We start from the raw sequence: 40,430 nt of genomic DNA on the forward strand, positions 1-40,430 counted from the left end.
GGGGTATAGGTGCTATGATAGGCATAACTCAGTCCGTTTAGTGGTTTGGGATTATCTACAATTGATCAGATTGCAAAAATTGGACTGAGTTCCCTCCAAGTGTTCTACTATTTTGAAAAGTTATTTAGAACATTCAGTTTGGAATTTAAAATAGAAAAAATTACAGGATGAAATAGAAAGAATAAAATAAAAATAATTTCCAAATGTTAAATGTAAATTTGTAGGGTATATTTTTGATTTGAAAATGTTGAACCACATTCTTTTTATGGACTAGACTTTAATTAGTGTGAATTGCAAGGAAGACTATTTTTGCAATAATTTAATATATTGATTATAAAATAACATTGTTTAATTTAAGGAGAAAGTGCATGAGTCACAAGAATGATTTTAAGGCTTTTTCTATTAGTAATAATGCGAATATAATTAGTCAAGAAATATATGAAGAAAGTAAGGGTTTACTGACTGGATTTCCACCTAATACTATTTCAATCGATTTATTAAATAAAGTTCTTCGCCAGTCATCAATTATATCATCTGTGGTAGCTGATTTTATCGCTACACAATCTAGCGATGATATTCTGGATGATGGTGATATAATTAAACTCACAGCCCAATTAAACAGAGCATTAGAGCAAAAAATCACAGCAGAAGTTCCAAATGCTTCATTAACACAGAAAGGTATTGTTCAGCTTACAGATGTAGTAGGCAATAGTGATACATTGGTTGTCACTCAAAAGCTAGCCCAGGAAATAATAGATTCATTGCGTGAAAATATTAATGACAGAGTGCCCAATAGCCGAAAGGTGAATGGAAAAGCATTGTCTGCTGACATTAGTCTAGAGGCTGGGGATATAGGTGCATATACCAAGGCAGAAGTTAATAATCTAATCAATGCAGTTAATAATATTCCTGTGGGAGCTCCTATTCCCTGGCCTACAGTTATACCGCCAGCGGGGTGGCTGCAATGTAATGGAGCAGAGTTCGATAAAACAGCTTACCCGCAATTAGCGGCAGCGTATCCTACAGGAAAATTACCTGACCTGCGCGGAGAATTTATTCGTGGTTGGGATGATAGCCGAGGTGTTGATAGTGGTCGTATTATTTTAAGCGCACAGACTGACAACACAAAAAGAATACAACTTTCTCAAGGGAATGAGAGAAGAAAATACCTTTCTAATTATCAAGGACCTGTAGATGGATACCAATACCCGCTCGGTAGGGATGTTACAGGCGACGCAACTGTTACATCAATTGCTAACAATACCGGCGGTCACGAAACCCGTCCCCGCAATATTGCATTTAATTACATAGTGAGAGCAGCATAATAGCCGAATAAAAATACCCTTTAAAAGCCAAAAATATAAGAAGCCGTTTTGCTTGAATGGAAAAAATATCGGGTATTGCTGAGCAGAACAGATATTTTACAAGCTTCCGATATTGAATGGCTGGATAAACTGAGGTAATAACAAAGCCGGTTAGCCCGGCTTTATTTTTTTATTCTGAAAACTAAATCTGTCACTGGTGAGCTATTTCTTTTCTGGCTAACTCAGCTAGAAAAGCAGAGCGGTTTTTGTAGTGTCCGTTTTTTTCAATGTAGCGATCTATAGCAGTTAATAGATTGCCAGGCATAGTTAAATTGAACTTTATGGCTTTTGACTCATATTTCGCTGGATCTAACTCGATGAGGGCAATAACCCCTCCATCTTCAGACAAGCGAGGATCACCGATGTAATCAGAAGAGTTTTTAGGGGCGGGGACATAGCCGCCGTGTTCGATTAAAACTTCCATGTGCTGCGCGAACGCTTTTTCAGCATCCCGAATAGCATCTTCTAAGGTATTGCCAGCAAAGAAACAGCTTTCAACATCGGGGAAGTAACCGTCAAACCCATCTTCTGTTTTAAATATAAAGAGTGGATAAATCATAGTATTACCTCTTAATTTGATCATGAGCTTTGCAGAGAAAGGGCGGCATAACTGTGTTCAGCCCTGAAATATTTTGTGCCTGCCGGATAACACCTTTTGATGAGTCTTTTCTTGGGGGCGGTATTGTGATTATTTTTGCAACACCGGGTTTAGTTAGAGTGATGTGACTACCGTCTTGTCTGGCCTTAACCCATCCGTCAGCTATTAGGAGTTTTATTAGCTCTGCACTACCCATAAATCCTCCGTTTGGTTAATGTATGAGTATAATACCTATACATTAATTCTATTATCAATATATTTGTGGGTGTTATGCCTACTTTTTATGGGTGTGAAACATGATCAATGTAACAATCAGAGGCCGAAAAGGTGATAACGGACATCCAATTACACTAATTGAAGCTTCAAATATCATTGATAATTGGTTATCAGAAATATATAAAAAGGAGGAAAGGTGTGGTTAGTAAATAACGTCGGTTAGTCCGGCTTTATCTTTTTAGATTTTGAGGTGTACTGGCTAGGGAAACCAGTTAGGATTACGATAGGCTAAGACCCTCACATAAAGTCATCAGAGTAATTCACAAAAGAGGCACTCAGAATTAGATGCTTGTTGTCATTTAGAAAAATTCAACCTTTCGGTCCAATACCCCGTTTCCGTAGTTTCTTACGCTAATTACTTGCGAAACTTTTCTATGAGATGACAGGAATAAGAGAAAAATAATTTCCAGATATTAAATATAAATTGGCTGTATATTTTAGATTGTAAAATGTTGAACTATTTATTGCTGCCAATGATACAAAAACGGTTAACCTTATAAGTAATAAGAACACAGTATTATATTTTTCCTGAACTAGACTTTTATTAGCCTGAATTACAGGGGATTATTTTTACAATAATTTAAGATGTTGATTATAAAATAACATGATTTAATTTAAGGAAAGTATATGAGTCAAAAGAATGATTTTAAGGCTTTTTCTATTAGTGATAATGCGAATGTCATTAGTCAAGAAAAATATGAGCAAAGCCAGGGGTTGCAGACAGGGTTTTCTCCAGATAATGTTCCCACTCACTTATTAAATAAGGCGTTGCGTCAGTCATCAACCATATCATCTGTTGTCGCTGATTTTATCGCGACACAATCTGGCAATGATGTTCTTGATGATGGAAATGTAGCCAAACTCACCGCTCAATTAAATAAAGCGATAGAACAAAAAATTACGACAGACATTCCCAGTGCTTCATTAACACAAAAAGGAGTTGTTCAGCTGACAAATGTGATTGGCAATAGTGATACATTGGCAGTGACGCAAAAATTTGTTAAGGAAGAAATAAATTTATTACGTGAGTATACTTATACCCGTGAAGAGATAGATAACCGGATTAAAGCTGCCAGTGAAATTCCTGCTGGTTCTCCTATTCCGTGGCCGTTGCCCTATCCACCTGTTGGCTATCTCACTTGTAACGGCTCATCTTTTAATAAATTGCAGTATCCGAAGTTGGCGGAAGCTTATCCTGACGGTAAATTACCTGATTTAAGAGGCGAGTTTATTCGGGGATGGGATGATGGCCGTGGTGTTGATCCCGGTCGGGTGTGCGGTACGTGGCAAACAGATACAATGCAGAAATTAGGTGGGGCACTTGAAGGCGGTAATGACATCGGCATGATGACTCGGCCACATGACAGCACGAGCGGCGTGTTTTCGGAAGGGCCGGCTCGTAGAATCGTTTATCAGCGAGTTGAAGGTACCGGGTATGTAATCTATTTTGATAATTCAAATGTTGCGAGAACATCACATGAAAATAGACCCCGTAACATTGCATTTAACTACGTTGTAAGGGCTGCATGATTATAGTGGCCGAAGCAGTTTGAAGTAAGAATAAAGCCGGTTAGTCTGGCTTTATTTTTTTATTCTGAAAATAGAGAAAGGGTAATGTATCGTATTTATGCTATGAAATTGCAGAATAGTATCAATATCCTTAGATACTTGTGTCTAGATGCCAGAAGATTCAGTTTGGAACCGGAGGCAAAAAAAGTTACAGGAAGGTATGGAGAATAAATGCAGTTATTTTAGTAATGTATAAGAACTATCCAGATATGCTATTGTCTAATTGATGAACTATATGAGTTTCACTTGATTTGTAGAAATGAAACTTTGTTATTAATATTCAAGTAGAAGTACGCACTATGACATGGATTTATCAACAGTACAGTGGTGAAATTTATCACGATACAAAGCTTATTGGCCACGGTTGGAGTGGTCAGGGTATACATAAGAATAATCCTGCATCAGAAGGTATAAAAAGCTTAGGTCCTATACCCAGAGGTTATTATAAAATAACCGGTGAAAATAACTCAAAAGGCCCCATGACTATTATCCTTGACCCATGTAGTTGTAATGATATGCATGGCCGTAGTGCTTTTAGAATTCACGGTGCTAGCAGAAAAGATCCCCAACCTTCATCAGAAGGTTGTATAATTCTTAATAGAGATATATGACGTGAGATATTGCTCTCGCACGATACGGATTTGGTTGTCGAATGAAAAGATTAATATTGATATTAACTGCGATGCTTTTTACGGCTAATGTTGTGGCGGGAACAAGATCTGATGGTTGTGCAGATATTAACGGTTGGAATGTTCAACAAGTAATACAGAAAGCTGAACAAAAAGATATTATTAAGTCTGATAACGTTGATATCTCAAAGAGTGCTAGCATTCTGTTAAATGAACTTCCTCTGAAACACAATGGTAGGATAATTACGTTAAATGATGGAGTGGAAGGGGAAAAACTCTCTACTGAGGTGATAAAGGTCTCTTTGTTTGATAAATCAAGAAATTCGACAGTAAATATTATTGCTGTCGCTCTAGTATCAAACATCGAATGTTCGTTAACAGATCCTAGTATTATAGTCATTCCATAAATCTATTCTATCAAGCAACGGAATAGATAAGGAAATAAAAGCCGGTTAGCCCGGCTTTATTTTTATCCTGAAAACTGAAAATAAAAAGGGTAATGTTCTGTATTTATGCAGTGAAATTTCAGAATAGCATCGATATTCTTGCATGGGATTTTACAGGATGAAATAGAAGAAATAATAAAGAAATAATTTCCAAATATTAAATATAAATTAGCGGGATGTTTTAGATTCTAAAGTATTGAACTACTTATTACTGCCAATGATACAAAAACGATTAACCTTATAAGTAATAAGAACACAGTATTATATTTTTCCTGAACTAGACTTTGATTAGCCTGAATTGCAGGAGACTATTTCTACAATAATTCAAAATGTTGATTATAAAGTCACATTATTTAATTTAAGGAAAATATATGAGTTCTAAAAATGATTTTAAAGCTTTTTCTATTAGTGATAATGCGAATGTCATTAGTCAAGAAAAATATGAGCAAAGCCAGGGGTTGCAGACAGGATTTTCTCCGGATAATGTTCCCACCCACTTGTTAAATAAGGTATTACGTCAAGCGTCAACCATATCATCTGTCGTCGCTGATTTTATCGCGACACGATCTGGCAATGATGTTCTTGATGATGGAAATGTAGCTAAACTTACTGCTCAGTTAAACAAGGCGATAGAACAAAAAATTACAACAGATATTCCCAGTGCTTCATTAACACAAAAAGGTGTGGTTCAGTTGACAAATGTGATTGGCAATAGCGACACATTGGCGGTTACACAAAAGCTTGTTCAGGACGTAATAAATTCATTACGTGAAGAGATTAATATACCTGTGGGTTCTCCTATTCCCTGGCCGCTAATCTATCCACCTTTCGGTTATTTCATTTGTAATGGTTCACCTTTTAATAAATTACAGTATCCGAAGTTGGCGGAGGCTTATCCTAGCGGTAGATTACCTGATTTAAGAGGCGAGTTTATCCGCGGATGGGATGATAATCGAGGTGTTGATGGTGGTCGTGGGCTTTTGTCTTGGCAGGGAGATGCAATCAGAAATATTACGGGGTCGACTCAAGTTATACATGCCCAGATGGGCGGTGCTCCTCAGACGCCTGTTGTGATTGGGGTCATGGCATCGTCGCGATATGCTACGGCAGAAACACGTTCAGCAAATGGCGGCGCTAGTTCTGATCTTACCTATTTTGACATTGATGCATCAAGACAAGTCCCAACCGCTAACGAAAATCGACCTCGTAACGTGGCATTTAACTATATTGTAAGGGCAGCGTAATTTTAGTGGACGGTACAGCTTAAAGTAAGAATAAAGCCGGTTAGTTTGGCTTTATTTTTTTATTATTTTTATATCCAGATGACCTTAATTCAGAAATACAAAAAGTGTCACCGTTTCCAGCGGATATTGACACTAGCGATGCTGGTTTATGCACTAATTATGTGAATCCAAGAAGTAAATTTTTTAGTTATTTCAAGTGAATCTAAGAAATCACCAACTTTACTTGAATTAGAATGCGATCTATGGCTTCCAGAAATAATTCCCAATTTCATTATATTTCCTCACGTGATATATTTAGAATACCTTTTAACACCAATATCAAAAACCAATTTCGCTATAAAAATTAAAATCAATGTTACCAAAGTTTGAATAAAAACCCATTTCATACTCATTATTCCACTTGCTACTGAAGCTGGAACGCCCGTTATAAATAGACACGGAAGTATGAACATTAAAATAAAACGAACTACACCATGAAAAGATTGTTCAGGTCTCACCAATACTTTAAAACAAGGATTTGAGTTCTTAATACTAACTAATGAAGCTGTCCAAAATATTGTTGTTCTTATGATCCATGTAATTGAAGTAAGTATTAGGACTCCTTCTAATGCCATTATAAAATGTAGAAAAACCAACAAAATATTAGTACCAAGGTAAATATGTACAGTAAAAAATAATACTAAAGAGAGGAATGACAACAAAAAATGCTCAAATGCAATATTTGTAGTAACATATAGAAATTGAGTATTTATAGGTAACGCCAAATGAGGTTCTAATTTTAATGATTTGACTTTTTTAACCAGCAAGAGGCTTCCTTTACCAAATAAAAAAAGATAAAAATTATCGACTAAACATACCGTAGTAAAAAATATAATAACAAAATCATCAGATAAAATATAACCTGAAGATTGTGAATTTAAAATAGCATACCAAAAGAAAGCTTGTGCTATATAGTAACTAAAATTAACAGAAGCGGATAACCAAAAATTTAATGGGCTTTTTTTTGCTTCTGACAATCCACTTTTAAAACCAATAAATATAATTTTAAGCATTGCCATTATACCCTTGATTGTATTTTAACATATAATTCCAGATAAAATTAAAAATCATCATTAAGAGCATCATGATTAAAAATCCATTAAATATAAAATAAATAGATATTGAATTTGTTGCAATTTTAACTGGAATATAGGTGATATATTGAAATGGAATATAGTTAAATATTGATTTTAAAGAATCACCAAACACATCCAATGGTATTAACGCACCTGAAAGGACCCATGATAAAGTATCCTTAATAATTATAAAAGAATACGAGCCTCTAAATTTGAATGCCATACATGACAATATCATTGTTAAGTACAAGTTGATAAACAACCCTATACATAAAGAAATAAATAGATATATAAAATTAGGAATATCCTTTTGGTATATAATTATAAATGAAATTAATGGTGACATTATAAATAATCTAGCTAATATCTGTCCCAAAGCATATTCCGAATAATATAATAGTATTGATTTTGGCATTGTAATTAGTCTATCTATACTACCATCTTCAATATGGAACGATAAATTTTCTGGAAATCCAGTAATACTTGTCAATTGAAATATAATAACAGACCATAATATATAAACTATTATCTCATCATGCGTATAGTTAACAAAACCATTTGATTTTGTCATGGTGTCCCAAAAAGATAGTTCAACCGCATATAATGTTACAATTATAAATAAGTAGCCAAATATTATATTCTTCGCCCTAATGGTTTCAATAAAAGAAAACTTAATTATCACAGAAAAGCCCCTCTAGATATAGCGCATTCTTTTCTTTTGAGTTATTTTTATTTAGATTTATTTTTGATATTTCACCATCCTTCAAGAAGATAATATCCTTGCAAACATCTGCAATATCTATCATATTATGTGATGTGATTAGTATTTTACTTTCATTATTTTGAGCATAATCTTTTAATATGTTTCGTAATAGAATTTGTGACTCTATATCTAATCCAATTGTTGGTTCATCCAATATCAGTAATTTTGGCCTATTAAGAAAGTGTATTAATAAGTTGGATTTCACAGATTGACCTAAAGAACACGTTTTTGCAGGTTTTTTTGCTATACTTCTAAGGTTCAACATTTCTATCATCTTTTCAACACTATTCTTATCATAATCACGTTTATATATCTTAGAAAAAAGCTCAATATTCTCATAGAGAGATAACTCCTCCCAAAGCATTGATTTATTGCCAAAAACGATACCAAGATTAGATAAAAGATTAAGAGGTCTTCCACTTGAATTAATGCCAAAAACGGTAATGTTTCCAAAGTTTGGAGTTAAAATACCGGAAATCAGTTTTATTAAAGTTGTTTTCCCTGCGCCGTTCTTTCCCAGTAATCCTATAATCTTGCTATCGTCAAATATTTCAATATTTATATTTTTAAATAAAACCACTTCGACTTCATTTAATGAAAATATATTTTTAAAAATATTTTTCTTAATTTCTCTACTTTTATAACTAAAGCATAAATCAGTGATTTTTATCATTTTAATTCACTGTCTTTGTAAGTAATATGTGATTATTATGAATGATATATTCTTTTACTTTACTATTTTTACTATAAACAATAAATTTCTCTTTATCTATATTCATTATTCTTTTCGCATAATCTTGCACTTAAAATAACTTACCCAATACTTCACCAGTTGCTAAATGCCAACTTAAAATATAGCGGCTTTAACTGAATTTATATTAAAATTAATATTTGTTGTCAAATTAGAAAACAAGTTTGTTAACAAAAATGCTGAACCACATCACAGAGCGGACTCCTTATTAGATGCTGTACTTACTCTTTTATGTAAAAATTTAAAACCACCGGCTTTAACTGGTGGTTTTATGATGGATGGGTTTTAAGCGATTGTTAAAAGTCATAGTTTTAACTCCAGGGTTTAATCGGTATCAGGTTTTAACAGTTGTTTTACCACTTTTTACGTCTGCTTTTTATCAATTTTAATCATCATGGTATATCTGGTTTTATGTTTAAAAACATTAATTATACTCGCTTTCTATCTTTACTGACGCTGTTTCACTGGCAATCCTAAATAGTTTTCATCAGTCGCTACCATTCATGTTTTTTCGGATAATCAGGTTTTTTCAGAACTTAAATTCTGCCATATTAACCGTTTTCACCGTTTTTTTATTTTGCTATCTTTTATGGTTTACTTCATAAAATAACGGAGAGAAAACACTTAAATACCAATCTATTCGGATAATGTTTTTGTGTTCTAATTTTTCAACTCACTGTTAATGGTTAATGGGTTTCGACTGAATTAGATTAACTATCTTTCTAGAAAACATATTTATTATTAATTTTAATTAGCTGTTAAAAAGATGATAAACCGGTAAAATGATTCTCATGCCGAAAATCTTCTTACTTTTTAATTAAAAAATAATTTAATAAATGACTTTAACAAAACAGCATTTAAAAATATAATAATGTTTTCTGTTTTCTGTTTTCTGTTTTCTGTTTTCTGTTTTCTGTTTTCTGTTTTCTGTTTTCTGTTTTCTGTTTTCTGTTTTCTGTTTTCTGTTTTCTGTTTTCTGTTTTCTGTTTTCTGTTTTCTGTATAGCCCTCACAGACGAAAATATCTCGCGATAAATTACTATAAATCGATCATTTTGTTTAGTATATTAAACAAAACTAGGCGGATTTTCGGACTAAAAACCAAAGTTTTCGCTTTTTAAAACCATATACTAAACAGTGAGTCAGCGTAATGAACCAGTATATTGATTTTAATTCAACTATTTATCCATTCCCTCCTAAACCTGCTTTTCTCAGTAAGGATGAAAAAAAACATTGCCGTGAAAAAATTAAACGCCTTTTGAAACAGCAGGATGCTGTTATGGTTGCACATTATTACACCGATCCTGAGATCCAGGCTTTAGCAGAAGAGACCGGAGGATGTGTTGCAGATTCACTGGAAATGGCTCGTTTTGGTAATAATCATCCCGCTTCTACTTTATTAGTTGCCGGTGTGCGATTTATGGGGGAAACCGCCAAAATTCTTAATCCTGAGAAACGTGTTTTAATGCCTACGTTGGAAGCTGAGTGTTCTCTAGATCTTGGTTGCCCTGAAAAAGAGTTCACCCAGTTTTGTGATGACAATCCTGATCGTACCGTGGTGGTTTATGCAAATACATCAGCAGCAGTTAAAGCACGGGCGGATTGGGTTGTGACTTCAAGTATCGCTGTTGAGCTGATCGATTATCTGGATAGTCAGGGGAAGAAGATAATTTGGGCGCCCGATCGCCATTTGGGGAATTATGTCCGTAAGCAAACAGGAGCCGATATTCTTTGTTGGCAAGGGGCTTGTATTGTTCATGATGAATTTAAAACTCAGGCTTTGATAAGGGTAAAAGGTCTGCATCCCGATGCCGCGGTATTGGTTCATCCTGAATCGCCGCAAGCTGTTATTGAGTTGGCTGATGCTGTTGGCTCGACCAGTCAATTAATCAAAGCCGCGCAATCTTTGCCGCATCAGAAACTGATTGTGGCAACGGATAAAGGTATCTTTTATAAAATGCAGCAAGCATGTCCTGAGAAGCAGTTATTTGCAGCGCCTACGGCTGGGGAAGGGGCGAGTTGCCGTAGTTGCGCTCATTGTCCGTGGATGGCGATGAATGGCTTACAAGCCATCGTTAAGGGTCTGGAACGGGGAGGGGATCAGCATGAAATATTGGTTGAAAAAGAGTTGCGGGAAAAGGCACTGGTTCCTTTAAATAGGATGCTTGATTTTGCAACTCAGTTAAAATAGAAAATTGAATAATGAGAGTAATATTTTATTGTAGATAATAATAGGATATAACAGATGGATTTTTTCAGTATTAACAACATATTAGTCAATATACCTCTGGGAAAGGGAGGATATGATTTATCGTGGATTGAAGCAGTAGGTACGATCGCCGGTTTGTTATGTATTTGGTTTGCCAGTCAGGAAAAGATAATTAACTATTTGTTTGGACTCATTAATGTCACATTATTTGCTGTGATTTTCTTTCAAATTCAACTTTATGCCAGTCTATTGCTGCAATTATTCTTCTTTGCGGCAAATATTTATGGTTGGTATGCCTGGAGCAGGGTTAATGATCAACAGCAGATTGAACTTAAAATACGTTGGTTAAGCTTGAATAAGGCGGCAATAATTGGTCTAATTTCCGTGCTATTAATTGCCATGATGACTTTTAATATTGATCGGGTCTTTGGCTATCTGACTCAGATTGCCGTTATGATGATGCAAAAATTTGGCTTTAATGTTCAGATGCCGATGTTGGAGCCTGATGCGTTCCCATTCTGGGATTCGACAATGACGGTGCTATCCATTGTGGCAATGGTTCTGATGACCCGCAAATATGTTGAAAACTGGTTGGTGTGGATAGTTATCAATGTGATAAGCGTTGTTATCTATTTCCATCAAGGCGTGCTGGCAATGTCGTTGCAGTATGTGATTCTGTTGGGCATTGCATTTAATGGCTCCCGTTTGTGGATTCAGGCGGCTAAGGAAAACCATTCTTTGCCATTATCCCATAGGAAATAGTTTCCTAACTATGCCAGAGAATTGTTTTGTCGATTTCTGGCATATTTTTAGGTATTTACTTTGATAATTCTCATTTCTAAAGATATTTCAACCATAAGAATAGAGCTAACCACATTTAACTATATCTTTCTATGTCTTGAGTTAGGCATTGATTTATTTATTCTCTACAAAGAATATTTACAGTTTGGCTTCTAACAGTTAGATTAAAATCACAAGATTGCTTTAATTAAATATACAAAGATGTTAGATGAGAGAGGGCTATGAATTATCAGAATGATGATATAAGAATTAAAGAGATAAAAGAATTATTACCTCCTGTGGCACTACTTGAAAAATTTCCAGCAACTGAAAAGGCTGCATTTACAGTGCGTAAGGCTCGCAAAACGATTCATCAAATTCTGACGGGGGAAGATGATCGTCTGTTGGTTGTGATTGGTCCATGTTCTATTCATGATCCTAAAGCAGCAATGGAATATGCCGGGCGGCTGAATGAATTGCGTGAGGAGCTGAAAGAGGATCTGGAAGTTGTCATGCGAGTTTATTTTGAAAAACCGCGCACAACCATTGGCTGGAAAGGGTTAATTAATGACCCTCATATGAATCACAGTTTTGATATTAATGATGGTTTGCGTTTAGCTCGTCAGTTGTTGCGGGATATTAATGACATGGGGCTACCGGCTGCGGGTGAATATCTGGATATGATTTCTCCACAGTATTTAGCCGATTTGATGAGTTGGGGAGCAATTGGCGCTCGTACAACGGAATCTCAGGTCCATCGTGAGTTGGCTTCTGGTCTTTCCTGTCCGGTTGGTTTTAAAAATGGCACCGATGGGGCGATAAAAGTTGCCATTGATGCGATTAATGCGGCAGGTTCTCCCCACAGTTTTCTTTCTGTCACTAAGTGGGGACATTCCGCGATTGTGAATACCAGCGGAAACAACGATTGTCATATTATCCTGCGTGGTGGTAAAGAGCCGAATTATAGTGCCGAACATGTTGCTGCCGTGAAGCAAGGGCTGGAAAAAGCAGGTTTGCCGGCAAGGATTATGATTGATTTCAGTCATGCCAATAGTTCTAAACAATTTAAAAAGCAGATGGATGTGTGTTCAGATGTGAGTCGGCAGCTTATCGCTGGGGAGAAAGCGATTATTGGTGTTATGGTAGAAAGTCATTTGGAAGAGGGAAACCAGAATCCGGATAGCGGTCTGCCATTGGTATATGGCAAAAGTATCACTGATGCTTGCATTGGTTGGGCCGACACTGAAATTTTGCTACGTCAATTGTCGTCGGCAATAAAAGCGCGTCGTGGCTGATAACATTTTTCCAAGGTAAAAAACCGGAATCGACAACTCCGGTTTTTTATGGTTGCTGAAAGATATGTTGTCAGCAATTTTTTATAGCAAGGAAATTACTTTGCCTTACCTTGGTTAGCTACCGCTGCGGCTTTTGCTGCGATTTCATCAGCGTTGCCCAGATAATAATGCTTGATTGGTTTCATGTTTTCGTCGAATTCATAAACCAAAGGTACTGCTGTTGGGATATTCAGTTCAAGAATGGCTTCTTCGCTCATATCGTCCAGATATTTAACCAACGCGCGCAAAGAATTACCGTGCGCTGCGATAATCACTTTTTCACCTTGAGCAACACGCGGTTTGATAATTTCTTCCCAGTAAGGGATCACGCGTTCAATAGTCGTCGCCAGACTTTCAGTCACGGGTAACTCTTCTGGTTTCAGATTGGCATAGCGTGGATCATGGCCTGGGAAACGTTCGTCATCTTGAGTTAAATCTGGTGGAGTGATAGCAAAACCACGACGCCACAGTTTAACCTGATCATCACCGTATTTAGCCGCAGTTTCCGATTTGTCCAGACCTTGTAAAGCACCGTAATGACGTTCATTTAGTTTCCAGCTTTTTTCCACCGGCAACCACTGTTGATCAACTTGATCCAGAATGTTCCACAGCGTATGGATAGCGCGTTTTAACACGGAGGTGTAGGCAAAATCAAAAACAAAACCTTCTTCTTTCAACAGTTGCCCTGCTTGTTGAGCTTCGGCGCGACCTTTTTCAGATAACGCGACATCAGTCCAGCCAGTGAAACGGTTCTCTTTGTTCCACTCGCTTTCGCCATGTCTTACCAGAACCAGTTTAGTGACAGCCATAGCTTAAACTCCTTAAAAATCAAACTTAATGATAATTGAACGCATTATATTGCCCTATGCGCCAGAACAGCAATCAATAGTCTTGTTTCAAGCTTTATTTGCTTGGAAAGCTGAATTTCTTGCAGATTGCTGAATAGATACCGGGCAAATTTGACACGTTTATAGTGCGCTCACCAACTTGATTGGGTAAGTAAAGAACAGCAAATGAACTAAATTGAGCGCGAAATGGAACCCAACAGCGACCCACAGACGGCCGCTCCACATCCACGCTAGCCCATATATTAATCCTGCAAGCGTAGCAAAAATCATCAGTAATGGGCCGCCGACGAAGTGTGCGCCGCCAAAAATTACAGCAGTGATGATCAGGGCGAAATAGGGGTTAATCCACTGACTTAACCTCTGTTGGATATAGCCACGGAATAGCGCTTCTTCTGCCAGAGAAACGAAGAAAATATTTGCCAGCATAAACATTGGCAACCATTGTGGCATATGCAGTTCAACCGCTAATCCTCCAAGAGCTGTTGCAATACTCAACAGTACAGGAATCGCTGTAACTAAGATTATCCATGCATAAGGCTGAATTTTGGTCAATGGCTTTGTTTTAAATAGGCCAGGCATGCAACATAACAGCAGGAAAGGAATGAGTGCTTTATCAAAGTTGAAATACATTGAGAATGGGGCGCTATGAGGGCCTGCCTGAATTTTATCGAGATATTTCAGGTTATTAAAACCGGGGAGCAGATGTAGGAATAATGCCGCTGCAAAGGCGAGTAATAGCAGTTCAGTGGTTATTTTAATGATGCTATTTTGCTGAAAATAGATACGTAGCGCACCTAACAAAAATATAATCGCAATAGTGGCGATTGCCGGATAAATCATAGTTTGCGTGACGAATCCGGTAATAATCGCAGCCAGTAGAACAATAAGCGCAGTTGTGCGGTGTATAGCTAATAACGCTAGTGATGTAGCAAGTAAACCCCAAATCATATAATTTCCCTTTATTTTTAACAAATTAAAAAACGATCTGAAAAGCAGACCAAAAATCGATGATGGATGTTATTTAGTGAGCAAAAAATAATAATGCATAATAACTAAATTGCGATGCTTTTTTAACTGGTCGGAGAAGAAATCCATCGGTGACAATTATTTTTTCGTCAAAATTCGGTTAATGGAAAAGCCGCGTTATTAATAAGGTTTATTTCTGATATATTGGACAGATCAGCCACTTGTATAAATAACCGGTGGCTGTCAGGTTGAGCTTGATCGAGTACAAATCTGCTTATTTTCGTGTACTGATTTTAATCTTCAACTCACCTTTATTATCTGTTAATCCGGCGCCATAACGCCCATTTAAGTCGTCATTGATACAAAGCTCTAATTTACCAGATAACCCACTCGGGACACTAGCTTCACGGCCAATCAAAAAAACGGTTTCACCGACACGGCCTACCAGTGCTCCTACTGGCTGGCCTGGCAACGTGTAGTCTTCCTGGGCAATATGAGCCTTATCTCCTTCAGCCTGACAATCGTTATACTGTGGGTTAAAAGACCATGTGCCGCTGAGATAGGTAATTGTGGTTGTCAGATTTGTATTAACTGTCACATCGCTATTCTGCCAAGGTTTATCCGCAGATACAGATATGGTTACTGGATACAAAATATTGGCCGCTAATTCAGCTTCTTGGGCTTCAAAGCCAGCTCCACCCAAGGCTGCGATTAACTCTGGGCGAGTTGTTGCTGGATACACTTTAGGATCAAGCAACATTTGACCAATGTCTAGCAGATCAAGCGTTGAGAAGTGCTTGTGCAGTGCAATTGCAATCTCGCTAATAGGGAAGTCAAGCTGGCGTAAAATAGCGGCGATATCAATGGGGTAGAGTGGGGTCAGAGAGACTTCACGTAGAGCATTAGCAATAGTGTTGTTATCCCTTTTAGATTGCAATGTATCTATTAACATCGCCTTGGAGACTGAGGTCATAGTAATGCTCCTTATTTTTATTTAAATAAACTCATGATACAACTACTGCCTACCATAAGTTTCTAGTAGGGCAGCGGTTATTTCGCTGGCGCTGATGGATGGGTAGGCTGATTTTAATCCTTGCCCGGTTTCTGTTGCGGAATAACCCGCCAGCGCCATAGCGCTGCCTAATATTTTGGTTTGGGTTGCAGGATATTCAGTGATTAATCTCTGTCCGCATTCACTGCCGGATAGGTGTTCGTCATACGCTTTCTGAGCCAATTGTTCTAGCGTTAATGCTTTGCCATATATAGCCAGTAGTATTTCGGTTATTTCGCTGGCGCTGATGGATGGGTAGGCTGATTTTAATCCTTGCCCGGTTTCTGTTGCGGAATAACCCGCCAGCGCCATAGCGCTGCCTAATACTTTGGTTTGGGTTGCAGGATATTCAGTGATTAATCTCTGTCCGCATTCACTGCCGGATAGATGCTCGTCATAGGCTTTCTGAGCCAATTGTTCTAGCGTTAATGCTTTGCCATATATAGCCAGTAGTATTTCGGTTATTTCGCTGGCGCTGATGGATGGGTAGGCTGATTTTAGCCCTTGCCCGGTTTCTACGGCTATATAGCCTACTTGCGCCATAGTTGCTGCGAGCATATTCGCCTTGAGATCAGGGAAGGATTTAATTATCCGTTTGCCGCAATCATTGCCATTCATCTGCTGTTGATATGCCGACTGTGCAATTTGTTCTGGTGTTATCACCACCTCTATTGCCACTCCGTCACTCCAGATACTTGGGATTGATGTTGCGGTGGCATCCGGCATACTAGCCAGATAAAGTTGATATGTTCCTGTAATCGGGATCGGTGGTAAAGGGATATGAGCTCGTCCAGTTGTGGAACTCACGGTTTGTTGATATATCCATGTACTGTTTGGCGCCTGTAAGCTGAGTAAATAATGGGTAGTATCGGGGCTACATTGCCATTGAATCTCTATGCCGCCAGATTGGTAATTAGCCTGAATTTGCTGAGGAGTCTCCAGACGTAACCATTGCTGAACCTGACAAAGTTCGCTGGCAATATAATTAGGGTTGTTCAATGCTGCTAATGAGAAACGATATTTCCCGGCAGGTTTCAGCTTATCGAAAATAATAGTCACTGAATTCTGTGGAGCGGCAATTGAGAGGTTTTCGGTTTGTCCATCTCTCTCGATTTTTACGTTATAGTGACTGGCACCTGTTACCAGATTCCACTGCAATATAAGATTAATATCTTTTTCAATAACGGGCTTTGTTTCTAAATTGATGTTTAATTCCGGTATTGGCAGACGATGTTGCTGTAATTGATTTTCTGAGCTGGTAAAGTCTTTCCTGGTGGCGGCTACTGACCAGGTATAAACGCCAGCGGCTAATTCCGGCGTGATAGGTAAAATAAATGAATTATTGTTGTGATTTAGTTCTTTCTTGAATAATGTTTCATTATTTGGCGCTTTTAATTTGACCTGATAACCGTCAGCATTTTCCGTATAACCCCATTCGAATTTAGCCTTATTATCCTTATATTCATAGGTTGCTGACAAATTTTCAGGTGGTTTGGGATCAGCAGGCTTGGGGGGATTGGGAGGTGCTGGTTTGCTGTCAATTTCATCTTTAATTTTATTGATAATGCCACCTATGACAGTCGCTCCCGCTGCTACGCCCCCGGCAGCGGCTAAAGCTTCTGCACCGCTCTGGATTGCTTCTGTTAATGCAGCGTCAACCAATCCTTCACACAGTAATGTCATGGCATAATCAGCGGCTTTCTCGGCGGCTGTCAACGTTAGAAAGGTAGCGATAGCTTCACGATTTTCCAATAGCCCTTTAACAAAAGATTCAGCCGCGCTTTTCAGCGCTGCACCGATAGCGTCAGGTAATTTCTCTAAAGAGAGGTCGTTTGGCAGCAAAAACTCTACGGTTTTTGGGAAGGAGAGAGTAACGAAATCCGTTCCTGCCATTGCCATTGTATACTTACCGTTTAACACAAAATACAGTTGGTCTTTCTGACTAGCATTATTCGTCTTAGTATCAAACGACGGGGAAATAGAAAACCGGGATGTGAGTAAATGTTCATTGATAAATTGGGTTAATTGGCCGCAATTGGAACCTTTATTACGTGAGAGCTTCTTTAATTCTTCTATAAAATTAATAAACTGGTTGTTATCTAAATCAAACGCAGGCCAGTTAGTAATTTTAAATCCTTCGCTCTTACTATAGGAAAAACCTAATTTCGTTGGATTAGGTAACAAAGGAGAAGAAACTTTGTCTGAGGACAATGAGCCACTGATTTTTAATTTCCCGGTTTTATCTTTTGTACCTGATATTTCTACATTTAAACCAAAATCATGTTTAAAAAACAGTAGCCCACAGCGAAAGACGAATTTATTTTCTTTGACGGTGGAGAAAAGCAGGGTTGGACCGGGGTCCTGCTCAAAACCGGTAATTTGAAGTACAAATAATGAAATTGGATTAAGTAGCTGAATCTCTGCATTGATGCCCTCTTTGGTAATTTGTATATCCCCCATGAGCTTTAAAGTTTCAATCAGTGTAATGTCAAACAGGGCATGGAGGTGAAATCCTGGTTGATAATGGGTGATATCCTGATTTAATAACAGAGACTTTTCGGCTAAAGAGGAAATAATAGCATTTTCCTGTTTAATATCACCGTCTGTTTCGCGCCGGTAATAAAGGTTGCTACCCTGATGAAAATCGATATCGATAAAATAACTTGGCCAGGAGAAATTAGAACCAGCAAATGATGCCTCAAATATACGATGTATCGATAAATCTTGATCGATAGCGACTGAAGCTAATATGGGGGTATTATCTAGAAAATAAAGACGCCCACTTAATGCCGGTAGTTCTGCATAATTAATTGTTCCCTCTATCCAATATAATCCAACTTTAGATTGTTTCTTTTCTGGAATGGCAAAAGTGTAATTAATGCCAAAAGATAAATCACCAAATGTGACGCCAGTCATTCTTCCGTCAAAGGGCTTATCAATAGTGCTTTTTGAGTTTTCGTGACAGATTTTTAAAGATGCCTGCACTTGCTTTTCGTCTGCGCTTAAAGCCCCGTCAAAACAATACGTTTCCTGGAACAAATTTAATGTGATAGTGCCTGCTATTTCATATTTTGAGTGATTATCAAACTGATATTGAAGTATTAAATTATTGAAGCCAAAAATATTAAATAGCTTGAAATCAGGAAGAACGGCAGTATAGCGGCTTTTTTTAATTGATTCGCCTGCGGATATTCCCTGCTCTAAACGCCCACTGAGCGAGATATCTGCCTGTGGCAGATCGCCGTTTTTAACGCCAATCTCAATTAAGTTGTTAAATAAATAATTGCCTTTTAAACGCAAGGTTAGCCAGAAGGTACAACTATGGGATACCGGCGTTTCCATTTCTGTCACTGATTTTGGCAAAGGTATTTGTGGAAAAATGTTACACAGTTTCTCTGCTTCTGGTGGATTGGCATGATTGGAGAAAGTAAAAAACCCCGCGTCCTGTATTAATAACGGGGCTTCTTTCTCTGGTAGGCCAAGATGAAAAGCATGGTTGAGTAATTCAAAGATATTGAGATTGTCAGCTCCTGCCTGTTTTGCAGTCATATCAATATAGATGAGAGAATAACTGTTGAATAAAGCAAGCCGGCATTGTATCGGGCTAAGCATTTCGCCATCAAATATTTTGCATTTGCGCCCATAAAAATGGGCGTCAATCTCAAATCGTGTTCCCATATTTTACCTCAGATAGTGAAATGTATAGCTAAGGCTATGTTATTTATGGTTATAAACGCATAGCCTTATGGTTAATATTGAGCGGATAATTTAGGCTTATTTATTTTTATCTTGGTCTTTACCTTTATCTTCGTTTTTATCTTGGTCAAACTTCTTGTCTGTTTTGTTGTATTTACCTTCGGAAACAACAACATTAAGATTTTCCACCACCTTATCAACACCTGTTTCTTTCAATAATGAACTTGGTGGTGCAACGGCAACATAAATATGATTTGCATTACCGATAGCGACTTCTAATAAAGTATTTGCAGGTTGCTCACCTTTTTCGGGTGAAACTACACTAAAAAGAAAAGGTGCTTCAGGAGTCGGGGTTGCTGATGGAATATTTAAATCAACGTTATAACTGTCTTGACCAAGTTTAAGCTTGACTGATATGACGGCGCTTAGACCACTCATTGTTATTCTCCCAATGGGTATGTAATAGTCGGGAATCCATCTTTGGTCTGATGGAAACATTCTGTCACTTTACTTCTAGGAATAGTTTAATCGAAAATCTAATTCGCCAAATAATCTATTTAATTAAATGTGATGAATGTCTATATAATGATTGTGATCTTGAAGTGGCATTGTTAAGTGAATTAAGTTTCATTTAAACATAAATAATTGAAGGGTTGATTTTATTATTTTTTGCTATATGAAGTTAATGTTCTTATATTTAAATATATTATTTTCATAATTAAATTATCTTACGGAGAAAAGATTAACGGTGGGTATTTTTATGTACCTGACTTTCTTGGCGCTTTATAATTGTTGTGAATAGATAAAGCCAGCATGCTTGCATGTGTATTGCTACGAGGTTGACATCAGTACACATTCTGCAATGCTGGTTTTTTTCCAGTATTAATCTCATGTTAATACTTTAATGGTTAATTCTTTCTGTTTTATAGCGATATATGTCGCCATCAAGAATAAATATCAGCCGGTGAGTAATGCATTGCGGCGCGTCTTCCTGATGATGAGAAACAAACAGTAGCTGAGTATCACCGTCAGCGATCATGATATCAATGAAACGTAATATTAACTGGCGGTTGAGTGGATCAAGCCCTTGCAGAGGTTCATCAAGGATCAATAAAGCCGGATGTTTAACCAGTGCGCGAGCTATTAGAACCAGCCGTTGTTGTCCCCATGAAAGGCGCTGAAACGGGCCGTTGGCAATCTGAGCCGATAATCCCAGTAAAGCCAGCCATTCATCAGCAAGTTGCTGTTGGCGATCTGATACGGTCTGATAAAGACCGATTGAATCGAAGAAACCAGATAGAATCACATTACGAACGCTGATACTGACACGATATTCCAAATGAATGCTGTTGCTGATATAACCAATATGGCGTTTGATATCCCAAATAGTTTCGCCGCTACCGCGTTGGCGGCCAAAAAGGATCAGCTCATTACTGTAGCCTTGAGGATGATCTCCGGTAATCAGACTCAAAAGCGTTGATTTTCCGGCGCCATTTGGGCCAATAATTTGCCAATGTTCTCTTGGATTAACTTGCCAATCTAGTCCATGCAGAATGGGTTGATCATTATATTGAACGATACCGTTACGTAGGATAATCAGAGGCTGATCGGGCGGTAATTGCTCATCGACAGGAAATTCATCTGTTTCAGGTAAATGAATGCCGTCCAATTTTTCACTGTGAGCCAGTTGAGCCACCAGTGAATCCGCCATCACCTTTTCTTTGATGCCAATAGAGGTTAGCTGGCAATCCGCGAGTACACCAATCTGGTTGATAAAATCTGGGATTTCACTAAATCGGTTAAGGATAAGTACCAAAACGATCCCTTTTGATGACAATTTTTCCAGTAATTCAGCGAATTGACCACGAGCGAATAGATCAAGGCCATTAAAAGGTTCATCAAGAATCAGCAAGTCAGGTGAAGCCATTAGTGCCTGGCAAAGTAATGTCTTGTGGGTTTCGCCGGTAGAAAGATATTTAAAACGACGGGAAAGTAAATCCATAATACCAAACTGTTTTGCCAGCTCCAGGCAAAGTTCATTATCTTTATGATAAAGCTGGATAATTTCTGCCGCAGTGCGGCCGGTATCATCTTCATCATCACTGAGCATATCAGTATTATTGCGTTGCCATTCTTCTTCCGTCAGTTTTTGTAATTGTTCTTGAGAGACGCGGGCGCACCTGTGAAATGAGCAATTTCGTTCACCGGAAAGTAGGACTAATTCATTTGAAAGCGCACGGGCCAATGATGATTTTCCGCTGCCATTAGCGCCAATAAAAGCCCAATTTTCACCAGAGGTTATTTTTAGTGATGATAACTGCAAGGTTCGAGTATCACTTAAACGGAAACAGCCTTGCGTTATTTGCAATTCAGACATCTTTTATTCCTTTTTAAGCAACGCAAATATCTTTCCACAAATAAGCGGAATGCCGTAGAATGTCAATATTAACTTTTAATTAACATTTAATATTCGACGCCAAGGGATATGTAAGGTACGTAATGCCATGATATCCCTGGATATTCTGAATTGTTCAGTGATAATAGCCGCAATTCTTAACACAGAGTTGCAATAATCACCTGGTCAGCATTAAAAAGTGCAGTGATTTTATCTCCAGGATGCAGTTTCAGGTTATTGATTTCTTGATTGGGCAGGGTGGAGCAGAGGGTTTCGCCGCCATCAAGGACAATAATAATTTCTGTGTTCTCTTCGCCCGTTTCAATGTTACTGATCTGCCCTGTCAGGGCATTGTCGAAATGACCGATAACGAACTGTTCTTTAGTAAGTCTCACCCAAGGCGCTTTAATGAGCGCCAATACCTCCTTACCTTTTACCAAGCCAAGACGGTTAGCGCTCTGTTCCGTTAATGCCGCATTCAGTGATGTTTGACCATCTGCCAGTAAGATGCGGACATGTTGTTGCACCTGATTATGATCACGGTCAGTAATTGTGCCAAAAAATTGGTTACGGGCGCTGGTTTGCAGAGAAAAACGGGAAATGGCAGCTAACAGGCTATCGAGGGGCAGTTGGTCATCTTTTAGCACATCAAAGGCTTTTTGCTGAATTTGTGTCAGTAGATCGTAAAGTTGCAACAGACGTTCGCCATAGTGGGTAAGATTTGCCCCACCGCCTCCTCTGCCGCCTGTGGCACGGTCCACCACTATTTCTTCTGCTAACTGATTCATTTCGTTAATAGCGTCCCAAGCACTTTTATAGCTGATCCCCGCTAGTTTTGCCCCCTGGCTGATAGAGCCAGTTACTTTAATCTGTTTAAGTAATAATATTCGCCGTGGATCGGCGAATAACCGTTGTTGTAATTTCAGTGTCAATAGAATTTCGGCTTGCATAATAGTTTTTTTCAGGAAATATAATCGTAAATTTTTATTGGCTAACCGACAAAAACGCACGTTTAGCCGGTTACTGTTGTTTGTCTTTTGTCTAGAATGGTACTAATTATAGCGGTATTACCCACTATGGTTAAAAATGTGTTATGTTGCCGGCTCATTAAATGAGCCATTATGTGAGGCTACCATGTTTGAGTTGATTAGAAGTATGGCTTTTGCCCTGGTCATGGTACCGGTGGTGATGGCTGGAATTTTAGGTTTAATTTATGGTCTTGGGGAATTGTTTAATATCGTTTCCCGTATTGGTCGTTCTGAAAAGTAAAACTAATATTTCTTTTACACCAGATGCTATTCTGATTACCCGGTGATTTACCGGGTAATTTGTCTTAATTAATTATAATCATTTCCATTCTATTCATTTGGTTTTTCTATTACAGTATTTTAATTCGAATTAAATTAGATAGTAAAAGTTGCTCACGATTTGCCGATTAATATTGGAATACTCTTCCATTTAACGCTATATCTTGTTATACACAACGAACTAATGGGTAAGAAACAGGTGGAAAACAGATGAGAAAGAGTTTTGGCAAATTGCTAGTCGGCGTTGTCGTTTCTTTTGCTTTGACGTGGCAAGTGTGGGCTGCGGAAAAAGTCACGTTGTTCGCTGCTGCCTCGCTGACTAATGCACTTGATGATATTGCACTACAGTATAAGCAAAAGACAAAGGGTGAAGTGGCGGCTTCTTATGCTTCATCTTCCACTTTGGCTCGCCAGATTGAGCAAGGCGCGCCGGCAGATATTTTTATTTCCGCTGATCAACAGTGGATGGATTATGTTGCCGGCAAGAAACTGATTATTGATAAAACTCGGTTGACTATGCTGGGAAATCAGCTCGTTCTGATTGCGCCGAAAGCGAGTAGGCTCAATAAAGTTGATATTAATAAAGAAACCAAATGGAAATCTTTGTTAGAAGGCGGCCGTCTTGCCGTCGGTGATCCCGATCATGTTCCGGTGGGTATTTACGCTAAAGAATCTCTGCAATATTTGGGCGCATGGGAGACGGTGAATCCGCTGCTAGCGCGGACCAGTAATGTACGCAGTGGCTTGGCGCTGGTGGAACGTGCTGAGGTTCCGTTGGGTATCGTTTATGGTTCAGATGTCGTTGCGAGTGATAAAGTCAAAGTAGTGGGGATCTTCCCGGAAGAGAGCCATAAACCGATTGAATACCCAATGGCGATAATCAAAGACCATAGTAATCCCAATGTTCTCGATTTTTATGAATATTTGAAAACCCCTGAAGCCGTGGCAATTTTTAAACGTTACGGTTTTCACCCACTTTAGGAATAGATTTTTTGGTCATGTTGAGTGAATACGAATGGCAAGCCATCATCCTGAGTCTGGAAGTTTCAGGTATGGCGGTGTTACTGAGTCTGCCATTTGGGATCTTAATGGCGTGGATTCTTGCTCGTTTCCAGTTTCCCGGTAAATCATTACTCGACAGTCTTATCCATCTGCCGCTGGTGTTGCCGCCAGTGGTAGTGGGTTATTTGCTGTTGATCAGTATGGGGCGTCGTGGATTTATCGGTGAATGGTTATATGACTGGTTTGGGATCAGCTTTGCGTTCAGTTGGCGTGGCGCCGCATTGGCTTCTGCTATTGTTGCTTTTCCGTTGATGGTCAGGGCGATACGTCTGGCGTTGGAAGGTGTCGATCGACGACTGGAACAGGCCGCTCGTACTTTGGGAGCGAATCCGTTGAAGGTATTTTTTACTATCACATTGCCGCTCTCTTTGCCTGGGGTTATTGTGGGCGCTGTTTTGGCATTTGCCCGTTCATTGGGTGAATTTGGCGCAACTATCACTTTTGTATCCAATATTCCAGGCGAAACGCGGACGATCCCTTTGGCGATGTATACCTTGATTGAAACCCCCGGAGCAGAAACCGCCGCGGCTCGTTTGTGTGTCATTGCCATTATTTTGGCGTTGATGTCACTGATGGTTTCTGAATGGTTAACCCGTTGGGGAAGGAGACGTTTGGGAGCAACATGTTAGAGCTGGATTTTGAGCAACAACTGGGTGATTTTCATTTACAGGTCAATACACAGCTACCCACTGAGGGGATTACGGCTGTTTTTGGCCTTTCAGGCGCTGGGAAAACTTCACTGATAAATGTTATTGCCGGTTTGATACGTCCACAGAAAGGGCGGATTGTCCTTAATGATCATGTGCTGGTTGATATTGAAAAAGGTACCTGCTTGCCGCCAGAGCAACGCCGTATAGGCTATGTTTTTCAGGATGCCCGGCTTTTTCCTCATTATCGAGTAAAAGGTAATCTTCAATACGGAATGTCGCCGGAGATGAAGCCGGAATTTGATAGCATTGTTAGTTTGTTAGGAATTGAACACTTACTATCTCGTTTTCCTCTTACCTTATCCGGCGGTGAAAAGCAGCGGGTTGCTATCGGTCGAGCTTTATTGACGGCACCTGATCTGTTGTTAATGGATGAACCATTGGCATCGCTGGATCTTCCCCGTAAAAGAGAACTCCTGCCTTATCTTGAAAGGCTTTCTAGAGAGGTCAATATCCCGATTTTGTATGTCAGCCATAATCTGGATGAGATTTTGCACCTGGCGGAAAATGTACTCGTTATGGATAACGGCAAAGTCAGGGCAACAGGAAAATTGGAAGAGGTTTGGTCCAGTAGTGCGCTACGTCTTTGGTTACAAAAAGAGACCCTTAGCAGTATTCTGAATGTTTCAATGGTTGAACATCATAATCGTTATGAAATGACAGCGGTGGCGCTCGCTGACCAGGTTTTATGGTTGCCGAAAATGGATGTTCAACCGGGAACCGATTTGCGTATCAGAATAGATGCGTCAGATGTTTCATTAGTACTGGAGCCGCCGCGCGGCAGTAGTATCCGTAATATTTTAGCGGTGAAAGTGGTTGAGTTCTTTGATGATAATGGACACGTTGATGTCAAATTGGTGTTGAGTGGTCACTATTTATGGGCAAGGATCACTCCGTGGGCAAGGGATGAACTTAATTTGCGGCCTGGCCAGTGGCTTTATGCTCAGATAAAAAGTGTTTCTCTTAATCGGCAACTGTAGTCTCTGTTTATTAAGAAGCGATTCGTAAGTTGGTGGCTGCCGGAAACAATCGGAGCGCTATAAATAGCTATAAATAAAACGGGGAACCTATTTAAGGATTACCCCGAAGTGTGGTTTTGTGGGTTTATAGAACATACTTGCGAATAACTTCGGCAATACCTGGCTGAGTATTATCCTGCGTCACCATATCGGCTCGTTCTTTGATAGCATCTACACTGTTGCCCATAGCGACGCCGAGTCCTGCGGCTTCCAGCATACTCAAGTCATTAAAGTTATCACCAAAGGCAATAACATCTTTCATCCTCATGCCTTGAGATTCGACCCACTGTTGCAAACGCATACCTTTGCTGTTACCTCTCTTGCTAATATCCACCTGATCGAACCATGACCATTCACACGAAAGAGCTGTGTCATTTTCGATTTGTGCGGTTACTTCCCGCAGTTTTACTAAATCGGGAGAGCTGGTGGCAAATTTCCAGATAGACTGTACTTCATCAATAGCATGCTGAAAGCTATTAACATGTCGCATAGTTGGACGTTGAGATTCAGGTAGGGTTTCAGACCATTTCATGGTACGGACAACTGTGTCATACAGTTCTTCATATAACATGGCGTCATCCACATACATCAGACGGTGAATATCTGTGTTTTTTAAGTGGGAGAGAACTTTTATGGCTTCTTGAGATGACAGCGGATCTGAGGCTAATACTTTCTTTTCATGGTAATCATACAGATAAGCACCATTACAGCAGATGGCGGGAGTATCGAGTTGCAAAGCCTGATAGAAAGGGTGGATAGCGACATGATGACGGCCGGTGGCGATCAGCACCTTAATACCAGCTTTACGTGCTTCATTTAGTACAATGAGTGATTCTGGCAGGATATTTTTTTGAGGATCGAGTAGTGTACCGTCCAGATCCAGCGCAATGATGCGATATGACATAAATTAGCCTCATAACTATATATAATATAAAGATATTACATTAGAACTGAATAAAGCTACACCAATTGTGCGGTGAGTTTAACCGATAAAACTAATCGAGTCGTTACAGCGCAATAAAATGGTAATAGATAATTAAGGAGTGAAGATGAAACAAGTAGTTTATACGGCGAGTCCAAACAGTTGTCAGATTCATGTTTGGAGCCTGAATAATGAAGGTGAGTTATCACTCATTCAGACAGTTGATGCGCCGGGGGAAGTACAACCAATGGTGGTTAGCCCGGATCGTAAACATCTTTATGTTGGCATCCGACCACAATTCAGTATTGTCACTTACCAGATTGGCTCTGGTGGGGAACTGGTACAACAGGGGATTTCATCAATACCGGGTAGCCCGACTCATATCTCTACAGATAAACAAGGTCGCTTTCTATTCTCTGCCTCCTATAGTTATAACAATCTGAGTGTCAGCCTAATTGACGAACGGGGGATTGTGGGTGAACCGGTTCAAGTTATTGAAGGTTTGCAAGCACCGCATTCAGCTAATATTGACTGGGATAATAAACAACTATTGGTTCCTTGTCTGAAAGAAGATCGCATCCGTATTTTTGAGATGGCAGAAGAGGGTTATCTGACGGAAAAACGTGCTGAGGAAATCACTACGGCAATGGGTGCGGGTCCTCGTCATATGGCATTTCATCCAAGTCAGCAGGTGATTTACTGTATTAATGAGCTGGATTCTACGGTGGATGTTTATCGTAAATGGGAAAAATATCGGGCTGTTCAGACGATTGATTCATTACCGGCGGATTTAGCGGGTGTTCGTTGGTCTGCGGATATTCATATTACACCGGATGGTCGTCACCTTTATACCAGTGAACGAACTTCAAGTTTGATCAGCCATTTTGTTATTTCACAAGATGGTCTTAATTTGACGCTGGCAGGACACTATAAAACCGAAACTCAGCCGCGTGGTTTTGCTATCGATCACAGTGGAAAATATCTGATTGCATCCGGTCAAAAGTCTGACCATATTTCAGTCTCTTCTATTGATCAATATACCGGTAAATTGACTGAATTGACGCGCTATCCAGTAGGTAAAGGCCCAATGTGGGTAACGGTGCTGGCCCTGTGAATTTGATAAAGTTGTTGGGTGTTAACGGTGGTTGTGTGTGTTGGTTACGGTTTAGTCTGGTAGACATTGATGTAAAGAACCGGTAATTACCAGATCAATTTTGAGCTAATACAACTCCAAATTTCGCAGTCATACAACCGGACAGATGCAAAAATGGTTTTCTGTGTTTGCCCGGTTGCTCTAAACTCATCTGCTAAATTTTTTGGTCATTTATGTTGCAAAATTTCTTGTGCTTATTTATGGTTAGCCACTCTAACGAAGTTAAGCTCGTTCAACATTTTTTGCATTGGGATACTGATTTTTACTCGCTTCTGGGGTAAACCTTACTAGTGTTCCAGTACTATAGTTTTGAATATTATTTTTCATGTCCTTAGCGTTGGCAAAAAATATAGTTTTATCCTTTTGGCTTTTTATCAAAGCATATCTGGTATCGACTATTTTTACTATTTCTCCTATATGAGTAACATCTAGTTTATTTTCATCCCCCCATCCGGTTATTATTGGTAGAGATGATAGCCCCGTGGATAATTGTTTATTTTTCCAAAGAGAATGAATACTGCATAATTCACTCATTTTGATGTTATTTTCAATAATGGATAACAGTTTTAAATTAGATGGATTGATCCACCTGATAACCTTTAAGCACTTCTCATAACTTTCAACAACCTTATTAATTATGTGTTCCATTTGGTATGCATTTTTAGAGCGCCACAAAGGTTCATGATGCGACAACCGATTTCGGATCTTGTTGATTTCTTTTAACTCATTGCCGATACTATTAATAGAAAGAGGGCGCTGAGTTTGTGTATCTAGAGCATATGGAAAAACTAATCCACGAAGTTCAGGCCATAATGTCAGATATGAATTTCTTTGTATATCGTAACTATTATTTACCATTGATACCCAAAAACCTAGTGTGAGTTTTGCAATATAATTCTCTGGAGTTAATGTTTTCCCATCTTTTTGTAGTTGTTTTGTTGCTGATAAAATGTTCTTATATGCTTCGGCATTATTTTTTTGAGTGAAAGCATTAATAAACCAGAATTTATCAATCTTGTTTTTTTCTACTTGCCATTGTGCTTGGTTAAACGTATTTTCAATTTTTATCTCTTCATAACGGATATATCCTTGATAAATGGAGTTGCGTAGGGAGACTTCGATAATTTGGAGTGCGGGGAAAAAAGCGCTGGCAAGTTGTTTATTCCACAGATAGATGCCCAAGCATTCTTCTTTTGTCATTCCACCTAATACAGGAAGCTGATAGGTAGAAAATCTGTAACTCGATAGTGAATCTATAATTGTCGTTATGGTCATAGTTATTCATTCCCCAGTAGAGTGGTTTGACTATACCTATATTAAGGCTTGCTTTATATTCTATGTAAAGCTAGTGTTGACATTTTTGATGATTTGCTGGATAATCTTTACCCAGAGGTAACTCTACTTGTGTAAGCACCCGCCCCTACTCACTGCGAAGGTCGGAGTGTGAAGAAATTTTTCAAAAAGGCTCCTAATTAGGAGCCTTTTTTGATCGAACTGAAACTTAACTTTATTAACTGCTCAGTAATAAATTCAGCAGAATTTATTTAATAAAGAAAAATTACAAATTAATTGCACCAGAGACAGCCTTTATCAGGCGTGAAAGTTGCTCTGGTTGAATAATATAAGGCGGCATCAAATAGATCAGCTTGCCAAATGGTCTTATCCAGACACCTTGAGAAACAAAATGGTGTTGTAACACCGCCATATTCACGGGTTGCTTCATCTCCACGACGCCAATTGCACCTAATACCCGAACATCAGCCACTTTTGCATGGTGTTTTAGTGGCATTAACTCACTCTTTAATTGGTTTTCAATTGATTTAATACGTTGTTGCCAAGGGCTGTGTAATAACAGTTTCAAACTGGCTTCCGCCACGGCACAAGCTAATGGATTGCCCATAAACGTTGGGCCATGCATAAAACAGCCTGCTTCGCCATTGCTAATTGTTTCAGCTACCTTACGGGTTGTCAGTGTTGCTGATAGTGTCATATAACCACCGGTCAGCGCTTTTCCTACACATAAAATATCTGGCTCAATTTCAGCATGTTCACAAGCAAACAATTTTCCTGTGCGGCCAAAACCGGTGGCAATTTCATCCGCAATTAATAGGATCTGATGCTGATCGCAAAGCATTCTGACCTGACGCAGATATTCAGGATGATAAATTCGCATTCCGCCGGCACCCTGTACGATAGGCTCAAGGATCACTGCGGCGATATCATGGGAATGCTGCTCCAGTAAAGTACGAAATGGCATGATATCCCGTTCGTCCCATTGAGCATCAAATCCGCACTGAGGCGATTCGGCAAACAGATGGGGCGGCAGATAGCCTTTGTAGAGATTATGCATTGAATTGTCGGGATCACAGACTGACATAGCGCCGAATGTGTCACCGTGGTAACCGTGCCGTAATGTCAAAATACGCTGACGTTTCTCACCTTTTGCTTGCCAGTATTGCAATGCCATTTTTAACGCCACTTCCACCGCCACAGAACCTGAATCCGCCAGAAAGACACATTCCAGCGAGGGTGGGGAGATTGCTGTTAATTGCCTGCAAAGCGCCACTGCGGGTGGATGAGTAATGCCGCCAAACATGACATGGGACATCTGATCAAGCTGAATTTTAGCGGCTTGGTTCAAAACCGGATGATTATATCCATGAATAGCGGCCCACCAGGAAGACATGCCATCCACCAGCTTACGGCCATCAGACAACTCTAGTTCCACCCCAGAAGCCCCAACGACAGGGTAAACCGGAAGAGGGTTGGTCATGGAGGTATAGGGATGCCAAATATGGCGTAGATCAAATTCAATATCGGAAGCAGTCATAAGGCTTGATGTAAACTAATTTACTTAAAATTGGTTGACAGTATAGCGGCATTATTTAAACTGGCTACACTTTTTTCACACTGGAGATGTTATTGTGATTGAGCGTAAGCAATGGACAATTAAGCAGGCGCAAGAGCTGTTTGATAAACCTTTTTTTGAATTATTATTTCAAGCACAACAGGTTCATCGTATCTATTTTGACCCACAGCAAGTACAGGTTAGTACACTACTTTCCATCAAAACCGGGGCTTGTCCGGAGGATTGTAAATATTGCCCGCAAAGTTCCCGTTACAAAACAGGTCTTGAAAAAGAGCGGTTGATGGAAGTGGAACAGGTGATTGATTCTGCTCGTAAGGCTAAAAATGCCGGTTCGACACGTTTTTGTATGGGTGCCGCGTGGAAAAATCCCCATGAGAGGGATATGCCTTATCTGGAAAAAATGGTTAAGGAAGTCAAAGCACTGGGAATGGAAACCTGCATGACGCTGGGCATGCTCAATGGTTCACAAGCGCAGCGGCTGGCGGAGGCAGGATTAGATTATTACAACCACAACCTTGATACCTCCCCGGAATTTTATGGCAACATCATTACCACTCGAACCTATCAGGACAGATTGGATACCCTTGATAAAGTACGTGAAGCAGGAATAAAAGTGTGCTCTGGTGGTATTGTCGGTCTGGGTGAAGCGATCCGTGATCGGGCCGCGTTATTGGTACAACTGGCAAATCTGCCAAAACCACCGGAGAGTGTACCCATCAACATGTTGGTTAAAGTCAAGGGCACGCCGTTGGCTGAAAACGAAGATGTTGATCCTTTCGATTTTATCCGCACGATTGCTGTTGCCAGGATCATGATGCCGTCTTCTCATGTCCGGTTATCCGCAGGTCGTGAACAGATGAATGAGCAGACACAAGCGATGTGTTTTATGGCTGGCGCTAATTCTATTTTCTATGGCTGTAAGTTGCTCACTACACCCAACCCTGCGGAAGATAAAGATTTACAACTGTTTCGCAAGTTGGGTATTAATCCTCAGCAGACTCAGACGGCATTCGGTGATAATCAGCAACAGCAGTATTTGGCAGAAGCCATCATCAATGCAGATAACGAACAATTTTATAACGCGGCATTATAATGGATTGGTCAGCTTATCTTTCCCGGCAATTGTCTGAGCGTCGGGATACTTCTCTATGGCGTCAGCGGCAGGTCAATCAGAAATCAGATGGGCGTTTCCTGTATACCGTTGATGACAAATATCTTAATTTTTCCAGTAATGATTACCTTGGGTTAAGCGCTAATTCCGCAGTTATTGCTGCATGGCAGCGGGGAGCTGAACAATATGGCGTTGGCAGTGGGGGATCAGGTCATATTGCGGGTTATACAAAAGCCCATCAGCTATTGGAACAGCAATTAGCTGACTGGTTGGGTTACCCAAAAGCATTACTGTTTATTTCAGGATATTCTGCGAATCAAGGGGTCATTGCCGCGTTAATGACGAAACAGGATCGGATTATTGCCGATCGTCTGAGTCATGCTTCATTAATGGAAGCGGCGATGCATTCTCCGGCTCAATTACGGCGTTTTCTTCATAATCAACCTGAATCACTTGCAGATTTATTGGCAAAACCTTGTATTGGCAAGACGCTGGTGGTGACGGAAGGTGTATTTAGTATGGATGGCGACTGTGCGCCGCTGGCGGATATTCATCAACAAACCGAGGCTTCTGGAAACTGGCTAATGGTGGATGATGCTCATGGTATTGGCGTCTGTGGTGAGCAGGGAAGGGGAAGTTGTTGGCAACAGAAAGTCAAACCAGAAATCCTGATTGTTACTTTTGGTAAAGCATTTGGGTTGAGTGGCGCCGCGGTGCTTTGTGATGAACAAACGGCAGAATATCTGATTCAGTATGCCCGTCATCTGATCTACAGCACTTCTATGCCTCCTGCGCAAGCACAGGCGCTTTCTGAAGCTGTTCGGCAGGTACAAGCTGGTGATGAATTACGTCAACGATTGCAACAGAATATCAATTACTTTCGTCAGCAGGCGCAGAAATTGCCCTTTAATCTGACCGATTCAACTACAGCGATTCAACCATTGATTGTGAGTGATAATGAACTGAGTGTTTCCTTATCCCGGTATCTGCAACAAAAAGGGATTTGGGTTACAGCCATTCGTCCACCAACAGTGCCGCCGGGCAGTGCCAGATTACGTATTACTTTGACGGCCAGCCATACGCTACAGGATATTGATATGTTGATGGAGGTGTTGCATGAGTTCCGTAGTTGAATTTGTTAATAAACAGGCGATTGCCGGAGCATTTGGTCGAGCAGCCGCCAACTATGATGTGGTTGCGAAATTACAGCAGCAAGCCGGTGAATTCCTCATGCAACAAGCCGATGGGCATCCTGGTAAGTTAGTCTTGGATGCCGGTTGCGGTACGGGGTTTTTTAGTCACCGCTGGCGGCAACAGGGGAAGCAGGTTATTGCATTGGATTTGGCGTCAGGTATGTTGATTCATGCCCGTAAACAGTTGGCGGCTGACTATTATTTACAAGGGGATATTGAACATTTAGGGCTTGCTGACAGCAGTGTTGATATTTGTTTCAGTAATCTGGTTGTTCAGTGGTGTGAGAATTTATCCAGCGCTTTAAGAGAACTTTATCGGGTAACACGTCCTGGTGGATTGATTCTGTTTTCCACCTTGGCTAAGGGTTCATTACATGAATTGAAACAAGCCTGGAGCGTGGTTGATAACTACCAGCATATTAATCACTTCCTGCCGCAGCAGACGATTAAAGATGCGTGTCGGGGATTCCGGCATTGTCTTATTAGTCATGTTTATCGCCAGCAATATTCTCATATATTGCCGCTATTGGGTTCGCTGAAAGGGATTGGCGCGACTCACCTTCATTATGGGCGTCAGCAGGGGCTGATGACGCGTGAACGGCTGATTGCTTTGGAACAGGCTTATCCACGAGAAAATGAACATTTGTCTCTTAGCTATCAAGTTGTCTTTGGAGTGATTTATCGTGACTAAGCGCTGGTTTTTGACGGGTACAGATACCGAAGTAGGTAAAACAGTTGTAAGTTGTGCTTTGCTACAAGCGGCAACTAAAGCAGGATATAAAACAGCAGGTTATAAACCCGTCGCTTCCGGTAGTGAAATAACACCGGCAGGTATTCGTAATTCCGATGCGCTGGCATTGTTGGCAAATAGTTCTGTGCCTTTGCAATATGAAGAAGTGAATCCGTTAGTATTTGTTGAAGCAACATCACCCCATATTGCCAGCGATGACCTGAATCAACCTATTGATTTTGCTGTTATGTCTGCGGGATTGCGTCAGTTAGAAAAGAAAGCGGACTGGGTTTTAGTTGAGGGCGCTGGTGGTTGGTATACCCCTTTATTGCAATCGGTGACTTTTGCTGACTGGGTGGTTAAAGAGCAATTGCCGGTTATTTTGACCGTGGGGGTAAAACTGGGCTGTATTAATCATGCGATACTTACCATGAAGGCGATTATAGGTTCGGGGTTACATTTTGCAGGTTGGATAGCTAATGAAGTTGAACCTGCAAGCAAACGCCAACAAGAATATTTGTCGACATTAGAACGTATGTTACCCGCTCCTTTATTGGGTAAGATTCCTCATTTAACCCAAGGATATTTTAATCATTTAGGGGAATATATAGATTTAAACTTACTGATTAATTGAATTATTAATCTGCAAATTTAATCTGATGGAATGTTATTTCAACGCCATGATTGATAATTACACTATTCATATCTATGTTTTTGTTAATGAATATATGGGTTTTACTGCCAGTTATGTATAATAATTTATTCTAGGACAATATGCCGGAATAGTGTTCCGGCATAAAAGTGATATTTTTCAATAATTTTTTATATTTTGACAAAGGCGGATATCCCTTCATACTTCGGCAAGCTTTTTATTCACTGGAGCATCTGTTGGGCGGTTTATATAATTCCTGAATATCTTTCTTACCAGGTAAATAGGGCCTACACCCAGGATAGAATAAGCTACTTTAATGAGGAACTGGGCGATAATCATCTCTTTTATGATATCTATACCGAGAACGCCATAGAAAGCAATGGAACAGAATATTATACTGTCGAATGCTGAGGCGATAACAGTACTGGTTATTACGCGCAGGAAAAGATACTTTGAATTGGTGAGAGATTTTATTTTGCAAAGGAGATACGAATTTATATTCTCAGAGATGAAATAAGCAAGAGATGATGCCAATAATACGGATACAATACTATTGATTATTCCATTATAAGTTGCACTAAACTCCCATCCAGGAACACCTGGCATCAGTGCGGTTCCCCAAAGTCCTAGAACAAATAATAGGTTCGCCGCGAAAGAGATAATAATCGTTCTTCTTGCCAGACGTAATCCATAGAATTCGTTCAGAATATCGACCAGCAAGAAGGTAATAGGGTAAATAAAAACGCCAGGAGGCGTGACGATATTAAGGATCGGGATATGAATAGGCTTCACGCCACATATGGTAGAGAAAATATAGATAACACTAAGTGCGATGCTAATAAGCAAATAGGCTTGCCATGAACGCTCATGACGATCCCCAAGTTCATAAGCTGTTACGATATTACTGTGGCTGTATAATTTCCGGTATATCGTACTAAGTTCATGCCTGCTCAGGTCTTCTGAGATATCACTGTCGGCGAGTTCTTTTAACCCCATAGTAATGGTCTTGCCTGTCGCTAGTACCATGACGTTTGCCGATAATTTACCGTACCTTGTGAATCCCAGTAATTTAAACTTCTGATTTGCGGTCATTTATAGTCTTTCTCCTACGATGTAGCCTAAGAAATGAGCATTTTTGTAGGGTTTCCTATCGAGATAGTCATCATTTTTTTCTTGCCGGATAAAGAACCCAATCCCCTTAGCGTAATACAATAATGGCGTATTGGTGACTAATGCGGGGGGGCGTTTTATCAGGATCACCTCGCCGGGAATGAAGGTATCCTCTATTGCCGATTCAACTTTAAGAGCTAGCATGTTTGATTCATCACCAAAAAAATAGGTCAATGGATACTCGGTAACAAGCTGACCGATTTTTTTCTCAGAAACGGCTAAAAATTCAGATTGTGGAACGATAGGGATAGCCGAAGGATTTTTATTGCCTTCGGTTGAGAGTGTTTCATTGAGGCGTTCTAATTGTTCAAGGTCATAATATTCTATTTCTTCACAGGAAACGCCGAAAAAGTCGGAGATCCGAAGAATAGTAGATTGTTGAACGTTATTGACTTGTCCTTCTAGGATTTTATAAATGGTGGTGCGGGTTAATCCTGTTCGATTGGAAAAAGAACTCTTGGTTTCTCCACGGGTACGTATCAAATATTCTATATTTTTAATGATATTTGTTTTTCGCTGTGCGTTAGATGTTTTCATGAAAATCCTTTATATAAAGATAACAGCATTACTATATATTACTTGATGATATTGTCCTGTGTGAAAAAACCACTCATTGTAATAATTTATTGATTTTACTTTTAATATCTTAATTTTCTGATGATCTATATTAGCACATCCTATATCAGAAAATGCTCATGGATTTACATCCATATTCTAAAAATGAAAGTTAAATCATAGAATTAAGTGAAATTCATTGTAAAGTTTACACAAAACTGAACTTTATGTTTATTTTTGTGTTGACTTTATGGATTTTATTATAATAATGTTAAGTTGTGTTGATGTGTTTTTGGGTCATCAGATAGCATCAAACAAAATATTATTCTTATTATAAATCTCTCGGGGAAGAGCTACTTTATCCTTCGAGTTTGGAAGTGGGTTATTTCTTTTAGCACTAGGGAATATCAAGAAAACAGAGGAAGTGAAATAAACATTAGGACTGAAATTAGTAAATTAATAAAATGATAACACGGTTAAAACACCAGGAAATGGCAGTATAAAGATGCTTTGGAACAGCAATCGATTGAAATTGTGAATGATAGATACAGAGTAGTTTTTCGATCGGAGATCGCCAACAGAATATTGGACGTTTTACGAGGGCAGTGTCGATTTGATATTTGTGTATCTATCATTTTTTTATGTTTTTGCGATGGAACTCATTTTGTAAAATAGGAGATATGCTGATGTAAATTCATTATTTTATCAATAATATACATTAATATCCTAATTAAAAAACGGATTTTGTTCATGCCATTTAAGCCAATTGTTGTTTTTGGTAAATATTTATCGGCATTGTCTATAGGTAATTGTTTATAGGTATTATTTATTGACAGCATTGTTTATTGACATAGTAAAAATAGTCAAAAACGCTGTTGATGATATTGAATCTGCTATTGCTAAAAGCGCAGGAAGCAGAGAAGCCTATTTCTACTTAGGTAAAATACAACTCTCCTCTTGAGTAACAGATTTCATACAGGAAACTGTTCACCAGTTATCTCTTATTGAATAAAAATTCTAACCTAATGCTACATTGTTTTCTGCTGCTTGACGAAGAAAATTCGGCTTTTTGCATCAATCATACAGAAAAATATGATGATTATCTACCTTTAATACTGATAATATTGAACGAATATGGTTTATTGATGTTTAATTTCCATAAGAAAATTCTTATTTTTTTAGAAAAGTTATTCATTTTTTTGAAATTAATAACTGAGATAAAGGTTAAAAAAACAGTAAAAATTTTTATCGATAGAGAATACCTATTTTGTGGCATGATGTTGCAACCTCGTACAGTTAATGGGGTTTGTAGAGTTATCCACTATTCCTGTGGATAACCTTGTGTATTAGACTTAGAAAAGTGACGCAACGCAAGAAAATACGCGGCTTGAGTCAAGGTTGATGTTATTCTCGTCTTTGTTTTAATCCTATTAAATATCAATAAGATAACTAAAATCAAGCCCTGTCTGGCTAGTGATGATGCTCCATGTTGTCACCTTTCAGCGGATCATATAAAAAATGGAAAAATCAAGATAATTTTGGGGATAAAATGGCATTTATTTTGATATCAACGCATGTTTAATTGATAGGAAAGTGACCTAATTAAGTCCGTTTTTATAAAACTAACTTGAAGCTGGTTTTTTATCCAGTATTATATGTGCATTAATGTTAGGAAAGTGAGATACCGATGACTAAGGTGTTCAAATTACATTCTGACTTCCAACCGGGCGGTGATCAACCAGAGGCTATCCGCCAATTACAGGAAGGCTTAGAAGATGGGCTTGCCCACCAGACTTTGCTAGGGGTAACGGGGTCGGGTAAGACATTCACTATCGCTAATGTGATAGCCAATTTAAACCGACCAACAATGGTACTTGCTCCGAACAAGACACTGGCGGCTCAACTTTACAGTGAAATGAAGGATTTTTTCCCAGAAAATGCCGTAGAGTACTTTGTTTCTTACTACGATTATTACCAACCGGAAGCCTATGTGCCGAGTTCCGATACTTTTATTGAAAAAGATGCTTCGGTAAACGAACACATTGAGCAAATGCGTTTGTCTGCTACCAAGGCTTTGCTGGAGCGGCGAGATGTCATTGTTGTTGCGTCTGTCTCGGCGATTTATGGTTTGGGTGATCCCGATAGTTACCTAAAAATGATGCTCCACCTGACTAACGGTATGATTATCGATCAACGTTCCATTCTGCGGCGTTTGGCTGAATTGCAATATACCCGTAATGATCAGGCATTTCAGCGGGGGACATTTAGGGTACGAGGTGAAGTGATTGATATCTTTCCGGCTGAATCTGATGAGCATGCTCTGCGCGTTGAGCTATTTGATGATGAAGTAGAACGGTTATCACTGTTTGATCCGCTAACAGGGCAGGTTCAATATCATGTGCCGCGATACACCGTTTATCCGAAAACCCACTATGTTACTCCGCGTGAGCGTATTGTTCAGGCAATGGAAGCGATTAAAGTTGAGCTTGAACAGCGGCGTAAGGTATTGCTGGCAAATGGTAAATTGCTGGAAGAGCAACGTATTACGCAGCGTACTCAATTCGATTTGGAAATGATGAATGAATTGGGTTATTGCTCCGGCATTGAAAACTATTCCCGTTACCTCTCTGGCCGTGCTGAGGGAGAGCCGCCGCCGACACTGTTTGATTATCTCCCTGCTGATGGTTTGCTGGTAGTGGATGAATCGCACGTTACCATCCCGCAAATCGGCGGGATGTACCGAGGGGATCGCTCCCGCAAAGAGACGCTGGTGGAATATGGTTTTCGTATGCCTTCCGCGCTGGATAATCGCCCACTTCGGTTTGAAGAATTTGAGGCGCTGGCTCCACAGACAATTTATATTTCGGCTACGCCGGGCAAATATGAATTGGAAAAATCTGGTGGCGATGTAGTGGAACAGGTGGTGCGTCCTACTGGCTTGCTTGATCCGGAAGTAGAGGTGCGTCCTGTCGCAACGCAGGTTGATGATTTATTGTCTGAAATTCGCATCCGGGCGGTGAAAAATGAGCGGGTGTTGGTCACCACATTGACTAAGCGAATGGCGGAGGACTTGACGGAGTATTTGGAAGAACACGGTGAACGGGTTCGTTATTTGCATTCGGATATTGATACTGTCGAACGTGTGGAAATTATTCGGGATCTTCGTTTAGGTGAGTTTGATGTATTAGTGGGGATTAACTTGCTGAGAGAAGGGCTGGATATGCCGGAAGTTTCTTTGGTAGCCATTCTGGATGCGGATAAAGAAGGTTTCCTGCGCTCTGAACGTTCATTAATTCAGACGATTGGGCGTGCTGCCCGTAACTTGCATGGTAAAGCGATTCTTTATGGCGATAAGATAACTGATTCAATGGCGAAAGCGATTGGTGAAACGGAACGCCGGCGTGCTAAACAGCAGATATTTAATGAAAAACACGGCATTATTCCAAAAGGTCTGAATAAGAAAATTGGTGATATTCTGCAAATCGGGCAGCCGACGAATGGCAAAGGGAAAGGCAGAGGTAAAGCTGTCGCCACAACGGAAACATTCAGCAAACTGTCTACCAAAGAGCTGGAAAGCAAAATCCGCGAGCTGGAAGCGAAGATGTACCAGCATGCGCAGGATCTTGAATTCGAACAGGCGGCGAGTGTTCGGGATCAGGTTCAGGCATTGCGTGAGCAATTTATTGCCAATTCTTAACAATTGCCCCGTAAATCCTGGCCCAATGCGAGGATGTCGCAAAAGGCCAGCATTGAAAATAAACCCGCAGAGATTTATTGCCTGTTATTGGGAGTGACAACCCATGACAGGCTAAATTTTTCGATTGAAAAAGGAGCTATTGAGCGATTTATTAATCAAAGAATTCAATATGAAAAATCGGCATTGATGGCGATTAATTAGCCACTTTGCGTGACATTAATCACATTTTCTTCATGTTCATCTGATAAAT

At 39.6% G+C, this 40,430-nt stretch carries 36 protein-coding genes; 19 read left to right on the top strand and 17 right to left on the bottom strand.

Going from position 1 to position 40,430, the window contains the following annotated elements; genetic code table 11:
- Positions 1-368: 368 nt before the first annotated feature.
- Both EAE92_RS20650 and EAE92_RS20655 read left to right on the top strand, forming a co-directional pair.
- Positions 369-1,325: a phage tail protein gene (locus EAE92_RS20650; protein ID WP_214069429.1), complete on the top strand. Its 957-nt coding sequence runs from the start codon at positions 369-371 to the stop codon at positions 1,323-1,325.
- Positions 1,326-1,373: 48 nt separating this feature from the next.
- Entirely contained in the window at positions 1,374-1,463 is a 90-nt protein-coding gene (locus EAE92_RS20655) for a tail fiber assembly protein (RefSeq protein ID WP_072165200.1), read from the top strand.
- A gap of 52 nt (positions 1,464-1,515) precedes the next feature.
- On the opposite strand, the gene EAE92_RS20660 is transcribed toward EAE92_RS20655, so the two are convergent.
- Together EAE92_RS20660 and EAE92_RS20665 are read right to left on the bottom strand one after the other, a co-directional pair.
- Positions 1,516-1,923: a type II toxin-antitoxin system HicB family antitoxin gene (locus tag EAE92_RS20660; RefSeq protein WP_036812864.1), complete on the bottom strand. Its 408-nt coding sequence runs from the start codon at positions 1,921-1,923 to the stop codon at positions 1,516-1,518.
- Positions 1,924-1,927: 4 nt separating this feature from the next.
- Entirely contained in the window at positions 1,928-2,158 is a 231-nt protein-coding gene (locus tag EAE92_RS20665) for a type II toxin-antitoxin system HicA family toxin (RefSeq protein WP_214069430.1), read from the bottom strand.
- Positions 2,159-2,865: 707 nt separating this feature from the next.
- On the opposite strand from EAE92_RS20665, the gene EAE92_RS20670 reads away from it, so the two are divergent.
- The 4 genes from EAE92_RS20670 (at position 2,866) to EAE92_RS20685 (ending at position 6,126) form a co-directional block, all read left to right on the top strand.
- Positions 2,866-3,768: a tail fiber protein gene (locus EAE92_RS20670; protein WP_214069431.1), complete on the top strand. Its 903-nt coding sequence runs from the start codon at positions 2,866-2,868 to the stop codon at positions 3,766-3,768.
- Between the two features lie 338 nt (positions 3,769-4,106).
- The gene (locus EAE92_RS20675) at positions 4,107-4,418 is read left to right on the top strand and encodes a tlde1 domain-containing protein (protein ID WP_052105878.1); all 312 of its coding nucleotides are present in this window, start codon (positions 4,107-4,109) and stop codon (positions 4,416-4,418) included.
- Positions 4,419-4,459: 41 nt separating this feature from the next.
- Entirely contained in the window at positions 4,460-4,843 is a 384-nt protein-coding gene (locus EAE92_RS20680; RefSeq protein ID WP_214069432.1) for a hypothetical protein, read from the top strand.
- Between the two features lie 410 nt (positions 4,844-5,253).
- Positions 5,254-6,126 (top strand): tail fiber protein, encoded by an 873-nt coding sequence (locus EAE92_RS20685; RefSeq protein ID WP_214069433.1) that lies wholly within the window; start codon positions 5,254-5,256, stop codon positions 6,124-6,126.
- Between the two features lie 281 nt (positions 6,127-6,407).
- Here the strand turns inward: EAE92_RS20685 and EAE92_RS20690 are convergent, their stop codons facing one another.
- From EAE92_RS20690 to EAE92_RS20700, 3 genes are read right to left on the bottom strand one after another with little or no spacing between them, the layout of a single operon-like run.
- Positions 6,408-7,184: an ABC-2 family transporter protein gene (locus tag EAE92_RS20690; protein ID WP_246545322.1), complete on the bottom strand. Its 777-nt coding sequence runs from the start codon at positions 7,182-7,184 to the stop codon at positions 6,408-6,410.
- A complete protein-coding gene (locus EAE92_RS20695) occupies positions 7,171-7,923 on the bottom strand; it encodes an ABC-2 family transporter protein (protein WP_214069434.1) in 753 nt (250 codons plus the stop codon). The genes EAE92_RS20690 and EAE92_RS20695 overlap by 14 nt, the downstream gene beginning before the upstream one ends.
- Positions 7,913-8,677: an ATP-binding cassette domain-containing protein gene (locus EAE92_RS20700; protein ID WP_214069435.1), complete on the bottom strand. Its 765-nt coding sequence runs from the start codon at positions 8,675-8,677 to the stop codon at positions 7,913-7,915. Before EAE92_RS20700 ends, EAE92_RS20695 begins: the two co-directional genes overlap by 11 nt.
- A gap of 1,227 nt (positions 8,678-9,904) precedes the next feature.
- Between EAE92_RS20700 and nadA the strand changes: the two genes are divergently transcribed.
- The 3 genes from nadA to aroG all read left to right on the top strand — a co-directional run bounded on the left by nadA (position 9,905) and on the right by aroG (position 13,038).
- Complete coding sequence (nadA, locus tag EAE92_RS20705) at positions 9,905-10,945, top strand: quinolinate synthase NadA (protein ID WP_214069436.1); 1,041 nt, start codon at positions 9,905-9,907, stop codon at positions 10,943-10,945.
- Between the two features lie 54 nt (positions 10,946-10,999).
- Positions 11,000-11,725 (top strand): nicotinamide riboside transporter PnuC, encoded by a 726-nt coding sequence (gene pnuC, locus EAE92_RS20710; RefSeq protein WP_036812889.1) that lies wholly within the window; start codon positions 11,000-11,002, stop codon positions 11,723-11,725.
- Between the two features lie 260 nt (positions 11,726-11,985).
- On the top strand, positions 11,986-13,038 hold the full coding sequence (gene aroG / locus EAE92_RS20715; RefSeq protein ID WP_036812891.1) for a 3-deoxy-7-phosphoheptulonate synthase AroG: 1,053 nt from the start codon (positions 11,986-11,988) through the stop codon (positions 13,036-13,038).
- Positions 13,039-13,133: 95 nt separating this feature from the next.
- On the opposite strand, the gene gpmA is transcribed toward aroG, so the two are convergent.
- From gpmA to modE, 7 genes are all read right to left on the bottom strand, one after another.
- The gene (gpmA, locus tag EAE92_RS20720; protein WP_214069437.1) at positions 13,134-13,886 is read right to left on the bottom strand and encodes a 2,3-diphosphoglycerate-dependent phosphoglycerate mutase; all 753 of its coding nucleotides are present in this window, start codon (positions 13,884-13,886) and stop codon (positions 13,134-13,136) included.
- Positions 13,887-14,045: 159 nt separating this feature from the next.
- Complete coding sequence (locus EAE92_RS20725) at positions 14,046-14,873, bottom strand: CPBP family intramembrane glutamic endopeptidase (RefSeq protein ID WP_214069438.1); 828 nt, start codon at positions 14,871-14,873, stop codon at positions 14,046-14,048.
- Between the two features lie 292 nt (positions 14,874-15,165).
- Entirely contained in the window at positions 15,166-15,864 is a 699-nt protein-coding gene (locus EAE92_RS20730) for a hypothetical protein (RefSeq protein ID WP_214069439.1), read from the bottom strand.
- A gap of 42 nt (positions 15,865-15,906) precedes the next feature.
- Complete coding sequence (locus EAE92_RS20735; protein WP_214069440.1) at positions 15,907-19,620, bottom strand: hypothetical protein; 3,714 nt, start codon at positions 19,618-19,620, stop codon at positions 15,907-15,909.
- Positions 19,621-19,716: 96 nt separating this feature from the next.
- A complete protein-coding gene (locus tag EAE92_RS20740) occupies positions 19,717-20,076 on the bottom strand; it encodes a hypothetical protein (RefSeq protein WP_044467153.1) in 360 nt (119 codons plus the stop codon).
- Positions 20,077-20,539: 463 nt separating this feature from the next.
- Positions 20,540-22,015: a molybdate ABC transporter ATP-binding protein ModF gene (modF, locus tag EAE92_RS20745; RefSeq protein ID WP_214069441.1), complete on the bottom strand. Its 1,476-nt coding sequence runs from the start codon at positions 22,013-22,015 to the stop codon at positions 20,540-20,542.
- Between the two features lie 176 nt (positions 22,016-22,191).
- Positions 22,192-22,983: a molybdenum-dependent transcriptional regulator gene (gene modE / locus EAE92_RS20750; protein WP_214069442.1), complete on the bottom strand. Its 792-nt coding sequence runs from the start codon at positions 22,981-22,983 to the stop codon at positions 22,192-22,194.
- Positions 22,984-23,167: 184 nt separating this feature from the next.
- On the opposite strand from modE, the gene EAE92_RS20755 reads away from it, so the two are divergent.
- The 4 genes from EAE92_RS20755 (at position 23,168) to modC (ending at position 26,089) form a co-directional block, all read left to right on the top strand.
- Positions 23,168-23,302: an AcrZ family multidrug efflux pump-associated protein gene (locus EAE92_RS20755; protein WP_071647086.1), complete on the top strand. Its 135-nt coding sequence runs from the start codon at positions 23,168-23,170 to the stop codon at positions 23,300-23,302.
- Between the two features lie 248 nt (positions 23,303-23,550).
- The gene (gene modA / locus EAE92_RS20760) at positions 23,551-24,321 is read left to right on the top strand and encodes a molybdate ABC transporter substrate-binding protein (protein ID WP_214069443.1); all 771 of its coding nucleotides are present in this window, start codon (positions 23,551-23,553) and stop codon (positions 24,319-24,321) included.
- Positions 24,322-24,338: 17 nt separating this feature from the next.
- Positions 24,339-25,031 (top strand): molybdate ABC transporter permease subunit, encoded by a 693-nt coding sequence (gene modB, locus EAE92_RS20765; RefSeq protein WP_214069444.1) that lies wholly within the window; start codon positions 24,339-24,341, stop codon positions 25,029-25,031.
- Entirely contained in the window at positions 25,025-26,089 is a 1,065-nt protein-coding gene (gene modC / locus EAE92_RS20770; RefSeq protein ID WP_214069445.1) for a molybdenum ABC transporter ATP-binding protein ModC, read from the top strand. Before modB ends, modC begins: the two co-directional genes overlap by 7 nt.
- Positions 26,090-26,213: 124 nt before the next feature.
- On the opposite strand, the gene EAE92_RS20775 is transcribed toward modC, so the two are convergent.
- Entirely contained in the window at positions 26,214-27,032 is an 819-nt protein-coding gene (locus EAE92_RS20775) for a pyridoxal phosphatase (protein WP_214069446.1), read from the bottom strand.
- 145 nt (positions 27,033-27,177) lie between these two features.
- Here EAE92_RS20775 and pgl point away from each other — a divergent pair, with 145 nt between their 5' ends.
- Positions 27,178-28,164, top strand: a complete 987-nt coding sequence (gene pgl / locus EAE92_RS20780) for a 6-phosphogluconolactonase (RefSeq protein ID WP_214069447.1) — start codon at positions 27,178-27,180, stop codon at positions 28,162-28,164.
- A 261-nt stretch (positions 28,165-28,425) separates the two neighbouring features.
- Here the strand turns inward: pgl and EAE92_RS20785 are convergent, their stop codons facing one another.
- Positions 28,426-29,478, bottom strand: a complete 1,053-nt coding sequence (locus tag EAE92_RS20785; protein WP_214069448.1) for an Abi family protein — start codon at positions 29,476-29,478, stop codon at positions 28,426-28,428.
- Between the two features lie 283 nt (positions 29,479-29,761).
- Complete coding sequence (gene bioA / locus EAE92_RS20790; RefSeq protein WP_214069449.1) at positions 29,762-31,033, bottom strand: adenosylmethionine--8-amino-7-oxononanoate transaminase; 1,272 nt, start codon at positions 31,031-31,033, stop codon at positions 29,762-29,764.
- Between the two features lie 94 nt (positions 31,034-31,127).
- On the opposite strand from bioA, the gene bioB reads away from it, so the two are divergent.
- Genes bioB through bioD form a run of 4 tightly spaced genes read left to right on the top strand, consistent with a single transcriptional unit; the run spans position 31,128 to position 34,740 of the window.
- Entirely contained in the window at positions 31,128-32,165 is a 1,038-nt protein-coding gene (gene bioB, locus EAE92_RS20795; RefSeq protein ID WP_036812938.1) for a biotin synthase BioB, read from the top strand.
- On the top strand, positions 32,165-33,316 hold the full coding sequence (gene bioF, locus EAE92_RS20800; protein ID WP_110085795.1) for an 8-amino-7-oxononanoate synthase: 1,152 nt from the start codon (positions 32,165-32,167) through the stop codon (positions 33,314-33,316). Before bioB ends, bioF begins: the two co-directional genes overlap by 1 nt.
- Positions 33,300-34,067, top strand: coding sequence for a malonyl-ACP O-methyltransferase BioC (gene bioC / locus EAE92_RS20805; RefSeq protein WP_214069450.1), 768 nt, complete (start codon positions 33,300-33,302; stop codon positions 34,065-34,067). Before bioF ends, bioC begins: the two co-directional genes overlap by 17 nt.
- Positions 34,060-34,740, top strand: a complete 681-nt coding sequence (gene bioD, locus EAE92_RS20810) for a dethiobiotin synthase (protein ID WP_214069451.1) — start codon at positions 34,060-34,062, stop codon at positions 34,738-34,740. The genes bioC and bioD overlap by 8 nt, the downstream gene beginning before the upstream one ends.
- 216 nt (positions 34,741-34,956) lie before the next feature.
- On the opposite strand, the gene EAE92_RS20815 is transcribed toward bioD, so the two are convergent.
- Positions 34,957-35,850, bottom strand: coding sequence for a queuosine precursor transporter (locus EAE92_RS20815; protein ID WP_214069452.1), 894 nt, complete (start codon positions 35,848-35,850; stop codon positions 34,957-34,959).
- A complete protein-coding gene (locus tag EAE92_RS20820; RefSeq protein WP_214069453.1) occupies positions 35,851-36,465 on the bottom strand; it encodes a helix-turn-helix domain-containing protein in 615 nt (204 codons plus the stop codon).
- Positions 36,466-38,170: 1,705 nt separating this feature from the next.
- On the opposite strand from EAE92_RS20820, the gene uvrB reads away from it, so the two are divergent.
- A complete protein-coding gene (gene uvrB / locus EAE92_RS20825) occupies positions 38,171-40,180 on the top strand; it encodes an excinuclease ABC subunit UvrB (protein WP_214069454.1) in 2,010 nt (669 codons plus the stop codon).
- Positions 40,181-40,430 lie beyond the last annotated feature (250 nt).

Source organism: Photorhabdus hainanensis, from assembly GCF_018448965.1.
GTDB classification, from domain to species: Bacteria; Pseudomonadota; Gammaproteobacteria; order Enterobacterales; family Enterobacteriaceae; genus Photorhabdus; species Photorhabdus akhurstii.

Excerpts from the sequence above, each read along its gene's own strand:
- EAE92_RS20650 (WP_214069429.1), top strand. The coding sequence starts at position 369 with ATGAGTCACAAGAATGATTTTAAGGCTTTTTCTATTAGTAATAATGCG.
- EAE92_RS20660 (WP_036812864.1), bottom strand. The coding sequence starts at position 1,923 with ATGATTTATCCACTCTTTATATTTAAAACAGAAGATGGGTTTGACGGT.
- EAE92_RS20665 (WP_214069430.1), bottom strand. The coding sequence starts at position 2,158 with ATGGGTAGTGCAGAGCTAATAAAACTCCTAATAGCTGACGGATGGGTT.
- EAE92_RS20670 (WP_214069431.1), top strand. The coding sequence starts at position 2,866 with ATGAGTCAAAAGAATGATTTTAAGGCTTTTTCTATTAGTGATAATGCG.
- EAE92_RS20675 (WP_052105878.1), top strand. The coding sequence starts at position 4,107 with ATGACATGGATTTATCAACAGTACAGTGGTGAAATTTATCACGATACA.
- EAE92_RS20680 (WP_214069432.1), top strand. The coding sequence starts at position 4,460 with ATGAAAAGATTAATATTGATATTAACTGCGATGCTTTTTACGGCTAAT.
- EAE92_RS20685 (WP_214069433.1), top strand. The coding sequence starts at position 5,254 with ATGAGTTCTAAAAATGATTTTAAAGCTTTTTCTATTAGTGATAATGCG.
- EAE92_RS20690 (WP_246545322.1), bottom strand. The coding sequence starts at position 7,184 with ATGGCAATGCTTAAAATTATATTTATTGGTTTTAAAAGTGGATTGTCA.
- EAE92_RS20700 (WP_214069435.1), bottom strand. The coding sequence starts at position 8,677 with ATGATAAAAATCACTGATTTATGCTTTAGTTATAAAAGTAGAGAAATT.
- nadA (WP_214069436.1), top strand. The coding sequence starts at position 9,905 with ATGAACCAGTATATTGATTTTAATTCAACTATTTATCCATTCCCTCCT.
- pnuC (WP_036812889.1), top strand. The coding sequence starts at position 11,000 with ATGGATTTTTTCAGTATTAACAACATATTAGTCAATATACCTCTGGGA.
- aroG (WP_036812891.1), top strand. The coding sequence starts at position 11,986 with ATGAATTATCAGAATGATGATATAAGAATTAAAGAGATAAAAGAATTA.
- gpmA (WP_214069437.1), bottom strand. The coding sequence starts at position 13,886 with ATGGCTGTCACTAAACTGGTTCTGGTAAGACATGGCGAAAGCGAGTGG.
- EAE92_RS20725 (WP_214069438.1), bottom strand. The coding sequence starts at position 14,873 with ATGATTTGGGGTTTACTTGCTACATCACTAGCGTTATTAGCTATACAC.
- EAE92_RS20730 (WP_214069439.1), bottom strand. The coding sequence starts at position 15,864 with ATGACCTCAGTCTCCAAGGCGATGTTAATAGATACATTGCAATCTAAA.
- EAE92_RS20735 (WP_214069440.1), bottom strand. The coding sequence starts at position 19,620 with ATGGGAACACGATTTGAGATTGACGCCCATTTTTATGGGCGCAAATGC.
- EAE92_RS20740 (WP_044467153.1), bottom strand. The coding sequence starts at position 20,076 with ATGAGTGGTCTAAGCGCCGTCATATCAGTCAAGCTTAAACTTGGTCAA.
- modF (WP_214069441.1), bottom strand. The coding sequence starts at position 22,015 with ATGTCTGAATTGCAAATAACGCAAGGCTGTTTCCGTTTAAGTGATACT.
- modE (WP_214069442.1), bottom strand. The coding sequence starts at position 22,983 with ATGCAAGCCGAAATTCTATTGACACTGAAATTACAACAACGGTTATTC.
- EAE92_RS20755 (WP_071647086.1), top strand. The coding sequence starts at position 23,168 with ATGTTTGAGTTGATTAGAAGTATGGCTTTTGCCCTGGTCATGGTACCG.
- modA (WP_214069443.1), top strand. The coding sequence starts at position 23,551 with ATGAGAAAGAGTTTTGGCAAATTGCTAGTCGGCGTTGTCGTTTCTTTT.
- modB (WP_214069444.1), top strand. The coding sequence starts at position 24,339 with ATGTTGAGTGAATACGAATGGCAAGCCATCATCCTGAGTCTGGAAGTT.
- modC (WP_214069445.1), top strand. The coding sequence starts at position 25,025 with ATGTTAGAGCTGGATTTTGAGCAACAACTGGGTGATTTTCATTTACAG.
- EAE92_RS20775 (WP_214069446.1), bottom strand. The coding sequence starts at position 27,032 with ATGTCATATCGCATCATTGCGCTGGATCTGGACGGTACACTACTCGAT.
- pgl (WP_214069447.1), top strand. The coding sequence starts at position 27,178 with ATGAAACAAGTAGTTTATACGGCGAGTCCAAACAGTTGTCAGATTCAT.
- EAE92_RS20785 (WP_214069448.1), bottom strand. The coding sequence starts at position 29,478 with ATGACCATAACGACAATTATAGATTCACTATCGAGTTACAGATTTTCT.
- bioA (WP_214069449.1), bottom strand. The coding sequence starts at position 31,033 with ATGACTGCTTCCGATATTGAATTTGATCTACGCCATATTTGGCATCCC.
- bioF (WP_110085795.1), top strand. The coding sequence starts at position 32,165 with ATGGATTGGTCAGCTTATCTTTCCCGGCAATTGTCTGAGCGTCGGGAT.
- bioC (WP_214069450.1), top strand. The coding sequence starts at position 33,300 with ATGAGTTCCGTAGTTGAATTTGTTAATAAACAGGCGATTGCCGGAGCA.
- EAE92_RS20815 (WP_214069452.1), bottom strand. The coding sequence starts at position 35,850 with ATGACCGCAAATCAGAAGTTTAAATTACTGGGATTCACAAGGTACGGT.
- EAE92_RS20820 (WP_214069453.1), bottom strand. The coding sequence starts at position 36,465 with ATGAAAACATCTAACGCACAGCGAAAAACAAATATCATTAAAAATATA.
- uvrB (WP_214069454.1), top strand. The coding sequence starts at position 38,171 with ATGACTAAGGTGTTCAAATTACATTCTGACTTCCAACCGGGCGGTGAT.